We start from the raw sequence: 53,866 nt of genomic DNA, 5'->3' as shown, positions 1-53,866 counted from the left end.
GTGTGAGTGTTTTTCTTTGGTGTGCTCTCCCGTTCGGGGGGGGGGGGCGGTCCCGAGGGTCGGGGCATCGACCGGGACCGCCCCCGCCGGCTCACTTCGTCAGCGGGCCGAACTCCTTGCGGGTGTTCACCGGCTTGCCGAACAGCTGCCACCGCTCGCCCTTGAACCGCATCAGTTGCATCGTCTCGAGCGGGAAGGCGTCGCCGGGGCCCGTGGACATCGTGACACCGGGCAGCAGCAGGCCCACCTTCACGTTCTTCAGGCTGCGCACGGCGTCCCGCAGCCCTTCCCTGGTCGGGCACTTCATCGCGTCCAGGGCCTTGTGCAGGCTGGAGGCGACGGCCCAGCCGTAGGCGTTGAACTGGTTGGCCGGGTCGGTGTCGGGAGCGTACTTGTGCATGGCGCTCATGTAGGTCTTCATCTCGGGGTCGTTGGCCCACTGCGGGTCGGCGGGGTCCTTGAAGTAGGTCGCCGAGACCACGCCCTGCACGTTCTTGAACCCGGCGGGCTGGAGCACGGCTGCCGATGAGGACACATTGTTGACGATGTGCAGCGGGTTCCACTTGGTGTTCTTGGCGTCGGCGGCGAGGGCCTGGCTGCCGAACTTGGGGGTGGTGACGTCCAGCAGCACGTCCGCCTTGGAGCGGGCGAGGCTCGCCATCTGAGCCGACACGGACGGGTCGGTGACTTCGTAGCTCTCCGCGGCGACCACCTTGATGCCGCTGCCGGCGACGGCCTTCTTGAACCCGCCGAGCAGGTCCTTGCCGAAGTCGTCGTTCTGGTAGAGGACCGCGACCTTGGCCTTCGGCTTCCTGTCCTTGAGGTACTTGGCGTACACCCTGGCCTCGGCGACGTAGTTGGGCTGCCACCCGATGGTCCAGGGGTGCTTGGTGTCCGTGCCCCAGACGGAGGCGCCCGTGGCGACGAAGGGCTGCGGCACCTTCTGCTTGTCGAGGTAGTCCCACACGGCCGCCGTGGACGGGGTGCCCAGGGTCTGGAACACGGCGAAGACCTTCTCCTGCTCGACGAGTCTGCGGGCCTCCTCGACCGCCTTGGGCGGCTGGTAGCCGTCGTCGCGGACGACGAACTCCACCTTGCGTCCGTCTATGCCGCCCTTGTCGTTGACGTACTTGAAGTAGGCGGCCACGCCCTTGCTGATCGTGCCGTACGCGGAGGCAGGTCCCGACAGCGGATAGATCCCGCCCAGCTTGATGGTCTTGTCGGTGATGCCGGTGGTCTGCTGGCCCTTGCACGCGCCACCGGCGGTGGTGGGCTGATCGTCCTGTCCTCGCTGGCTGCTGCAGGCGGTGGCGGTGAGCAGAGCGGCGGTCGCGGTCGCGGCCGCCCGCAGTGCGGTCGTCTTGCGCATGTGACTCATTCCTTTTCCGTGCGGGGCGGTGCGCCCACGGGTTCGGCGTCGACAACAGCGGGATCCGCAGGGTCGAGGGTGACGGAGGGTTCGGATGCGGTCCGGGACTCCGGCTCCGCTTCGGGCACGGATGCGGATGCGGCCTCCGGCGTCCGGTCGAGGGCGTCAGCGGTACGGGGCAGACGACGCACGACAGCGCCCATGACACGGCGCGGCAGACCGGCCAGTCCCGTCGGGGCCACGAACATCACCGTGATGATCAGCAGGCCGAACACCACTCCCGGTGCCGCCTCGCTGACGTCCTGGGACACGCTCGGCACGTACATCACGAACGCCGCCCCCAGCAGGGGCCCGTACAGCGAGGCGAGCCCCCCGACCACCAGGCCGGCCAGCAGGGTGATGGACAGAACGAAGCTGAAGGAGTCGGGCGAGACGAAGCCGATCACCCAGGTGTACAGGCATCCGGCGACACCCGCGAACATCGCGCTCCACGCGAAGGCGAGGGTCTTGTGCAGCGACAGCCGCACGCCCATGACCTCGGCGGCGCTCTCGTTGTCCCGCACGGCGAGCAGTGCCCGGCCGACCCGGGACCGCAGCAGGTTGCGGGCGAGCAGCAGGGCCACCGCGGTGACGGCGAGGACCACGAAGTACATCCACTGGTCCTCGGCCAGCCCACTCCACGCGGGCGGCTGCAGCTTTTCCACGGTCAGGCCCATCGAGCCCCCCGTCACCGGTTCGAGCCGCTTGAGCAAGGGCGGCAGGAACACCGCGAACGAGAGGGTGACCAGCGCCAGGTACAGCCCGCGCAGCCGCAGTGCGGGCACCCCGAAGCCGAGTCCCAGCAGGAAGCATGCTGCGGCCGCAACGGGCAGGGTGGCCAGGTGGCCGGTGTCGAACCGGTCGAGCATGATCGCCGCGGTGTAGGCGCCGGCCGCGAAGAACGCGCCGTGGCCGAGGGAGATCTGTCCGCCGAATCCGACGAGCAGGTTCAGCCCGGCCAGCGCCACGGCGTATACCAGCACCATGGTCAGCTGGAAGACCTGGAAGGGGGCGAAGTAGAACGGTGCGCCGACGGCGACCGCCGCCGCGAGCAGCACGGTGAGCGCGACGCGCAGCCGCCGGGCCCGGTCGGTGTCGAGTGCCGCTGTGATGGTGTTCATGCGCGCTCCACCGCCGCCCGTCCGAACAAGCCCTGGGGCCGCACCAGCAGCACCGCGAGGATGATCACCAGGGGAACGCCCACCTTCAGATCGGCACCGATCACGTCCACGTACGCCCCGGTCAGCGTCTCGGCGATTCCCACGAACAGGCCGCCGACGACCGCGCCCACCGGGCTGTCGAAGCCTCCGAGGGTGGCCGCGGCGAACGCGTAGATCAGCACGCCGCCCATCATGTTGGGCTCCAGGAACAGCACTGGGGCGACGAGCACGCCCGACACCGCGCCGACGGTCGCCGCCAGCCCCCAGCCGAGCATCAGCACCCGGCCCACCCGGATGCCCGACAGCCGTGCGGAGGAGGGGTTGCCGGCGACCGCCCGCATCACCAGGCCGACGGAGGTGTGCTGGAACAGCAGGTACAGCAGGCCCATCACGACGGCCACCACGCCGAGAATCCCGAGCGTCGACCAGTCCAGACGCACCCCGGCCAGGTCGAGCCCACCGTCGGGGAACGGCTGCGGGAAGTCCTTCACGGTGAACGACCAGATCAGGCCGGCCAACGCGTTGACGAAGATGAACAGGCCGACCGTGACGATGACCACCGTCAGCTCGGGCGCGCCCTGCACGGGGCGGATCGCGATGCGTTCGACCAGCATGCCGCCGGCGAAGGACACCGCCAGGGTGACCGGCAGCGCCAGCCAGAACGGCATCCCGGAGGCCACCAGCTGCCAGGCGACGTACGTCGAGAGCATGGCCAGCTCGCCCTGCGCGAAGTTGACGATCCCCGTGAACCGGTGGATCAGCACCAGGGCCAGCGCCAGGCTGGCGTACACCGCTCCGGAGCCCAGTCCTTCCACCACTTGCTGCACAAGATCGGTCACAGCGCTCACCCGGCCTTCCGGGAGAGGACGGAGACGCCGAGGTACACCTCGGCGACCTGCCCGTCCTCGCGGATCCGTTGAGCCGGTCCGGACAGCATCAGGCGGCCAGCCTCCAGTACGTGCGCCCGGTGCGCGATGTCCAGCGCGAGCTGGGCGTTCTGCTCGACGACGATCACGGTGGTGCGTTCCTCCTCGTTGACGGCACGGACGATCTCGAACAGCTCACGGGTGACCAGCGGCGCGAGCCCCAGGGACGGCTCGTCCAGGAGCAGCAGCGAGGGCCGCAGCATGAGCGCCCTGCCGATGGCGAGCATCTGCTGCTCCCCGCCGCTGAGGCTGCCGGCGGCCTGACGCGACCGCTGGCGCAGTTTGGGGAAGTGGCCGTAGATCCGTTCCAGGTCAGCCGTCACGGCCGCCCGCTCGGTGCGGCCCCGCCGCCGGGGGCCTGTGCGCAGATGGGCGCCGATGCGCAGGTTCTCCTCGACGGTCAGGTCGTTGAAGGTGCCGCGGCCCTCGGGGACGTGCGCCACGCCGAGCCTGGCGGCCTGCTCGGGCGAGCGGCCCAGCAGTTCGGTGCCGTTCAGGGTGACCGAGCCGCGGCCGCGGACCATGCCGCTCAGCGCCCGCAGCGTCGTGGTCTTGCCCGCGCCGTTGGGTCCGAGGATCGCGCACACCTCGCCGCGGGCGACGGAGAAGTCGAGGCCCTCGAGCACGCGGGCCTGGCCGTATCCGGCGTGCAGGCCGGACACCTTCAGGAAGTCCGGCTCCGCACTCGCCCGGGCCTCGGTGCGGTCGGTGGTGGGCTCGCTCATGCGGCCACCCCCAGGTACGCCTCGACGACCGCAGGGTCGCGCTGGATCTCCTCCGGCGAGCCCTCGGCGATCTTGCGGCCGAAGTCGAGGCAGACCACCTTGTCGCACAGGCCCATCACGAACCCCATGTGGTGTTCGACCACCACGAGACTGAGGTCGAAGTCCTGGCACACCGACCGGACCAGATCCGCGAATTGACCGACCTCGCCGTGGCTGAGCCCGTTGACGGGTTCGTCAAGCAACAGCAGCCGGGGCCGTACCGCGAGCGCCCGGGCGAGTTCGACGCGTTTGAGGGTGCCGAACGGCAGCCCGGCGGCGGGGTGGTCGGCGACGTCCGCCAGGGCGAGCCGTCGTAGGAGGTCGTCCGCCTGGTCACGTAGTTCCCTCTGCTCCCGCCGGACGCGGGGCAGCCGGAGCGCCGCGGCGAGGTGTCCGGTGCGCCCCCGGCTGTGGGCGCCGACCATGACGTTCTCCCGGACCGTGAGCTGCGGGAACAGGCCCAGGTTCTGGAAGGTGCGGGCGATGCCGCGCTCTGCGACGGCGTGCGGCGGGAGGGCCAGCAGGTCCTCGCCCTCGAACCGCACGTCTCCCTCATCGGGAGCGCAGCGCCTGGTGAGGCAGTTGAACAAAGTGGTCTTGCCGGCTCCGTTGGGTCCGATGAGCCCTACGGCGGTGCCCAGCTCAACGGTGAATGCGACACCGTCCAGTGCCGTGATCCCGCCGAAGCGCACGGTGATACCGTCGACCGCGAGCATGAGTGACGCCCCTTCCGACGTGCTGGGGGGTGGGCGAGCGTCACAGTAGGTGGCGGCGTTCCAGGCGCACATTGGGTGCGAGCACCCAACTTGCCGGTCGGCGCACTGTGCGCCGCGCACAGGTTGCGGGAGATGTCTCACGCCGAGCCTGTTGACGAAGCACGAGTGGGACAGCGACGATCTGCGCCATGCCTCGCGGTCCCGCCCTGGGCGCCCCCCAATTCTCCGAACCGCTCCGCCGGGAGCGGCGGCGGATCCTGCACGCCGTCCACGACCGGGTCGAGGAGGTGGCGGAGACCGCCGTCGAGGTGATGCGCGCGGAGATCCCGTCGTACGCGCTGCAGGACGAACGGTTCTTCGACGAGGTACGGGAGCAGGTGCTCGAGCACTACCGGATGCAGCTGGCGGCGCTGGCCGGCGACCGCGCCATCGACGCCGAAGACCTGGTCTTCAGCCGGGCGGCAGCCATGCGCAGAGCCCGCGCGGGGTTCGCTCTCGAGGACTGGATCAGTGCCTTCCGGGTCGGTCGGCAGGTGATGTGGGACGCGATGCTGGAGTGCGCGGGCACGTCCGCCGAGGCTCAGCAGGCCGCGCTGTCCCTCGTCACCCCGCTGATGCGGTACGTCGACTACGCCAGCACCCATGCCGCGCAGGCCTACGTCGAGTACCAGCAGCACGTGGTGGCGGATGCGGACCGGGAGCGCCGGGATCTCCTGGACCAGCTCCTGGCGGGCGTGGCACCGGCGCGCGGTCCGCTGTTCGCAGCGGCGCAGGCGTACGGCATCGGACCGCGCTCGCCGATGATGGCGGTCGTGGCGGTGTGCGTCGGCGACACGCGCACGGGGGACCACACCTCGGCCGAGAACGGGTATGCCACCAGCGCGTCGATCAGCGTCGCCGGGCCCTGGGCCGGCCGCACCCTGGTCGTGGTGCGCCACGGTGAGGTGGTGGCCGTGCCCGTGGTCCGGGCCGGCATGAACGCGGAGGACATCTGCGCCCACTTCGAGGCCGTGCAGCGACGGCTCGCGCGGGACGGGACCATGCTCTCCATGGGGATCAGCACGGTCGCGCAGGGCGCATGTGAACTGCCGCGCGCCTACGCGGAGGCGCGGGCCGCCCTCGACCTGGTGCCGAGCGGGGGCGGGGTGGCGGCGCTGCCGCGGCTGTCCCCGTTCGACTACCTGGCGCTGCGCGCCGACGACCTCGCCCGCCAGCTGGTCGATCCCCGGGTACGCGGGCTGCTGGAGGAGGACCGCAGACGTGGCGACACGCTGGCCGCCACCATACGGGCCTTCGTGGAGGCGGACCTCAATCTGCGGCTGGCCGCCGACCGGCTGCGGGTGCATCACAACACGGCGCACTACCGGTTGCGCCGGATCGAGGAACGGACCGGCCGCAATCCGCGCCGGATCTCCGACCTCCTGGAACTACTGGTCGCCCTCGCCATCCGCGACGGGGCCGGGGAAGGTGGGGATGAGCAGTGAGCGGCATCGTGGAGTCTTCCGGGACCGAGCCGGCATGTCGGCTGCCGGACGGGCCGGCGGGCATGGGCCTGCCGGAGGGGCACGCCGGGCAGGACCGAACGGTCCGGCGTGCGCTGCTGGACGCCGCACTGGAGGTGTTCACCGAGCGCGGTTACACCGACGCCGTTCTCACCCAGATCGCGGGGCGCTCCGGCATCCCGGTGGGCAGCCTGTTCCAGCACTACGGGGGGAAGCGCGGGCTCTACCTCGCCCTCTGGGAGGAGTTCCGGGAGGAGCAGGAGCGCCGGACGGCGGCCACACTCGCCTCCGAGCGCAGCCGTGGGGTGGACGACCCCATCGTCCTCTTCGTGGCGGGAGCCAGGGCGTACCTGGAGGGCGCCTGGGACAACCGGCGGCTCGGCAGACTCCTTGTGGAGGACGACAGCCCCGCGGGCTTCGACGCGCTGCGCCGCCAGTGGGACCGCGCATGGGTACGGCGCAACGCCCGGCTGCTGGAGGTGGACGAGCGGCAACGCGCCGGCCGGGTCCGGGTGAGTGTGCTGACCACCGTCATTGGAGGGGCGGCACGCGAGCTGGGCGACTGCGGGGACGAGACGGAGGCCCGGGAGATCGTGGACGAGGTGTGCGGCATCCTGATCCATCTGTCGGCACCCCCCGGCTGAAGCGCCCGGCGCATGGCCGGGGCAACAGGAGCGGCCACGGCCCGACGAGGCTGGGATGGTGCCACCGCGGTTCTCCCCGTCCCGTATCAGGTGGGTCGGATTCGACCGGCCGAGCCCGATCCGGTCGGTGACAGGCAGTCCGGCGAAGTCGACGCCGAGGGTTTGCGAACCGGCGGCTCACGCCCCGGCGTCGACTCCGACGACGTCCGAGCTAGACACCGCTGCCGAAGTGCCTGAACGGGACCGCGTCACCGAGGAGCTGGCCGCCGTCGATCACCATCGTCTCGCCGGTGATCCAACTCGCGGCGTCGGAGACTAGAAAGGCGACCGCCGAGGCGATGTCGGCGGGCTCCCCGATGCGCCCCAGTGCCGTCGAGGCGGAAACGGCCTGCTCGTGGTCCTTCCACAGAGCCTCGGCCAGCTTCGTGCGCACCACACCCGGTGCCACCGCATTGACGCGCACCTTCGGCGAGAGTTCCAGGGCCAGTTGCTTCGTGAGGTAGATCAGTGCGGCCTTGGACGCGTTGTACAGGCCGATGTTCGCCTCGAGGGCCATGCCTCCGACCGACGCGGTGTTGACGACCGCGCCGCCCTGCTCGCCCATCCAGGCCCGCGTGGCCAGACCCGTCCACAAGAGGGGAGCCCACAGGTTCACGTCGAAGGTCTTGGCGAACCTGCCGTGGTCCTGGTCGACGAGGGGCCCGAAGGCTGGGTTGGTCCCCGCGTTGTTGACGAGGATGTCCAGGCTCCCGAAGCGCTCGAGAGTCAGATCGACACAGCGCCGGGCCGCTTCTTCGTCGACCGCGTGGGCGCCGACGCCGACCGCGGTGCCCCCGACCTGGGCCGCGGCGGTGTCCGCCGCCTCCTGGGACCGGGAAGTGAGGACGACGTTCGCGCCGGCTGCGGCGACGGCCTGGGCGATCGCGAGCCCGATACCGCGTGAGGCGCCCGTAACGACAGCGGTGCGACCGGTGAGATCCAGTCCTGCCATCTCAGTTCACCACTGCCGCGCCGCGGTACCGCCGCAGCTCGTGACCGGCGATGGCCCGCTTGTGGACCTCGTCGGGGCCGTCCGCCAGCCGCAGCGTCCGCAGCTGGGCGTACATCATCGCCAGCGGGAAGTCCTCGGTCACTCCTGCTGCTCCGTGCACCTGGATCGCACGGTCGATGATCTTCAACGCGATGTTCGGGGCGGCCACCTTGATGGCCGCGATCTCGGTGCGTGCTTCCTTGTTCCCGACCGTGTCCATCAGATGCGCGGCCTTGAGCGTGAGCAGGCGGATCATCTCGATGTCGATACGCGCTTCCGCGATCCAGTCCTGGATGTTGGACCGTTCAGCAACCGGACTGCCGAACGTCACCCGTGACTGCGCACGCCTGCACATCAGCTCCAGCGCGCGCTCGGCCGCGCCGATGGCCCGCATGCAGTGGTGGATACGACCGGGCCCGAGCCGGGCCTGGCTGATCGCGAATCCCTCTCCCTCGCCCTTGAGGAGGTCCTTGGCCGGCACCCGTACGTCGGTGAAGTCGATTTCGGCGTGCCCCTCACGGTCCTGGTAGCCGAACACCGGCAGGCCGCGCAGCACCGTGATCCCGGGGGCGTCGATCGGGACGACCATCATCGACTGCTGCCGGTGCGGAGCAGCGGTGGGGTCCGTCTTCCCCATGACGATGAGCACCTTGCAGTTGCGGTGCAGGGCGTTGGACGCGAACCACTTGCGGCCGTTGAGCACGTACTCGTCGCCGTCGCGCTCCATCCGCAACTCGATGTTGGTGGCGTCGGAACTGGCGACACGCGGCTCGGTCATCGCGAAGGCCGAGGCCATCGTGCCGTCGAGCAGGGGCTTGAGGTACTTCTCCTTGTGCTCGTCACTGCCGAACAGCGTGAGCACCTCCATGTTGCCGGTGTCGGGTGCGTTGCAGTTGCACGCTTCGGAGGCGATGTGGCTGCGCCCCATGATCTCCGCCAGCGGCGCGTACTCGAGGTTCGTCAGGCCGGGGCCCCACTCCTGGTGCGGGTGGAAGAGGTTCCACAGTCCGCGCCTCCGCGCCTCCGCCTTGAGGTCCTCGATGATCGGCGGGTGGAAGTGCGGGTCACCCGCCGCGCGCATCTGCTCGTGGTACACCGCCTCCGCGGGGTAGATGTGCGAATCCATGAACTCGAGCAGATCCGCCTGGCATTTCTTGGCGCGGTCCGACGTCTCGAACAGGGACATCTGAACTCCTGATGGGTAGGGAGGGAAAGTTTCGGCGGGCGCTTGCCGAGGTGACTGGCCACGCCTTCGACGACATCGGACCCGCGGAAGGCCTGGAGCATGAGGCCTTCCGCCCGGGCCACGGAATCGGCGTAGGTGCCGTCTGCGTCGTTGTTCAGTTGGCTCTTGATGGTGGCCATGGAGGCCGGGGAGCAGCGCCTGGCCAGATCGGTGGCGTACGCGACAGCGGCATCGACCACACCGCCGGTGGGGACCAGGTGGTCGAGGAGTCCGACACGTAGGGCCTCCTCGGCATCCACCATGCGACTCGACAGCAACAGGTCCGTTGCCCGGCTGTGCCCTACCATCCGGGGCAGCAGCCACGAGATCCCGTACTCGGCGATCAGCCCGCGTTGCGCGATTGCCGTGGTGAACCGGGCCGAGGGCGAGCCGAAGCGAACGTCGCAGTAGAGCGCCTCCACCATGCCCAGGCCCGCGGTCACCCCGCCAACCGCAGCGATCAGCGGTTTGCGCAGGGTCAGCGGCAAGTCCCGCGGGCGGCGCCGTGCCCTGTCCGCCTCCGAGACCTCGTCGGCCGCCTGCAGCCGCTGGAGGTCGGCTCCCGCGCAGAATCCGCGTCCCGCACCGGTGACCACGACGGCGCATACCTCCGGGTCGTCTTCGGCGGCGTCGAGCAGTGTGAAGTAGCGGTCGTCGAATTCGTCGATCCAGGCGTTCAGCTTGGCCGGCCGGTTGAAGGTGAGCATCAGGCCCGCGGTGTTCTGCGAGGACGAGCGCGCCCGGCGTGCCGGTCATGCCTGTGCCAGCAGGGAGCTCTGGTAGCGGCGCATCCCGCGCAGCCACCGGTCGTAGTCAAGGCCCTTGTGCCGGTACATCTCACGAACGTCTTCGTGCGGCAGGATCAGGAAGCGTTCGTCCTCGATCGCGGCCAGGACGGTGTCGGCGACCTCGGCCGGCTCCAGGACGTCACCCGCGGACGTGACGGCCTGGGTCGCCGCTCTTCCAAGCGCGTCCCCGGAGTCCTTCCCGGAGGTCAGCATCCTGGTGTTCACGCCCATCGGGCACAGACAGCTGACACGGACCCCGCGATCGCCGTAGGTGACACTCAGCCACTCGGCGAAAGCGACGGCCGCGTGCTTGGTGACGGCGTACGTGGCGGAGCCGATCTGCGTGAGCAGCCCGGCCGCCGAGGCGGTGCTGACGAAGTAGCCCTCACCGCGCTCAAGCCACTGCGGTACCAGCAGCGTTGCAGCACGGATGTGGGCTCGCAGGTTGACGTCGATCGAGAGGTCCCAGTCCTGTTCGCTCGCGTCGAGGCCGAGCGCCCCCGCGATGCCCGCATTCGCGAAGTAGAGGTCGACCGGACCGAACGCGCTCTCCGCCAGGGCGATCAGCTGCTGGATCTGGGCGGGGTCCGACGCGTCCGCGCCGGCGCTGACGGTGCTTCCCGGATGGTCGGCGTTGACTCTCTCCGACACCGCCCGCGCGGTCTCGACGTCAAGGTCTGCGACGACGACCCTGGCACCCTCGCGAGCGAGCCGTGCGACCAGCGCGCTACCGATGCCGCCACCGCCACCGGTGACGACGGCGACCCTTTGTGCAACGTTCACAGCGGACCCTCTCCGTTGAAGCGGCGTGCGATGCCTCGGCACGGACCCCGAGAGGATGTCACCGTGCTCTTGCTCTCCTATATAATTGAATCTGGCTTCAAGTTCAACTGTGAGGTGCGCGGCACCACACGCAGAAGCCGCCCGGCCCGAGGGGCTGAGCGGCTCACCGCATGGATCGTCAAGGAGCTCGGTTCCAGGGAGACGGCCGATGCGCCTGGCGCGATCGTCACGTCCGTGTAGGAGACGAGAAGGAGAGATGGCACCCGCCGGTACCGGGTGTGTTGAGGTAGGGGTCCCGGCTGCCGGATCAGCGGTGGCCGGGGAACCGCAGCGCGTTCGCCCAGAGCCGGGTGACCGTGGAGACGAGCTCCTCGAAGTCCACCGGCGTGCCTTCTTCTTGCCCTTCGGAGAGCACGAAGGCGTTGTAGGCCATGACACTGACCATGCCCGACAGCGCACGGGAGGCCAACATCGGATCGACCTCCCGGTCTGCGACTTCCCGCGCCTGCAGGTCGGCGATACCGCGGGCATTGCGGCGGATGAACGCGTCCCCGCGCCGCCGTCGGAAGTCACGGAACTCCGGCTCCACTTGTGCGACCTGTTCAAGCAGCGCCATCAGCTTCGCGTTCCGTTTGTATGCCTCGAGATACGCGCGATTGCTCGCCTCGAGCACGGCATAGGGATCGTCGGTACCCTGCACCCGGCCCATGCCGGGGTGCATCATGTCCTCCTGCGCCTCCAGGAGAACAGCGGCGAGCACCTCCTCCTTGTTGGCGAAGTAGGTGTAGAAGGATCCCGCCGCGCATCGGGCCTCTTTGGTGATGTCGGTCAGGCGGGTGTCGAGGTAGCCGTCCCTCTCGAACACCTTCCGCGCGGCCTTCACCAAAGCAGCCCGTGTCCGTGCTCCGCGCTGCGTCGTAGGCGGCTCGCGAAGGTGCGAGAGGGGCGCCATGGGCGGTGCCGTCTCGCTGTCGATCTCCTCGGGCGCAGTGGTGTCCATCCTGGAAACCCTACTTGAATCCGACGCCATAGTCACAAACCCCCAAGGCGCGCGGTCCCCCAGGCGGAGGGATGTTCAGGGGCGGGCGGCGACGCCGCCGGGCGCGGTGTCGCGGGTCAGAGCGGTACGGTCGATGGACCGCTTGAGGATCTTCCCGGTAGGACCCTTGGGCAACGCGTCGACGAACCGGACGATGCGTGGGATCTTGTAGGCGGACAGCCGCTCTCGTGCCCAGCTCGACACCTCGGCGGCACCGAGCTCCGAACCGGGCCGGGCGGCGATGAGCGCTGCGACCTCCTCGCCGTAGTGCTCGTCGGGAACGCCGATCACGGCTGCCTCGAGGATGTCCGGATGCTCGTAGAGAGCTTCCTCGACCTCACCGGGGTAGACGTTGTAACCGCCCCGGATGATCAGGTCCTTGATGCGGTCTACGATGCGCAGGTCGCCGTCCGTGTCGGTTTCACCGAGGTCGCCGGTCCGGAACCAGCCGTCGGGCGAGACTGCCGCGGCGGTGTCCGCGGGGCGGTTCCAGTAGCCGCGCATCACCGTGGGTCCCTTGATGTGGACCTCGCCGACAATACCCGGCGGGCACTCGTTGCCGTCGTCGTCCCGCACCTGGACCTGCAGCCCCGGAACCGCCCTGCCGGTGTACCCGGTCTTGCCACCGCGGTCGACGTCGTTGAAGGTGCCGAACGCGGTGGTCTCGGTGAGCCCATATCCTTCGAGGATGGTGCAGCCGAAGCGAGCCTCGAAGGCCCGGGCGATCTCCCCGGGCAGCGACGCGCCGCCGGAGACGGCGACACGGAGACCGGCGAAGTCCGCCGGATTCGCATCGCCCGCCGCATGCAGCAGCGCGTTCCACATGGTCGGCACGCCGGCCACAATGGTGAGCCTGTCGCGGCGCAGCATCTCCAGCATCGACGCCGGGTCGAACCGGGCCAGCAACGACATCGAGCCACCCACGGTCAAGGTCGCCATCATGACCGACGCCTGGCCGAACACGTGAAACAACGGGAGTCCAGTGCCGGTACGGTCGGCGCTCGAGGCGCGGCTGCACTCGGCGCCGATCTCCCCGGCGGACAGCAGGTTCCCGACAGTGAGCTGGGCCCCCTTCGGCCGCCCTGTGGTGCCCGAGGTGTACAAGATGGCCGCGGTCTCGTCGCGGTCCCGGTCAACTACGGGGGCAGGGGTCGCACCGGTGACCGACGCGCCCGGCGACAGCGTCCAGAAGGGCACCTTGAGCACTGTGGCCGCCTCCGCGACGGCGGGGCCGAGGGCGTGCCATGCGATCGCCAATGAGCACCCGGCGTCGCCGAGGACGTACTCCACCTCGGCCCGGGTGCACATCGTGTTCACAGGCACCACGACACAGCCCGCGGCCTGAATCCCGAGGTAGGCCACCACGAACTCGGGCACCGACGGCACTGCGAGCAACACCCGGTCCCCGGGGGACAGGCCCGCGGCGGACAGGGCGCCCGCATACCGTACGCTCGCCTCACGCAGCTGAAGGTACGTCCACTGATCCCTGGCGCCGCGCAGCGCGATGGTGCCGGGAGTGGCGGCCGCGTGGCGGCACACTGGATCGAAAACGCTAGTCATGGGCGGTGCCTTCCGGGATGTGTGCAGGTGACGGTGCGGGTCTCAGGACGCCGAGCAGTGGACTTGGCCCGGACTCGACATCAAGTCCTCGGACGATGTGGCGGTATGACCGACCTCACGGCGCCAGGTGGGTCGATCGATCGATCAGACGGTGATCCCGAAGCGTTCGGCGAGTTGACGGCGAGTGTCGGCGGCACCGGTGTGCAATACGCCCCCGATCCCGATCCGTGCCGCTCCGTCGAGGTTCTGCTGCAGATCGTCGATCATGACTGCCTCCTCTGGGTGGATGCCGAGGCGTTCACATGCGATCACGTAAATCCGCCGGGAGGGCTTGCGGATCCCGACCTCGGCGGAGATGACGACCACGTCGGCAACGGCGGCGAGGTCGACACCGTCGTAGGTCCCGGTACCGAACGAGTTGGATACGAGCGCAACGGGATGACTGGCTGCTCGAAGATCACCAAGCAGCGCGAGCATGTCCCGGTCGATCGACATCCCCGCTTGCATCCGCGCCGTGAGCCCCTCGGCCGGTACGTCGGCACCGTGGACGCGGAGACGTTCGGCGAATCCTCGCTCGAAGGATTCGATGTCGATACGGCCGCACTCGTGGTCGGCCAGGAGGGTGCGTGATGGCTGGTCCCGGCCGAGGAGGTCTAGCGGCAGGCGCGGGTCGCCGCCGAGCGAGGCGCCGAACTGGGTGAAAGCCCGCAACACACTGGAGGTGATGACTCCGCCGAAGTCCACCAAGACCGCGGTTCGGGCCCTTTTCGCCACGTTGGACACGGTATCCACCTCTCTCTGGGTCGGTTTGCCGAGCTCAGGCGACCTCGAACAGTCCGGCTGCGCCCATTCCGCCGCCGACACACATCGAGATCACCACATACCGGACACCGCGGCGTTTGCCCTCGATAAGGGCATGTCCCACCAGCCGGGCACCGGTCATTCCGTACGGATGACCGACCGAGATCGCGCCGCCATTGACGTTGAACCGCTCCGGGTCGATATGTAGTTCGTCGCGGCAGTACAACGCCTGGGAAGCGAACGCCTCGTTGAGTTCCCACAGGCCGATGTCGTCGATGGTGAGGTTGTGCTGCTTCAGCAGTTTCGGAATGGCGAACACCGGGCCGATGCCCATCTCGTCCGGCCCGCAACCGGCAACGGCCATGCCCCGGTAGACGCCGAGCGGCTCCAGTCCGCGGCGCTCGGCTTCCCTGGACTCCATCAGCACCGACGCAGAAGCCCCGTCCGACAACTGCGAGGAGTTGCCCGCCGTCACGCTGGAAAGCGAGGTCACCTGACCGTCCGGCAGCACCGGCGCCAATCCAGCCAGGCCCTCGAGTGTGGTCGACGCGCGGTTGCCCTCATCCCGGGTGAGGGTCACAGCCTCGTCCCGCACCTGTCCGGACCGCTTCTCGAGGACCTTCTTGACGCTGTTGAGCGCGACGATCTCCTGGTCGAACCGGCCGGCCTCCTGGGCCGCTGCGGTGCGCTGCTGCGACTTCAGCGCGAACTCGTCCTGGCGTTCCCGGCTCACGCCGTAGCGTTCGGCGACGATCTCTGCCGTGTGCAACATCGGCATGTAGATACTCGGCTTGTGCTCGACCAGCCAGGGATCCGCCATGCGGTGGGTGTTCATGTGGTCGTTCTGCACCAAGGAGATCGACTCAACACCGCCGCCGACAGCGACCTGCATGCCGTCGCCGACGATCTGCCTGGCAGCCGCCGCGATGGCCATCAGGCCCGACGAGCACTGCCGGTCGATCGCCATCCCGGACACACTGTCCGGAAGTCCCGCACGGAGAACGGCCTGGCGGGCGACGTTGACACCCGAGGACCCCTGCTGCACGGCGCAGCCGAAGATCACATCATCGATTTCGCCCCCCTCGAGCCCGGCGCGCCGCACCGCGTGAGAGAGCGCATGTGCGGCGAGTTCCTGCGCCTGGGTGTCGTTGAACGCACCGCGGTAAGCCTTTCCGATCGGCGTCCGTGCCGTCGAAACGATGACTGCTTCCCTCATGTCACCTCACTGCTTCCTGTTGGTCCGGTTCGGTCGTCAGCCGGGCTCGATACCGCTGGGCGGTGCCGAACGCCAACTCGGGCACTGTGAGCAGCCTTGACCGTCTCCTCCGCCTATGCATGCCAGCGCATGCCCGCAGGGGTGACGAGACCGGCGCCTCGGTCGGTTATAGTTGAACCTGACGTCATGTTCAAGCAGGCGGGTTCGGAAACCATGGCGGTGCAGGGCCTGGCACGGAGCGCACCCGGTCGCGCCGCCGCTGATGCCCTAGGCCATTCGAACACCGACACCTTCGATGGTCCGGCCGCCGTACTGTTCCAGGTCGAGCTGGCCTTTGAGTGTGTCGCTCACCGACCAGATCAGTTGCCGCACCGCCTTGAGCAAGGCCCGGTCGGGCCGTGGCCAAGTGCGGTTCAGGCGACCGCCGTCTTCCGTGAAAGCCAGTTGCTGGACAACCTCGGCCTCCGCTGATACCGCTCAAGCACCCCGGGCACCCACTCCCCAATCGTGTGACGGCAGCCGTGCGTGGGCCAGACCTGCGTACGCGTGCACGGACGGCAACGAGGACACCAGCGCCGCTCCGTCACCACCGGGAGCGAGACAGGGCCGATGTTTGAAAGACCTCTAATACGCGCGACCCGGGTTGAGGATGCCCTCGGGGTCGAAGACGGCCTTGATGCCGGTCATCAGCTCCCGCTCGGCGGGAGCGAGTTGCGCGTCGAGGTAGGGCGTCTTGAGCGAGCCCACGCCGTGCTCGCCGCTGATCGTGCCGCCGAGCGCGAGCGCGGCGGCCACGATGTCGTCGAACGCGGCACGGGCACGATCTGCAGCGTCGCGGTCGGTGGCGTCGTAGACGATGGTCGGATGCAGGTTGCCGTCGGCGGCGTGGCCGAAGGTGCCGACCACCACGCCGTGGTCGGCAGCAGTTCGCTCGATCGCGCAAAGCAATCGGGGAAGGTCCTGGACCGTGACGCCGACGTCGTCGAGCAGCGTGGTGCCCAATCTCTCCAGCGCCGGGTACACCGTTCGTCTTGCCTGCATGAACATCTCGCCTTCCGTCGGGTCGGCGGTGTGCAGCACCTCGGTGGCGCCGCCGGCTTCAGCCAGCCTGGCACAGGTGGCGGCTTCCTGATCGGCGGACGGCCCGTCACACTGGATGAGCAGGAGGGCCCCGGCCGCCTCGTCCAACCCCATGTGTGTCAGGCGATTGACGGCGCGAATGCAGGTGCGGTCCATCAGCTCCACGGCCGTTGGGTCGGCGACCGCCGCGATGTGCAGCACGGTGTCGACTGCATGTTGGGGTGTCGGGAACGCCGCCACTGCGGTCGCGGTGGCCGTCGGGAACGGTCGCAGTCGCACGGTGGCGTCCACGATCACCGCGAGGGTGCCTTCGGAGCCGACGAGGAGTCGGGTGAGGTCGAGCCCGGTGACGTTCTTGCGCGTCGGCGGACCGGTACGAATCACGCGGCCATCGGCGAGTACGGCCGTCAGCGCGGCGACATGGTCAGCGGTGACCCCATACTTGGCGCAGCACATGCCGCCTGCGTTGGTCGCCAGGTTGCCGCCGATGGTGGAGATCGCCTTGCTGCCTGGGTCCGGCGGATACCACAGGCCGTGCTCGCGGGCGCGGGCGTCGAGATCGCCGGTGACCACGCCCGCCTCGACGGTTGCCGTCCGGCCGGCCACGTCAAGGGCCAGGATCCGGTCCATCGCGGCGACCGAGAGTACGACGCAACCGTCGATCGCATTGGCCGCGCCAGCCAGCCCGGTGCCGGCCCCCCGCGTCACCACCGGGGCGCGATGGTCGCCGGCAGTGCACAGTGTGGCGATCACGTCATCGGTCGAGCGGGCACGTACCACCGCCGCCGGGAGCCCCGCGGGAGCCAACAGGCACTGGTCACGGCGGTAGGCCTCCATCGCGTCCCGGTCGGTGACCACCCGGCCCGGGAGCGCGGCAGCGAGGGCGGCGGCGACGTCCGCGACAACCTCGGTCACGGTGTCTCCGGCTCGTAGAAGCCGCGGACGTGAGCCACGACCAGCTCGGCGGCCAGGTCGGACTCGCCCGCGTCCAGCGCGTCGACGATCGCCTGGTGCTCGGCCAGCAGACGTGCGAGCACCGTGCCCCGATCGGTCACCGCGGCGAGCGCGTCGAGCAGGTAGCCGGCAATGCAGTCGCGCAGCACGCCGATGACGAACCCCAGCGCCTGATTACCGCCGGCGTAGGCGAGTTGCACGTGGAAGTCCACGTCAGCGGCGTGGAAGGTATGGATGTCGGTGTTCTCCACCGCTGCTGCCATGGTCACCAGGCAGGACCGAGCAGCATCGGGCACAGAGGTGGTCTGCCGTATCGCCTCCGCCTCCAGCAGCATGCGCAGCGCCACCAGGTCGCCCAGCGGGATCGCGCCGACTTGCAACGCCGTGCTCAGCGCCAGGCCCGCCGCACCCGCCGTGCGCTCGTGGGTGACGCGCGGACGCGCGGTGGAGACGGTATCCGCGCCGCTGATCAGACCGTGCGCCTGCAACACCCTGAGTGCCTCGCGGATGGTGGACCGCCCGACACCGAAGGACTGGGCGAGTTCGGTCTCTGTGGGCAGCTCGGTGTCGGCGGGGAAGGTGCCGTCGAGGACGGCCGCCCGCAGGCGCTGAGCCACGTCCAGACTCAGAGGCACGCGCGATACCGGAGAGATCGTCATGCGGCACACGATAGCTTCTTGTCTGCTTGTCGGACAAACAGCTATCGTGCTTCTCGCTGTGCCTCAGGACACAGAGGCCCTGGCCTCAAAGACGCGGAAATCAGGTGGCGCCATGACCGACAAGCTCGAGCTCGACCCGGCCAAGACCGCGATCGTGCTCATCGAGTACCAGAACGAGTTCACCAGCGACGGCGGCGTGCTGCACGGGGCGGTCGCCGACGTCATGCAGCGCACCGGCATGCTTGCCAACACCATCGCCGTGGTCGGCACCGCCCGGCGGGCCGGAGTGTCGATCATGCACGCGCCCATCACGTTCGCGGAAGGCTACGGCGAGCTGACCCGACACCCCTACGGCATCCTCAAGGGCGTGGTGGACGGGAAGGCGTTCGTGAAGGACACGTGGGGCGCGGCCATCGTCGACGAGCTGACTCCAGCGAATGGGGACATCGTCATCGAGGGCAAGCGCGGGCTCGACACCTTCGCCAGCACGAACCTCGATTTCATCCTTCGCAGCAAGGGCATCGACACGATCATCCTCGGCGGCTTCCTCACCAACTGCTGCGTGGAGTCGACCATGCGCACCGGCTACGAGCACGGCTTCCGGGTGATCACCCTGACCGACTGCGTCGCCGCCACCTCGCAGGAGGAGCACGACAACGCCATCTCCTACGACTTCCCGATGTTTTCGCTGCCGATGACCTCTGCCGACGTCATCGCCGCCCTGTAGTCCCTCCGTCGGCGCCCTGGTGCGCCAGCAGTTGACATCGCCTGGAGCCAACGACACGAGGCCCACCGGCGGCCCCGCTCCAGGCGGTGGCGGGTGATGGTGGAGCGGTCGACACCGAACAGCAGCCCCAGCACCGAGCGCGGGAGATCGTGCCGCAGGTGGATGAGGGTGGCCACCATTCGGTCGACGAAGACCAGCTGATGTCGGGCTCCGGCTCCCGCAGCCCGCCTCCTCGGCCTTCCCCGTGCCTCGTGACGGCGACCTTCGACACCGGCCTGCCACGGCTGAGCCAACTCCTCGATCAGGCACGCCAGATGACGCCGCGAGATCCCCGTGAACAGCCGATGTGCCAGGACCGTCCGATTGACCGTGATCGCCACAAGCGGATCATGCCACCCACCAGCGGCAACGCTTCACCCACTATCACGCACCAACTCGTTAGGGCAGTGGCGGCGGGGTCATGTTCTGGGTGCCGAGGACGGTCAGCAGTTGGAGCTTGTGGGCTGCTTCGCTGCCGGGTGCAGCTGTGTAGACGACGATGCGCAGGTCGGCGCCGTGTACCGACAGCACGTCGCAGTCGAGTTCGACTTCGCCGACGTGTGGATGGTCGACGGTCTTCCGTTCGCTATTGTGGTGCGCGACGGTGGAGCCTTCCCACAGGCGCGCGAATTCGGGGCTCGATCTCCGCAGCGTGCCGATCATGTCCGTCAGTTCCCGGTCGGCCGGATAGCGCGCTGCGGTGTCGCGCAGGTCGGCGATGAGCGATGCCTTGTGCTCGTCCGGGTGCGGGTGTCGCACGCGCCCCGTGTCGTTGTGGAAGGCTCGCCACACGATGTTCGCCGACCGGCCGCCGCGCCAGTCGTCGCCGGTCAGCGCGGCCCACGGATCATTGTGCTGGATGAGGGTCCAGGCCGCGTCGAAGACGGCGATCGGGGTGTCGGTCAGGCGGTCGAGCAGGCGCTGCACGCCGGGGCCGATGTGCTGCGGCACCAGTCCGCCCGATTGGGCGGCGTGTCCCGCCAGGCGGCAGGCCAGTTCGTATTCGGCCTCCGACAGGCGCAGCGTTCGTGCGAGCGCGCGCAGGATGGCCAGGCTGGGGTGCGCGCGGCCTTGTTCGAGGCGTTTGACGTAGTCGGGTGAGACGCCGGCGAGCCAGGCGACCTCTTCGCGGCGCAGTCCCGCGGTCTTGCGCGTGCCCGGTCTAAAGGGCAGGCCCACGTCTTGCGGCTGGAGACGGGCACGCCAGGAGCGCAACAACGTCGCCAGATCCGGTCCTTCGTTCACAGCTGCATTGTCGGTGCTCACCGCTTCATTGTTCGACGCGCCGCCGGCTGCTGGGTGGCCCGATGAGGGCCACGATGCCCCCGCTCTCGCGGCCCAGACTCGATCTGGCTGCGAGAGGAAGGAAGCCAGGGATGAACACCCCCACTGCAGGCGCCCCCGTCGCGCTGGTCACGGGCGCCAACAAGGGCATCGGCCTGGAGACGGCGCGGCGTCTGGTCGAGGCGGGCTACCGTGTCTACCTCACCGCCCGTAACCCCGAACTGGGCAAGAGGGCCGCCGACGAGGTCGGCGCACAGTTCCTCGAACTGGACGTGACCTCTGATGCGTCGGTCGATCATGGCGCAGTAATTGTCGAGCAGACCGACGGCCACCTCGATGTGCTGATCAACAACGCGGGCATCACCGGTCCCCTGGTCGAAGCCAAGGACTACACCGCGGACGATGCCACGACGGTGTTGCTGACCAACGTCGTCGGCTACGTCCGCATGATCCACGCGTTCCTGCCGCTGCTCGGACGCTCCACGGACCCCCGCATCGTCAACGTCAGCAGTGGCCTGGGATCGTTCGGCCTCTTCCACGACGAGAGCCGGATCGAATCGCGCTTCGGCTCTCCGCTCTACGGCGCAGCGAAGGCGGCGATCAACATGCTCACCGCCCGGTACGCACGGCTGCTGCCGCACATCCGCGTCAACACTGCGGACCCCGGAATGACCGCCACCGACCTCAGCGGCGGTCAGGGCCACTCGGTCCACGACGGCACCGACGCCATTGTCGCTTTCGCCCTCAGCGCACCCGGCGGCCCGACGGGCACCTTCGCCGATCGCGACGGCGAACTGCCCTGGTAATCACCACCACCCCGAAAGGAACGCACATGTATCTCATCACCGGAGCCACAGGCAACGTCGGCGGCCCGCTCGCGCGGCAGCTGCACGAACAGGGTCACCCCGTCCGGGTGCTCGTGCGCGACCCCGCCCGAGCGGCCGCCCTGCCGGCCGGGATCGAACGCGTCGTCGGCGATCTCGACAACCCCGATGACGTGGCCACCGCCGTCAAGGGCGTGGACGCTGTCTTCCTCATGCAGGTGGGCAGCGGGACCCAGCAGACCCAGATCGTGATCGACGCCGTGCGCAACGCCGGCAACACCAGGATCGTCCTGCTGTCCTCGGTCGGTGCACGGCTGATGCCGATCAGCGACAATCCCGTCATCGGCGGAGCCCTCGCGGCGCGCGAGGACCTCCTGCGCGCCTCCGGGCTCGACGTCACCTATCTGCGCCCCAACGGCTTCGCGTCCAATGCCCTGTGGTGGCTGGACGGCATCCGCGCCGGCAAGGTCGTCGACCCCACCGGGGAGGGCCGCCTGGCGGTCATCGACCCCGAGGACATCGCCCGCTGCGCCGCCGTCGTGCTCACCGAGGACGGGCACGTCGGCAAGGGCTACACCCTGACCGGGCCTGAAGCGCTCACCTCTCGCGAGCAGGTGGCCATGATCGCTGAGGTGACCGGCCGGACCATCGAGTTCCAGGACATCACTCCGCGCGAGTTCGCCCAGACGCAGATCGCCAACGGCGTACCCGCCGAGCAAGCGCAGGCACTGGAGTACCTGAACACGGTGTTCCGCAAGGGGCGCTCCGCCTACGTCACAGACGACGTGCAGAACCTCACGGGCCGGGCACCCGGGACGTTCCGCGCCTGGTGCGAACGCAACGCCGACGCCTTGCGCTGATTCAAGCTCCCGTGGACCAGGCACCCAGCCACCGAGGTCAGCACTTCACGCCAGAATCGTATTGCGGGCCTCGACACCACACAGGTGGCTGTGACTAGCCCAGTCCTGTCGCCTTACCCTCCAAGCCCGAGGCGGCCGCAGGTCCCGTCCTGCGGTCGCGTCTAGGAAACGGGCGAAACCACACGCATTTTCATGGCCCCGGGCGGGTTGGGCTGCGGCGTCTCGGCCGATTCGGGCAGCGAGAGCTCGCGCCTCAGGGCGAGATCAGCACGCTCGCCGGCCACAACGCTCAACTTGAGGAGGCATCGGCCGTCTCGGCGATCAACGGGAACCGTCGTGCCAGTCCAGCCAGAACGGCTGGGAGGCGATCTGCACCACGGCGGGATCGAAGTCCATGAGCACGAGACGGTGCCGCTCCAACCACGACTCGAAGCCGACGTGCTGCCAGTCGTCGCCGATCAGTACCAGCCTGGGAAAGGGCCCGAACCTCTCGACCACAGAAACAGCCGTACCGGAACCACTCCGCGAACCTGACCATCGCACGGACCAGCAGGGGACACCGCCGACGCCTGCCTGCCTGCGGCATCCACGCACGACACCTCGACGTACGGCACGGTCCCGTCCGTCCGACCACCTTTACGCGCGCGGATACACCCGGGGAGAGCCGCAGCGGAGGGAACCGGCACGGGATCCGCGAGTCCGCCAGGTCCAGTTCGACTTCGTCGTCTCACGCGTCGACATCGTCTCGCCGAGCGAGGTCATCGCCCGGCAGGCGAGCAAATTGCTCGCCACGATCGGCCTGCACGGCCACAAGTACGCCCGCATCTCCAGCATGGACAAGGGGGCACGGTGCCTGCCCGGGCGGTCGCCTCCCCGCTAGGCACACCGAGCCGCGCACCGCGCCATCGAAACCCGCCGCCCAGCCCAGACGGCATACAGGTACGGGGGCAGATAGCCTGCCGATGGGCCTCAGACCGACTTGGTCTCTCCACCGTCAACGCGGATGTTCTGTCCGGTCATATAGGCCGACTCCTCGCCCGCCAGGAAGCGTACGATCCGAGCGGCCTCCGCGGTACTCTGCGCTCGGCGCAGCGGGATGCCGCTCGTCCACTCGGCCGGGACCACACCGGGGTCGTCCTTGGTCAGCCCGGTGAGGACGTTGTTCATCCGGATGCCCTGCGGGCCGTACTCGTTGGCGTACAGCTTGGTGAAGGAGGCCAGCGCCGCTCGCATCGTCACCGACACGGGGAACATCGGGCCGGGCTCGAAGACGCCCGCGGTGGAGATGTTCACGATCGCGCCGCCGCCGGAGGCGACCAGGTGGGGCGTCACGAGGCGGGCCATGCGCACGACGTTCAGCAGGTAGAGGTCGACGCCCTCGGACCATTGCTCGTCCGTGATCTCGAGCACCGGGCCGCGTGCCGCGTGACCGCTGCTGTTGACGACCGCGTCGACCCGGCCGTACCGCGAAACGGCGAGGTCGACGCATGCCCGAAGGTCCTCCACGCTGGTGTTCGAGCCGTCCAGGCCAACACCACCGAGCGATTCGGCCAGGGCTCGGGCCCGGCCCGACGGCGACATCGCGACCACCCGGTAGCCGTTCGCGGCGAACTCCCGCACGCACGCGGCGCCGATTCCGGATCCGCCGCCGACGACGATGGCGACCTTCTCGGACTCGGACGAGGGGATCTCAGTCATGCGCGTACTCCTTCAGGCGGGTGGCGACCAGGGACTCCATGGCGTCGGCGGCCAGCTCGGCGTACCGGGCGAAGTCGGTGTCGTCGCCGGCGGCCGCGGCCACGCGGAAGCCGTCGGTGAGCGCTCGCCCCATGACAGCCATGTCGTACACCAGCTCATCCGCGACCTCGTCCGGTACCTCCGGGAACGAGGCCCGCAGCCGGGCGGAGACGAACTCGAACATCTCCTTGCGGATGGCGAGGTACCGCTGCCGCGCGAGGTTGTCCTCCAGGCGCCGCTCGAACGCGAAGACGAGGCCGATGCTCCAGAACGCGGCGGCCGGCTCGGCCAGGCTCGCGGAGGCCGCGGCCGACTCGCTGATGCTGTGCCGCAGCAGGTCGCGCATGCCGCCGACGGACGTGTTGGCCTGCTTCCACACCTCGAAGCAGTAGTCGAGCAGCTCGACGAAGAGCTGCTCCTTGTTCTGGAAGTGCCAGTAGACGGATCCGATCGGCAGACCGGACGCGCGTGCGACGTCGGCCATGGTGGTGCCCTCGTACCCGGCCTCGACCGCCCGTGAGAGCACGGCCTCGAGAATCGCCCGCTTGGACTCCTCGGAAGCCCGGTGGGCCTTCCGTTTGGCGGCCATGAATCCCCCTTGCTGCTTCGGACTGCAGTTCTACCAAATCTCACATCGGCTCTTGACGCCGACCGTGGTCGCCAGTCACTGTAACCCCCATCTAGAACCTAGAACCTAGATTCTAGATTTTGGTGGCGACCGCGGCCCGGGATGCGGTCCCCCGACTCCGCGGGCGGCAATGTCGCCGGTCCGCGCGAATCTCGACTCAGAGAGGCCGCACATGAAGGTCACCGACGAAGTCGTTCAAGGGAAGATGAGCGGACTTCAGATCCGCGCAGTCGTCATCGCGATCGCCCTTGTCGTGCTCGATGGCTACGACGTCTCGCTCACCTCGTTCGCCGCCCCGTACATCGGACAGGGCTTCGGGGTCTCGAAGGCCCAGCTCGGACTCGTCATGTCCGGAGCCCTGATCGGCATGCTCATCGGCTCGATCTTCGTCGCGCCGATCGCCGACCGCATCGGCCGACGCAAGATGGGCGTCATCTCCACGGTCACCATCGCGATCGGCATGCTCATCGGCCCGTTCGCCACGCCGGAGACCGGGACCGGCCCCCTCGTCGTCAGCCGCATCGTCACCGGCGTCGGCATCGGCTCCCTGGTGGCCGTGGTCGGCGTCATCCTCGCCGAGTACACGGGCAAGCGTGTGTACTCCCTGGTGATGGCCATATACGCCGCCGCGATCAACATCGGCGGGCTGCTCGGCTCACTGATCGTGGGGCCGATGCTGGGTGCGCGCGGCTGGCAGTTCGGCTGGTGGGTCGGGTTCGCCCTGAGCGCGATCGCCGCGATCGCCACGTTCGCCTTCCTCCCCGAATCGCTCGCCTGGCTCTCCGAGGGCCGGCGCCCCGACTCGCTGCGGCGGCTCAACGCGCTCCGGACGAAGATGAACCGCCCCGCACTCGAAGCGCTCCCGGAGTCGGACTCGACGAGCGTCAGGGCGAAGGGCACGCTGCGCACCGTGTTCACCGGCCGGACCGGCTTCTACACGCTGCTGATGATCGTCGGGTACGTCGCGTACATGCTCAGTTTCTACTTCATGACGAACTGGGCACCGAGCGCCGTCGCGGACGCCCATCACAACCCGGCGCTCGCCCCGCAGCTCGTCACCGCCTTCAGCGTCGGCGGCATCCTCGGCAACGTCCTCTTCGGCTACCTCGGCGGCAAGCTCAACGTCCGCCTCCTCACCCCGGTCTTCCTGGTCCTGGCCACCGCCACCCTGTCGCTGTTCGGCATCGCGGGACCGGGGATGCCGACCGCCTGGTGGACCCTGTTTACGGCGTCGTTCTTCGTCTGCGCGGGCACCGCCGCCTTCTACGCGATCGTCCCGACGCTGTACCCGACGCTGGCCCGCTCGACCGGTTTCGGTGTCGTCATCGGCGTCGGCCGGTTCGGCGGCATCGCGGCGCCGATCGTCGGCGGCGCGGCCTTCGACGCCGGCATGGGGATGGGGACGGCCTTCACCCTCTTCGCGCTGCCCATGCTCCTCGCCGGCATCTGCGTCCTGGCCCTGCACGTGGGCCTGCGCCGCTCCGACACACCCGAGGCAGCGCCGCGCGTGCTCACCGGCACGTCCGCGTAGCAGCCGTTCACCACCACGGGCAATCCGCCACTTCCGAGAAAGAGAGTTACCCCATGCCGCTGGCCGTCGCAGCGCTCTCCCATGCGCCGTCCTTCGGCAATGTCGACCCGGGCGGGGAGACGTTCGCCGAGATCAATGCCGCCATCGACGAGGTCAGGGGGTTCGTCGCCGACTACGACCCCGACCTGGTCGTGGTCTTCGGGCCCGACCACTTCAACGGCCAGCTCTACTCCCTGATCACCCCGTGGGTGATCGGCGCGGTCGCCGAGGGCATCGGTGACTACGGCACCACCGCGGGACCGCTCCCCGTCGACGGCAAGGCCGCCCGGGCCTTCCACACGGCAGTGCTGGGCGAGGGCATCGACATCGGGCGCAGCGAGCGGATGACGGTCGACCACGGCGTGGTCCAGCCCCTCGACTTCGTGTTCGGGAAGAACTTCACGCAGCCGATCGTGCCGGTGTTCGTGAACGCGATCGGCCTGCCGCTGTCGCCGATGCGGCGGGTGCGGCTGATGGGCGAGGCGTTCGGCCGGGCCGCCCGGGCGATGGACAAGAAGGTGCTGTTCCTCGCCTCGGGAGGCATCTCCCACAGCCCGCCGATCCCCCGCTGGGACGGCGCCCCCGACACCGTGCACGAGCGCCTGGTCGCCTACGCCCCCTCGCCCGAGGAGCGGCACGAGCGTGAGCAGATGATCGTCAAGGGCATCCAGGCGATCGCCGACGGCAAGGCGCCGAGCGACCCGCTGAACGAGGAGTGGGACACCCTCGTACTCGATGTGCTCCGCTCCGGCGACCTGAGCACGGTCGACGGCTGGGAGAACGGCTGGTTCATGGCGGAGGGCGGCTCGGCCGCGCACGAGATGCGCAGCTGGATCGCCGCGTACGCGGCGCTGTCGACCGCCGGCCCGTACCGCCTTTGCGTCGACCACTACTGGCCGGTCGAGAAGTGGGGCGCCGGCTTCGCGATCCAGGCGGCGGTGACCGTATGAGCCGGGCGGGAGAGACGCGCTTCGCGACCTTCTGGGAGGAGATCGCGGACCTGGAGCACACGCTGCGGTACGTGGACGCGGGCGGCTACCGCACCCGTGTCCTCGACTTCACCGGAGCGGGCCCCGACGCGCAGACGGTGGTCCTCGCCAACGGCACCAGCGGTCACATCGAGGCGTGGACGCAGAACGTCCGCGCGCTCGTCGAGGCGGGCTTCCGGGTGATCGGCTACGACTACCCCGGCCACGGGTACACCTCGCTGTCCGACCACCCCCTGGAGATCCGCGACTACGAGGAGCACCTGCTCGCGCTGCTGGACGCACTGGAACTCGAGCGCGTGCACCTCGCCGGTGAGTCGCTCGGCGGCTGGCTCGCCCTGAAGTTCGCGCCGAAGCACCCCGAGCGGCTGCGCACGGTGATCCTGTCCGCACCTGGCGGGCGGATGATCGGCGAACCGCAGCTGGACAGGACGCAGTCGGTGAGCACCCAGGCGGTGAGCGAGCCGACCTTCGACAACGTCAAGAAGCGTCTCCAGGTCGTCATCCACGATCCGGAGAAGATCACCGACGAGCTGGTGCGCGTCCGCCAGGCGATCTACGCCCGCGACGGTTTCAGCATGGAGTACGTGTCCGCCCTGCGGGAGCCGGAGCGGCGGTGGCGAAACCGGGTGACGGACGACGACTTCGCGGCGGTCCCGGTCCCGGCCCTGATGGTGTGGACCGACAACGAGCCGACCGGCGACGAGGCCGAGGGCGAGCGCCTGTGCGGGCTGCTCCCGGACGGCGAGTTCCTGCTGATCCGCGGTGCCGCGCACTGGCCGCAGTGGGAGGGAGCCGCGGAGTTCAACGCCGCGGCGGTCGCCTTCCTGAAGAAACATGCCTGACGAAAGGACCGCCGTGAGCGTCACCCAGGAGACCATCAACCGGATCGCGCGCGAGCTGTTCGAGGCCAAGCGCGATGTGTACACCGTGCCGTACGTGAGCCCCCGGCTGCCCGAGCGCGATCTCGACGCGGCCTACGCCATCTCCGCCGAGTTCGCCGCCCTGCGCGAACGCGAGCTGGGCGTGCGGCGGGTGGGCCGGAAGGTTGGTCTGACCAATCCTCTGGTACAGGCGCGGGTGGGTATCTCCGAGCCCGACTACGGCGTCATCCACGACGACATGGTGCACCCCTCGGGGACTCGCCTGCCGCTGTCCCGGTACAACCGCCTGCTGATCGAGGCCGAGGTCGCGTTCGTGCTCAAGAGCGACATCCTCACCGCCACCCGCGAGGCCGTCGAGGCCGCCATCGACTACGTGACCCCCGCGTTCGAGGTCGTCGACTTCCGCTACGACGGGTCGGTCGGGCAGATCGTCGACACCATCGCCGACAACGCCGGATGCAGCGGAGTCGTCCTCGGCGAGGAGCGGCACCCGTACGGCGAAGTCGACCTGACCGAGGTGGAGATGGTCATCACCGGCGGCGGCACCGAGATCACCCGGGGCGTCGGCAGCAACGTGCTGGAGGACCCCGTCAACGCGGTGATCTGGCTGGCCGAGACGGCGATCCGCACCGGCGAGCCGCTGCGCGCCGGCGAGGTGCTGCTGTCCGGGTCCATCGGCTACATCGAGCCGTGGCCCGCCGACGTCGAGTGCGTCGCCACCATCACCGGACTCGGTCGCGTCGTCGCGACCGCGGATTCGAAAGGCTGAACATGAGCGACTACCGCCCCGTCGACGCCGTCACCCGCGTCGAGATCGAGCAGCTCGTCGCCGAGATGCTGTACCGCCTCGACCACAACCGGGCGGACACCACCTGGGAGCTGTACACCGAGGACGGCGTGTCCGTCGGCCCCATGGGTGACATGGACCGCGAGGCCATGAAGGCATGGGGTGCCAGGCGCGCCCAGCAGACCGACATCGTCGGACGGCACTTCATCGGCGGGATCCGCCTGGTGTGGGACGGCGACGAGGTCGAGGGAACGGTGCAGTACCTGACGTTCCGCGACACCAACGAGCCGCAGACGCAGCCCGCCTCGGTCGGCGAGTTCCGCGAGCGGTACCGCAAGGTCGACGGTCAGTGGCGGTTCGCCCGCCGCGAGATCGTGCCGGTCTTCGGCGGCAATGCGGCCGCGGCGCACGCCGCACGGCTGGCCGGTCGGGAAGGGACGGCACGGTGAAGCAGTCAGCGCCAGGCGGCGCCGGTCCCGTCCTGTTCCACCAGTCGCTCCCGTCCTTCGCGATGCCCGAATGGGCGGCGGCAGCCGGATACGACGGGGTGATCCTCGACCTCCAGCACGGCGAGCTGGGACTGGAGACGGCCTGCGGGATCCTGCGCTCGATTCCGCGGGACAACGCCTACACATACGCGCGCGTGGGCTCCCTCGATCCCGGCCCCATCCTGCGGCTGCTAGACAGCGGGGCCCGCGGCATCGTCGCGCCCACCGTCGAGTCCCGGTCCCAGACCGAGGCCCTGGTCGCCGCCACCAAGTACCCGCCCCTCGGGGGCCGCAGCCTGGGTCCCTCCAGGCCGGCGCTCTACCCGGGTGACGTGTACACCGAGGCCGGCAACCAGGCGGTGTCCGCCATCGCCCAGATCGAGACGAAGGCCGGCGTCGACCGTGCAGAGGAGATCATCTCGACGCCGGGCCTGGACTCGGTCTACATCGGGCCGGCCGACCTGGCCGTCTCCCACGGTCTGCCCGGACGCGGCGACTGGGAGGACGGCCCCGTACGCGAGGCGATCGCGTACCTGCGCGAGGTGACGACCGCGCACGGCGTCACCCTCGGCATCTACTCCGGCCAACCGGCGTACGCGGCCGGCCTGTTCGCCGACGACCTCGTCGACTACGTGGGCCTCGGCATCGATCTCGTCCTGCTGAACCGCGCGTTCGGCGACACCATCGCCGCGCTGGGCTCGGCACGATCCACTGGGAGCAACTCATGACCACCGCTTGCGACGTCCTCGTCGTCGGTGCGGGCCCCGTCGGCCTGACCCTGGCCAACCTGCTCGGACAGCAGGGCGTCGACGTCCTGGTCGTCGAGCGGGAGCACGAACTCATCGACTACCCGCGGGCCGTGGGCATCGACGACGAGGCCCTGCGCGCGATGCAGACCGCGGGCCTGGTCGAGGAGGTGCTTCCGCACACGATCCCCGACCAGAAGATCTACATGGTCAACGGGGACCGCATGATCCTCTCCGAAGTGAACCCGACGACGCGCGAGTTCGGCTGGCCGCGGCGCAACGGCTTCGTGCAGCCACTGGTCGACCAGGTGCTGCTCGCCGGCCTGGAACGCTTCCCGAACGCCACCGCACGGTTCGGTACCGAGGTCACCGACCTGGTCGAGGACGCGGACGGCGTGCTCGCCACCCTCGCGGACGGCGGCACGGTGCGGGCGCGGTACGTGGTCGCCGCCGAGGGCGGGGCCTCCCCCACCCGCAAGCGCCTGGGCATCTCCTTCGAGGGCGAGACACGGCCCAGCGACGGCATCGTGATCGACGTCGCCAACGACCCGATCGGCACACCGCACGCCGTCTTCGGCGGCGACCCGGCCCGCAGCTATGCCTCCATCGCGCTGCCGCACGGCATCCGGCGCTGGGAGTTCACGCTCTTCGAGGACGAGACCGCCGACGTCGTCGACGACGACGCGTACATCTTCGGCCTGCTGGCACCGCACGTGCCGGACCCGGCCAAGCTCGACATCATCCGGCGGCGCGTCTACCGGCACCACGCCCGTATCGCGGGGCGTTTCCGGCACGGGCGGATCTTCCTCGCCGGCGACGCCGCCCATGTCATGCCGGTCGTCGGCGGCCAGGGCTGGAACTCGGGGATCCGTGACGCCTTCAACCTCGGCTGGAAGCTGGCCACCGTCGTCAAGGGCCTGTCGGCCGACGGTCTGCTGGACACGTACGAGACCGAACGGCTCGGCCACGTCACGCAGATGGTGGCCGTCTCCCTCGGCATGGCGAAGGAGATGACCGACCACGATCCGGTCAAGGCCGCCGAGCGCGACCGGATCGCCGCCAACCGCACCCCCGAGGAGCGGGAGGCGCAAAAGCGGCAGGCGTTCAAGCCCCAGCCGAAGTTCGACCGGGGCGTCGTGGTGCACACACCGCTGCCGGAGTTCAAGACGCTGCCGGCCCGCGACGTACCGCGGCTCGCCGGCTCGATCTTCCCGCAGCCGCAGGCCACCGACGCGGACGGCGTGCAGATGCTGCTCGACGACGCCACCGGGCAGGGCTGGCGGGTGATCACCTGGAACAACGACCCGGCGGCCTTCCTGTCGGCGGAGCGGCTCGCCGTGCTCGACCGCCTCGGCGCCCGCCTCGTGCAGGTCGTGCCGAAGGCGCAGCTGCCGTGGGCCCGCAAGCAGGCCACCGCCGGCGTCACCGTCGTCGGCGACCTCGGCGGCGAGTCGAGCCTGCAGGCCTGGTTCGACGCCCGCCCCGTCGGCGCCGTCGTCGTCCGCCCCGACCATGTGATCGCCGCCGAGTGCCTCGCCCAGGAACTCGACGACGTGCTCGGCAAGGTCTTCGAGGCCGCCTGCGTCGCGTGATCCGGCATGTCCCCGAGAGAACCCCGAACACGACGGAGGGCTGATGACCGACCCGAGCGAGGTCGACCGGATCGACGACGTGTACTGGCGCGACGAGTACACGCCCATCACGCAGGACGACGCCTTCCTCGAACGCATCGTCGCGGAGGCCGACCTGCCGTCGCTGCTCACGGCGCTGGCGGCGCTGACCGGCGATCACACGCTGATCCCGGCGGAGCTGCGCCCCCCGCTGCCGCCCGTCGACACGACCCCGCCCGCGCACGGCGGCATGAGCGCCACCGCGCAGGCGCGGGCGCGTGAACTCGCGCTGTCCGCGCTCAAACGGGTGCGCGACGAGGGGCTCACCCGGCCCCGTCTGCTGGAGCCCGAGGAGGCGCGCACCGTCGTCGACTTCATCACGGGCGGGGCGAGCGCCGAGGACGCGGCCCTGATGATGCACGAGCTGGACCTGGTCGCACGGCGTCCGGGAGCACCGGCCTGGCACGTCGACGAGGTCGCACCCGAGCGCGACTTCGAGGTCGCGGTCATCGGCACCGGGATGAGCGGCATCGCGGCGATGTACCGGCTCAAGCAGGCGGGCGTACGGTTCGTCGCGTTCGAGAAGCACCCCGAGGTCGGCGGCACCTGGTGGGCCAACACCTATCCCGGCGTACGTCTGGACACCCCGACCTTCGGCTACAGTTTCTCCTTCGCGCAGCGGGCCGACTGGCCCGACGCGTACGCCGAGGGCGCGGAGATCGAGTCGTACGCCGTCGAGATCGTCGATCGCGCCAAGCTGCGCGAGCACATCGAGTTCGACACCGAGGTCGTCTCGATGACCTGGGACGAGGCGTCGGCCACCTGGGAGGTCGTCGTACGGCGCGACGGTGTCGAGCAGTGCCGGCGCTTCCACGCCGTCGTCGCCGCGACCGGGCAGCTGGAGAAGCCGAACATCCCGGAGATCCCCGGACAGGACGACTTCCGCGGCGTGCGGATGCACTCCGCGCGGTGGGACCACGACGTGGACCTGACCGGGAAGCGCGTCGCGGTGGTCGGCACCGGCGCCAGCGCCTACCAGATCGTCCCGAGCATCATCGACCGCGTCGCCCACCTCGATGTCTTCCAGCGGTCGGGACCGTGGACGGTTCCCGCCCCGAACTACCACGACCCGACACCGCCGGCCCTGGCCTGGCTCAGCGAGCACGTCCCGCACTACGGGCAGTGGTTCCGCTTCCAGGCGTTCTGGGGCGCGCGTACGGGACGGCTGCACACCGTCGAGGTCGATCCGCGGTGGGACCGCACCGACTCCGTGTCCGCGACCAACCTGCGGGTGCGCGAGGCACTCACCGCGATCATGCGCGAGCAGTGGGCGGACCGGCCCGACATGCTCGACGTCGTCGTGCCCGCGTATCCACCCGGCGGCAAGCGCATGCTCCGCGACAACGGCGTGTGGGCGCGCGCACTGCACCGGGAGCACGCCGAACTCGTCACCTCACCGATCGAGCGGTTCACCGCCGACGGCATCGTCACCTCCGACGGCGAGCGGCACCCGGTGGACGCCGTGATCTACGCGACCGGGTTCAAGGCGTCCGACTACCTCGACCCGATCGTGGTCACCGGGCCGTCCGGGCGGACGCTCAAGGAGCACTGGGACGGCGACGCGACGGCCTGGGCCGGCATCTGCGTGCCCGGCTTCCCGAACCTCTTCCTCATCCAGGGGCCCAACACCAACTACGTGGTGCACGGCCAGTTCCACTTCATGATCGAGTGCGGGGTCGAGTTCACCATCGAGGCGATCCATCAGATGCTGCGCCGCGAGGCGGCGTCGATCGAGGTCGGGCAGAAGACCCTGGACCGCTTCCTCACGTGGATCGACCAGGGCAACGCCGAGCGTGCATGGGGGCAGCCGCAGGTACATACCTGGTACAAGAACTCCCGCGGCCGGGTCTCGCAGGTATGGCCGTACAGCCATCTCGAGTACTGGAAGCTGACCCGGGGCGCCGACTTCGACACCGACTTCACGCTCCGCCCACGACCGGAGGCGACGTCGTGACCGCGCGGCGTGACGTGCTCGTCGTGGGTGCCGGTCCGATCGGGCTCGTCGCCGCTCTCCTGCTCGCCGATGCGGGGGTGCGTACGACCCTCGTGGAGAAGGAGACCGAGCCGGGCGACCTGCCTCGCGCGATCAGCCTCCAGGACGAGTCGTTCCGCACCCTTGAGCGGCTCGGTGTGGCCGACGCGCTCAAGGCCGAGTCCCTGCTTGACACCGGCAGTCGCTACTTCGGGCTCGGGGACCGCCTCCTGCTCGAGGCGAGGCCGGTCGCGTCGCGGCTGGGGCATCCCGCCAAGACCCAGTTCGACCAGCCGATCCTGGAGCGGCTGCTGTGGGAGCGAGCAGTCGCGCACGAGGGGCTCGAGTTCCTGCGCGACGCCGAGGCGACCGCGATCTCGCAGGACAGCGACGGGATCAGCGTGACCGTGACGATCGGAGAGAAGACGCAGACTCTGACCGCCGACTGGCTGATCGGCGCCGACGGCGGACGCAGCTTCACACGCCGCGCGGTCGGGATCGATCTGGCCGGCACCACCCAACCGCAGCGGTGGATCGTCGTCGATCTGCACAACGAGCCGCGCGCGCGGGACCCGTTCGCCGAATTCCACGGCGACGGGGAGCGGCCGTACGTGCTCGTGCCCGGCGTCAAGGGACGCCTGCGGATCGAGTTCATGCTCTTCGACGACGAGGACCCCGATGCGATGACGACGCCGGAGCGGATCCGCGAGCTGGTCGTGCCGCGCTTCCGGGCCGAGCTGACGCCGGATGACGTGCGCCGCGCGGTCGTGTACATCGCGCACCAGCGTGTCGCGCGGACGTACCGTGCGGGGCGCACGTTCCTCGTCGGTGACGCCGCACACCTGATGCCGCCGTTCGCGGGCCAGGGCCTGAACGCCGGTATCCGCGACGCGACCAACCTCACCTGGAAGCTGATCGAGGCGACCACCGGCGGCGCGACCGAGCGGCTGCTGGACTCGTACGAGGTCGAGCGCCGCACCCACGGAGCCGCGATGGTGACGGTCTCGCGCCGCATCGGCGCAGTCGTCATGGCGACCCACCCGGTGGTCACGCGCGTGCGCGACACCGTCGTCCGCACGGTCAGCCTGATCCCCCGCGTACGCGACTTCCTCGCCAACATGCGCTTCATCACACCACCCGACTACACCGCCGGAGTCGCCGTCCCGGCCCACGGCGTCACCCTCGACACCGTGACCGTCGGCCGCGCCCTGAGCCAACCGGTCGTACGCGACGCCACCGGTGCCGAACGCGGACTCGACGCCCACCTCGGGCGCGGGTGGGCGCTGCTGCAGATCGGAGGTCCGCCCGACGCGGCGGTCGATGCGTACTGGGACGCAATCGGCGCGAACCGGCTGTGCGTCCGCGCACCGGGCGGCGAGCCGATCGACGGCATGGTCACCGAGACCACCGCGGTGCTCACCCCCGGCGCCGGCGCCCTTCCGGTCTTCGTCGCGGTACGCCCCGACCGCTACGTCGCGGCGGTATTCGACTCTGCCGGCGAGCAACGCGTCGTCGAACGCCTCCGCGCCTTCATCGATGATCGCTCCCGACGGACTGATCCGTACTCCGGAATCCCGCACTCTCGCCCACCACTGAACAGGATCACCCGATGAGCAAGTTCGTCAGCTACTACCGCGCCGACCACAGCATCGCCTGGGGGCGTCTCGACGCCGAGACCGTCTATGACGCGACCCCGACGGCACCTTCGCTCGCTGAGGCCATCGCAGCCGACGCCCTCGATTCCTTGGCGCACTACACCGATCACCCAGTGGCGCTCAGTGATGTGCGGCTCGCTCCGGTCATCCCGGAGCCCGGCAAGATCATCTGCATCGGGGTCAACTACCACACCCACCAGGAGGAGATCGGCAAGGCGGCTCCTCAAGCCCCGGTCGTCTTCGCCCGCTACGCCGACAGCCAGATGGGGCATGGCGAGGACGCCCTCAAGCCGGCGAACTCAGCGCAGTTCGACTACGAGGGCGAGGTGGCTCTGGTCGTCTCCAAGCCCGCACATCAGGTCTCCAAGGCCGAGGCCTACGACCACGTCGCCGGCTATGCCGTGTACAACGACTTCTCGGTGCGCGATTGGCAGCGTGCCGCCAGTCAGTGGCTGCCTGGCAAGACCTGGCCGGGGACCGGTGGCTTCGGTCCTTGTCTGGTAACCGCCGACGAGGTCGGCGATGTCACCGAACTCGAGCTTACGACCCGGGTCAACGGTGAGGTACGCCAGCGCGGCAAGGTCGCCGACCTGATCAACGATATTCCGTCGATCATCGAGTACGTCACCGCGTTCACGCCGCTCTCCCCCGGCGACGTCATCGTCACCGGCACGCCGGGCGGTGTCGGGCTCTTCATGGAGCCGCCGGGATTCATCGTCGACGGTGACGTCGTCGAAGTCGAGGTCAGCAAGCTCGGGACGCTTCGCAACACCGTCCGCGACGTCTCCTGACCGGCGTAGGGGGGAGTGTCTGACTTGTTGAATCGACCGCAGGCGCTAATCAACGCCTGCCAACCAGCCACGCGTTGACGGACTGCGCGGAGCCGGTGCAGCGCAGGGAAGTATCTGCTTTGACCTGTGGTGTGGGTGTGATGCCGGCAGTGGTGTAGGCCCAGCCGGTCACTTCGTGCGCCCCGCCGGGGAATGTCCCTCGGCGGGTGGTCGCCGCCGACGGACATCCCCGGTGTCGGGCGAGACGGCCTTGCCTGCCCGTGTCCGTGCCGCTCTCCCGTGCTCTGCCGCTGCGCCGCGTCGGATCTGACCTGCTGGGCCGGGGCCCGGTGGGAGTCAGTCCCACTGGATGTCGGCCAGGCTCTCCAGCGGGGCCCGTTCGGCCAGCGCTTCGGGGACCTGCACGGTGTCGCCCTTGTGCAGGGCGGCGGGGAAGCGCAGGTGCGTGCGGTCTTCGAGTTCGCCGAGGGTGACCTGGAAGACGCGGAATTCATCCAGTTCCAGGGCTTCGAGCTGGTCGAGGTTCTGGGTGAGCAGGAACCCTCTGGCTTTCAGCTCTCCCTGTTCGGTGAAAGAGATGATCTTCCAGAACTCGCGGGGGATCTTCACGCCGCGGAAGGTGCGGTCGTCGTCCTGGAAGACGGGCCCGCCGAACACGCTGACCTTGAGGTCGTCGACGTCGGCGAAGACGGCGTCTTCCAGTTCGCCCCACAGGCCGTTCTTGGCGCTCTGGTTGAAGTCGTCCATCTGCGGGGTGATGTTGCTGTAGAAGAACGAGTCGGTGTTGGCCCGCTCGGCCTCTGGAAGGCTGCCCCACAGCAGGTCGGCGCGGCGGGCGATGTGCCCGCGGTCGAGCCGGTTGTTCTCATACAGCTCGTTGCCCACCTGGGATGTGGCGGGCAGCCTAGGGTCCTTGACGAACGGGATGCCGCTGCGGCTGAGCTTCTTCAGGGAGCCCCGTCGATGTTCCAGCCCACCCACATGGGCACGCGGCGCTTCTTGCTGAGCGTGAGCGAGAAGTGGGTGTAGGGGATGATCTCGGAGCCGTCGAGGAGGACCGCGTCACGGGCGAGGTCCGCGTCCAGTTGCGGGGCCTGGATGCGTTCGCCGAGGAAGTCGGCATCGTAGCCGTGACGGCCTCAATCTGTTCGGGCGTCGGCGGGGTGAGGGAGATCTCGAGTTTCTCGAACACCGAGGCCGGCAGGCAGGCCAGGGCGTGCTCATCCGGGTCGCCTTGCTTCTCACCGCCGAAGTGCAACCCGGCCATGACCGGGCTGGGGCGGCCCGTTGCCCTGCTTGAACAGCCATAGCGCGCCGGAGTCGCCGCCCATGCTGATCTCGTTGTCGGCCGCCGGGCGGTCGGGATCGCGGCCGATCTCGAAGCAGCCGATGGTCTTGATGCCGACCTGGCCGCCGTAGTTGAGTTTGACGATGGTGTCGATGCGGCGGACGATGCCGTGCGTGACCCCCGTGGTCCGCCCGCTTCTTGACGACCTTGTCGTCCAGCTCAGGCTCCCCCAACTCGGCCGGCCTCACGCCGAGTTCGAAGATCTCCTGGCTGAAGGCGCGGTCCTCGACCGTGGCGATGGCACAGTCGCCGGCCACCCCCAGATGGGAACGCTTCAGCACACCCAGACGGTTACGCCGGATACGGTTGTCGTCGTGCGGGCCGGGCTGGACGACCTCGGCACCCAGCTCTCCCTGCGGGCCGTGCAGCACGTGCCAGTTACTCAGCACATAGGGGGTGCCCTCGGCGCGGTCGAACACGATGCAGCCGATCGTGCCCGCCGTCACCGTGACCGCCCCCACGCTCACCCCGGGCGTGATCGGGTCCAGGCGGGTCTTGCGAGCCGGGGACTCGACCTCGGCCACCGTCCGGAAATGCGGCGTGTAGCTGCGCTCGATGACGTCGGTGGGCACCTGAACGCCGTCCACCTTGACCGTCGCAGGGATCAGCGTCGTACCGAGCGCCTCCAGCGCCTCCGGCTCGGCCTTGCTCTCCACCGTGAACTGCAGCACGACCTGCTTGCCCCGCGTTGCCACCGGCGACCTTCCGCCCGATCCCGACGGACGTCACGTTCGGATCCTCCAGCAGCTTGGGCCCCTGGGTGCGGATGTACTGCCGCAGCGACGCGATCAGCCTGTCCTGAGCGGGTGCGCCGTTCTTCGACGATGCCCCGGTCTTCTTCGTTTTGTTGCTCGATCGCTACGCATAGTAGCCGCGAATTCACGCTAAGCATGCGAGAACGGCGGTCTCCGGAAGAACACCCCACCGCGACAGCCCCACCACACATGGCCACCAACGAGCGCCGCACACCCGGACACACCCGGCACGCCTCAGGAGATGAGTCGAAGCCGGACGACCTCATCGCAGCCGGAATCGACCTGGCGGAGCGCGAAGGGGCGAGGAGTGCCGGCAGGACCAACGGCCACATCGCGCCCATATTGGCACCGTCAACGCCCGCGGTGTGACCGCATACAACTGGAAATAGGCACCGCCTGGCGCGGCCTAGAACAACGACCGGGCCAGGCGACCTGACGAGTCCAGACGTCCCACGGATCCTGGCCCGTAAACGCACGGCGCTTTCGCGGCCCGCCGACTCGACACCGGTGCAACCCGGACAACGACAATGTCGGCGGGGACCACATCTGCTGGAGGCGCATGACCTTGCGGTTGGCTCGGTGAGCAGGGCGGCGTGCAGGCGTGGCTAATTAGTGCGCAGGTTCACCAGTTTGTGCCTGCCCCGCACCAGTTCCCGCAGCTCCCGCGTCCGGGGCGGTGCCAGCCAGGCTTCCGGCAGTTGTCCCATCCGCAGCAGGTCGGCCAGGTCGGCGGCGTCTCGCTCATCGTTCTTGACCCGGCGGTAGGCAAGCGCCTTCACCCCCAAGGGGTGGGCCAGATGAACCTCGGCGACGGCCTCGGGGAGTACGTCAGCGGCCCAGTACCAGCCGAGAGTTGCTTCCGATACCACCTTCGCGTGCGGACCGGCCTTGGCGATCTCCCGCTTGAGCGGGGCCGGGTCGTTGTTGAAGCGGACCATCTTCCCCAACTGCCGCCCGTCCGATCGCATGCGAACCAGGACTGAGCGCCGCCGGTGCAGGTCCATTCCCAACCACTGCACACCCTCGTACGGTGAAGTCATCGAAGGCCTCCCCGAGTTCGGACTTCTGCCTGAGCCGAGCGTCCTGCGCACCCGGCAGGAGCGGGAGGCCCCGCTCCTTTCATCGCATCAGAGAATTCGAGAACTGGATCACCTGGGCCGCGATCACCCTGATGGCCCGCCCCTGACCTGCCCGGCAGTCGATCAGCGCCCTGGACCTGGCAGCCTGACTCAGCTACTTCGTCGGAGTGGAGCCGAGTTCGGTGAGCAGCAGAGCAATGTCGTCGGCCCGGTAGGTGGAGCCGCGGGCGTGGTGCAGGAGCTGGTCGGCGAGTTCGTCCAGTGAGCCCGCGCGCGCGTGGGCCAGTGATACGCGCAGGCGGTCGATCCCCATCCCGATATCGCTTCCGGGTTCCTCCACCAGGCCGTCGGTGTAGAGGACGAGGACGGATCCCGGCGGGAGAGCAATGCGGGTGGGCATGTAGGTGCTCGTGTGGTCTACGCCGAGGACTGTTCCGACGTCGAGGTCGAGGGCGCTTGTCGTGCTGTCGGGTTGGCGGAGCAGGGGGGCGGGGTGGCCGGCGGTCACTGCGTGGGCGTGTCCGCGGTGGGCATCGAGGTGGATGTAGCAGCAGCTGGCCAGCAGGTCGCTGTCGAGGTCGATGAGGGTACGGTTAACGCCTGACATCACCTCGCCGGGTGCGTGGCCGGCGGCCGCGAAGGCGCGTACCGCACTGCGCAACTGGGCCATGGTGGCTGCGGCGGCGATGCTGTGCCCCTCTACGTCACCGATGACGAGACAGACCCCATTGTCGGTGGGGATGACGTCGTACCAGTCCCCGCCGATGTCCATACCGCTGGTGGCGGGCAGGTACCGTGCGACGGTCCGGATGCCGGGGACTTTTGGCAGGCGGTGCGGCAGGAGCGCCTGCTGCAGGCCGTGCGCGACGGCGAACTCCGAGTCGTACAGCCGCGCTCGTTCCAGAGCCTGGGCGATCAGCCCGGCGAGTGCGGTCAGGACACCGCGATCCTTTTCTGTGAAGTGATGCGGCGCATCGAAGCCGAGGACGCAGGTGCCGACCGGGCGGCCGGAGGCGATCAGGGGCAGATACACCCACGAGCTCACCGGTCCCGCGGGGATGCCTGGGTAGCCGCGGGCGAGATCCGTCTGGGACTCGATGAAGAGGGGATCACCGGAGGTGAGGGTTTCCGTTCCGGGCAGGCGGGCGTGCAGGGGAACCCCCTGGAGCCAGTCGAGGAATGTCTCGTGGTGGCCGGTGTGGTGCAGGAGGTCCATCGATTTGTTCCGGACCACGTAGATCGCCATCTGCTGGCCTCCGAAGGCCGGCAGGAGCTGGTCGGAGACGACGTCACAGACCTGGCGTGTGGTGACTGCCTCGGTCAGCGCGCTGCTGAGCTGCAGGACGTGGTACATCGCCCCCAGGCGCGCCGGTGCGGAGGCAGGCGCAGACGTCGGTGGAAGCGCGGGAACTGCCCCGGCCGACGAGGGGCGGGTGGTAGGGACCACCCGACCGGTCACCCCGTCGGGCTGCGGATCGAGGAAGAAAGCGAGCCACTGGTCGGGCGGCCGGCTCACCAGGAAGGAGGACGGCGCCTGCGAGATCATTGCGGAGCGGTGCCGGTACACGACGCTGGGGTCGGACAGCCACGGCAGCACATCCCACAGGCAGTGGCCGAGCGCCTCATCCGCGGAGAGGTCCAGCAGGTGCAGCGCACGGCGGTTGGCGTAGGTGACGCGCCCGTCGGGGGCAAGGGAGAACAGCCCGTCCGGCAGCCGCTCGACCGCTGCGACGGCCGCGCTACCCGCCCGGGCATCCACAACCGCGCCGACCAGATGAGGCACCAGGCGCACGTCGTCGGCTTCCGGTACACGGCCCCACAACTCGACCATGCGATACCTTTCGGCGCCGGCGCCGCGATCCCGTACGCGCAGGCGCCGCGCGGTGATCCGGCCCTCGGCCGCCTCGCGCTCGCAGGCCCGGAAAGCGGCACGATCACCGGGGTGCAGGCACGAAGCAAGTGTGTCGGCACGTCCGTCGAAAGCGCCGGGATCGAGACCGAAAATCCCGCAGAACGCGTCGTCCACGCTGAGGATGCCGGAGTCGAGGTTCCAGTCGAACAAGCCCACCTGCACGGCCGCCGCCGAGTAAGCCGGTACCTCGACCGGAGCCGTCCCCGGTTGGCACTCCAAAGGATCACCAGTACGGGCGCGGAGTTCCGCCAAGGAATCACCGAGCCGGCCGGCCACGGTCCGCAGGTGGCGACGCTGGGCCTTGGACAGCCCCGCACTGCCTGGCGATGCCGACCACACGATCGCCAGCGATCCAAAAGACTCCCCCCTTGCGCGCACCGGCACCGAGCAGGAGCCGAAGGCGTGGGGCAGAGCCACGGCGAGCTGCGGATAGCGCCGCATCGTCTCCTCGGCGTTCGCCAGGTGAACCGTGCGCCCGGTCGTGTACGCCACGGCAACTGGGATGGGACTGCTCACCGCGATGAGGGACCAGCCGCCCAGCAGCGAGGGCGGCACGCCGCACGTCGTGGCAAGGATCAGCGACCGGCGGTCGCGGGACCGCAGGAAGATGCTCCCCGCATGCGCACCAGTTCCCTGGACGGCCTCCACGACGGCAGCCGCGAGCATGTCCTCACGCTCCGCCACCCCATTGGCGGTCAATCCGCACATACACCCAGTGTGCGCAGGTCAGATCCCCGGAGCCCAACCGGACGCGGCGACCTGGGGCAGACATTGATCGCTGGCCGCCCTCGCAGCCCGGCACCTGGCGACATTGGCCGAGGAGAAGAAGCACGAGCACGCTCTCGCCGAGGGCGCTGACATCTTCCGGCAGGTGACCGGCGACCCCGCAACGGTGTCCGCCTTCGACGCCGAGTTCGGCGGCCCGGCCGTCCAGAGCGCCGCCCCACGGGCGGCCTGACCTGTGTCCGCCGAGTACTACGCCGACTACCGGTGGTTCCACTCGACCGCGTTGCGATGACGGTCCTGGGCCTTGTCGAGGGCCGGAGGCCCCTCTCCGGCCGCCCCCCGGCTTTTGCGGTGAGCCTGCTGGTCACCCGGCTGTGCGATGGTGGCGCTGCGCCCGCGCCGCCACATCGGCGGGCGCGCCCCGTGAGGGCGGCCCCCTGCTGGCCGACGCTCCCCGTCGTGGTCTGCTGATCGACTCGGACGGCGCGGTCACCGGGGCGGTGTCGGCGACCGCGGAGATGCCCGGCTGGGCGATGGAACGCTACAACGACGGCGGCGGAACACGCCGGATCAGCGTGTTCGTGCTGACCGAGATCGTCCTGGAGTACTTCCGGCTGGTCGACCAGCACGTCCTGCCACTCGTCAACGGCGCGTGGACGCACCGGATCGTCGCCTCGGACTTCGCCCGACCGCCTGGACGCGTACTCGCTTCCGGCGACGACCCGGCCTTCCCGTTCTGGGGCTCCACCGAGATGGCCACGAGCGACGACTGGAACCACAGCTGGAAGGCCTTGGGCGACCCGGAACGCGACGCCTATGAAGCACTGCGCCGCATCTACGCACTCTTCGGCCTCGACGTCACCGCCAACCCTTCGTCGACGCGGACCGTGTGAGCACGGCCAAACTGCTGGAAAAGTAGCGGGCCTCCGGCCGGGCCGCCCACTTACGCACCGGCCTGACTGGGCAGGCCGCGTCCACGTCCCGTTCAGGGGACGGTCGCGGCCGGGCGGCTCTGGACGACGTCCTCGTGCAGGTGTCCGATCACGGCGGAGCCGCTGCCGGGGACCGCCGTACATGGCGTGGGCGGGATCAACTCTCGGTCCGTGGGGGGAAGAACCCGGCACGCTCCGACCCCTGGGTGCTGAACGCGTACACCATGGCGTGCACGTTCAGGTCCTCGGGCGGGTCACCGTTCTCCACCACGATGACCTGGCTGGGGAAGTCGCTGAGCAGCCCCCGGTAGAAGTGGTCGACGACGTTGTGTGTGAGCTGGATGTCCTGCTCGTGGGGCTCGCGGTAGGTGAGGACCGGTGAGTCCAGGACGACGAACCCGGGGTGCGGGAGTCCCCGGGTGGTCGTGTACCGAGCGAGAGCGGTGGAGAAGGCGGCGTGGATGACCGAGCGCATGCCTTTGCCGCGGCTGCGCCGTGCACGGCCGTCGACACTGATCTCTGCGGTGTTCTGGTCGTAGGTGACGCGGTTGTCGCCGGGAAACCTGCCAGTACTGCAGGATGTCCTGGATCATGCGCTCGAACTCGGCAAGGTCGATGGCGGGGATGCCGTCCGGGTGGGCCGGTGGTGGTTCGTCCCGTTTGCTCGACAGGCTGGCCTTGAGGTCTTCGAGTCGTTGGACCTGGGCGTGGACGGCGAGGTCCGCCTGGATCTGCGAGCGGGTGGCCAGGAGGTTCTGGGTGTCAGCGTTCAGCGGGGTCAGACGTGCGTCGAGGCCAGCTAGGTCGCGGCGCAGTGTTTCGGCACGGTCTTGGGCGGTGGCATGCTCGTGGTCCAGGCCGGCCAGTTGGCCTTCCAGGCCCTCAATGGTGGTGAGCAGGTCGGGCCGAGACCGGTGCGCAGGTCGACCAAAGGTCGCGGCCCTGGCCTCCGCTGAACCGGGCCGCGTTTCCCCGCTTGCCATGGGCGATCACACCGCCGTACATTCCCTGCACCCGGCTTGTCCGGCCGCTTCGTCTATCCCCTTTGAGCACATGAGGAGCGCCCGGTATGACGGGTGTACTGGCGGTCGCAGGCGGCACCGCATCCGGCAAGTCCACCCTTGCCGAAGCCCTGTCGCTGCAGTGTCCCGAGACCATCGCGCTGGTCCATCTCGACGACTACTACGTGCCCGCGCACGACCCCCTGAGGGGTGTGTGGACGGTCAGTGCCGACGGTCACGCCGTCCTCGACTGGAACCATCCGGGGTCGATCGACGAGACAGCGGTGACACACGCCATTGACGCGGCGCTGCTGCGCCCCGGCGTGCTGCTGGTCGTGGTCGAGGGCCTGTTTGCGCTGTCACTGCCGTCCGTGGTCCGGCGGGCGGCGTGGCGGGTGTATGTCGACACCCCCGACGACATACGCCTGGCCCGCAAGATCCTCCGGAAGATCGAGATGCAGCGGCAGGACCCCCGACTGTCCCTGCGCAACTATCTGCAGACCGGCAGGGACCGCCACGCAGCCCACGTCGCGCCCTCCCGGACGGCGGCCGATCTGGTCGTGGACGGGACCGCGAACGAGTCGGAGATGCTGGCGGCCGTCATGCCGCTGATCGGGCCGGCCCTCGCGCCGCCGCCCGCGGCGCCCTGCGGGCACGGGGGGTGCGGTGTGACCCGTACCCCCGGGGTCCCGGCGTTCGCGCCGTGACGTGCCCGGGGGCACCGGCCCCGGCGAGGGACGCCGCGTGATCACGCTTCCGGCAACACAGCCCAAGCCTCGGCGGGCTCTCAGGTAGATCACGACCGATCCAGTTCACCTGCAGCCAGGCGAACTGCAGGGGCGACACATGGCGGGATCAGGGGAAGACCCGCATCCAGGCTCTCTTCCGCTTCGCCCGGCACCGGCTGGGCGTGCTCTTCGCGATGCTCCGCGACGGCACCTTTGCCAGTCCTGTGTCTGCTGCCGACCCCGTCACGACCGCGTACCGAAAACACCATCCTGGCCCGGTTCATGCGGCTTTCGGGCATGCTCCCTCCAACACGAGGGGGAGAGCCGCGGAGATGCGAATCGTACGCAGACCAGCCCACGGCCAAGGACCGAGCGGGCGTTGGCTGTCAACGGTCGTGTGGGAACTCCCCGTAGTCTAAAATTGACGATCACCGTTGACACCTGGGTCTCCGATCACTACGGAGACCCACATGCCGAAATCCACCCCCACCGCCCCACCGCCCCGCCGCTCGACCGTGAGGCCAAACGGCGCCTGGCCGTCATACGCCACATCGAAGAGGTCACCGGCAACGTCGCCATGTCCTGCCACTACCAGCGCACGAGGATCGTCTGGTAGCCCGCTTGCGTGCCGCTCGGTCACATCACGGGTACGCCGTCCCGGAGATAGAGCGGCCGGCCCGTTTCCAGCGCGCGCACCGCCCTCTCAAACCGGCGTCGGATTCGGTCCTGGAGGCGAACACCGGCTTCGTCCGGCGTGACGAACGCGACTTCGGACAGCTCGTCGTCACGCGGGCGTAGCCGGTCGGCCTGGTCCTGGTCGAGCGTGCCGCCGTCGAAAACGAACGCGATCTGGTCGTCCCAGGGTCCATGCGGGGCGACCCAGTCCACCACCAGCAGATCCCGCAGGACGATCTTGAGATCAAGTTCTTCGATCAGCTCTCGGCGTACCGCATCCTCTGGCGGCTCGTTGGCCTCGGCCATCCCACCGGGCAGGTCCCAGCCCGGCTTGTAGGTGGGATTCACCATGAGCACGCGCCCGGCCGGATCCCGCAGCAGCACGTCAGCGGCGACACGCTTGCGGGCCTGCTTGGCGTTCCCCTCCGCGAGGTAGGCGTTCCACGCGTCGGGGTCGGCAGGGGTAGGTGTCTTGGTGGCCTCATGCGGTGGTGCCTCCCGGGGACGGCGGGATCAGATCGGCCAGCAGGAGCATTCTGGCGCGGCGTGCGTCATCGAACCGCATGAGGTACTCCCGGACCGGCCCGTAGGAGCGGTGCGGTTCCAGGAGCCGGCGCAGCTTGTCGAGCTGCTGCACGACCCGGACAGAGCCCAGGGTGGGGCTCGTGCTGAGGAGGTCGTGACCGGTGCTCACGGCGGCGTCCAGGTCGTGGCGGCGTACGTGGATGGCCACCAGGGTGATCCGGGACAGTGCCAGCGACCGTGTCCGGCCCGCCTCCCGCAGCTCAACAGCCTGTTCGGCGTGTGCCAGCGCCCGGTCGTACTGCTCCAGGTCGTGCAGGATCAGCGCTGACTCACCGGCCAGCGCGGCGACGTCGAACGGGCTCAGCCACGGGTGATCGGCGGCAGCTGCTCCTTCGAGATCGCGCCGGGCAGTGTCCAGCGCGCGGGCGGCGGGGGTGTGCTGCGCCTCGGCGGCGAGGGCCCGCGCCTGCATAGTGCTCAGCCGCGCCGTCAGCGTGGGAATGCGTGGCCCTTGCACCGCGAGGTCGAGCCCGGTCCGGGCCCAGCCGACGGCCCCCGCAGTGTCCCCGGTCTGGAGCGCAAGGTGGCTGCTGCTCGCGGCGACGTTGGCGGTCAGCGGGAGGTCGCCGGATGTGCGGGCCAGCGGGAGCGCGCGGGCGAAGTGTCGGGCGGCGCGGTCATCGTGACCGGAATCGTGGGCCATCCACCCGGCCATTTCGGTCAGTGCCGCCGCAGCGGCGAACACCTGCGGCCCGCTGCCGACGTCGAGCCGCGCTCGGCTACTTCTGGGCCAAGTCGTTGTTCGACCGCGACCCGAATTGACGTGCTCCCTGGCCTAAGGTCCAGGGATTCCGGCCTGGGTCGTGTGACCTCGAGCACCGGCTGGACAACCGCCCCCGAAAGACCCTGGGTTGGCAGACCCCTGCCCAGGCATTCGCCGCCGCTCTGGCACCATGAGCCTGCAACGTTGCGACGATCATGCGAATCCACCACCGAACCTTAGCGCGCCGTCAATACTTTCGAGACTTTGGCTGGAACTGCCAGCGGACAGGAGTCATCCGCGGGATAGCGCCATGAACACGTGCTCGACCTGTCCATGGAGCGCGGCTACCAAGACGTCGCCCCCGTCGGAGGTGCACTCCATTACCAGGAAGCGGTGATTGAGGCGTCCCTCCCCCGGGGCCGGAAGCCGCATGCGTACGGGTTGCACATCCGAAGGCAGCATCAACGGATGGTCCTGCCGTGCACTTGGTTCCCATGTCCACGTCCCGGACTCGATTACGAAGTGTCCACGGGCCCATCGAGGTGCGTGGGGATCTTTCAAGACGCACAGGACCCTGATCCGCCGCCCGTCGATGAGGTTGGCAGTGATGTTGCGCTGCTGGCTGTTGAGGTGCACAGCCGCCATGAACGCCCCGCCTGCCAGCACACCCAAGATCGTGACGATTGCAGTCATGCGCGCATTGAAGCAGCAGCCCAGGAAGCAGGTCGAGATCCCTTCATCAGGAATGCCTACGCCTCCCCCGAACAACTCGCGGCTTGGAGCGGCGCCCCGGCGCCGGCAGACGCCGAACGGCTGATCGCGCGCGCCTCTGAGGACGGGCTTGACTAGGGTCCGTCTTCAAAGATCATCTCGTGATGGATCATGGTGGGGTGTGATACGCCGCCATGAACTCACCGACGGCGAGTGGGAGTTACTCGCTCGACTGATACCGCGAGCCGTGACGGGCCGACCTCGCCTCGAGGATCGGAAGATCATCAACGGCTTGGTCTACAAGATCCGCACCGGGATCTCCTGGCGGGAACTGCCGGCCCGTTACGGCCCGTGGAAAACCGCTTTGCGCTCGCATGGGACTCTGGCTGCCGCCAGGGGAAGGCTGTCCGCGGCGGCCGGAGATAGCGGGCATGGCCATCTGCCCCACGCCCCCGCACACCGCCTCACAGCCCGGAACACAAAACGGGCCCAGCCAGCAAGCGGCCCCGATCCCGGGCGTTCAGTGCGCAGTTGCCGCCGGTGTTGAGCCGGTGGCAGACGCTGTTGCCGCCGGAGGCGTCCAAGGGTGCACTGCTCGGCCGATGTAGGGGGCGGTCGAAGCCTGGTCGGCGAGGCCCTGGCGTTGAGATCGGTGGCGATGCTCACCGCATCGTAGGTACGACCGCCCAAAGGCATGTGGCATGGCGGATGGCGGATGGCGAGCGAAACTGCAAGCCTTCGCAGTAGGTGCTCCCTCGGCAAGAGATGATCACGAGGTGGGCAACGGGGATGAGTCGTGGCGGCGTGCCCAACATACGCTTCATACGGGGGACTGCGGTCGCGGCAGTCGTCGTATCGCTGTGCCGGACGGCCACGAGACGGTCGGGTACACCACCTTGCTCGTGCTCGGCGTCCTGCTGGCGATACCGACGTGGCCGATCGGTGGACCTGTTTTCCGGCGTGCTCGGCCGTTGGCAGGACTTTCATAGTGGAACCTGACCGCGCTGAGTGCGCCGTGTGACTGTCACAGCCCTCTCGATCACAGAATGTCACCGCCCTGTCGTGTGACCGATGTGATCGAAAGGACTGACCCGTGGCACCCGCACTCCGCCGCAGACCGATCCCCCTCAGACGCCCGCTCGGTGCGGCCCTCGCACTCTCGCTGGCCGCCGGACCGCTGCTGCTGTCCGCCCAGGCCTGGGCCGACGCGCCGTCGCCGGTGAGCCAGAGCGCCGGTCAGAGCAACGGCCGGATCAGCGGGAGCGACCAGCCACCCGACCGTACGGTTCCCCCGGGGCCGGTGGAGCCCGGGCGGGTCCGGCCGTTGCGGCGGGTCGCGAGCGTGAACATCATCGACGCGGACGCCGCCGTCAACACCCTCGGCACCTACGGCGAGCCGTCGATCGCGGTCGACCCGGCCAACCCGCAGCACATCGCCATCACCCGCTTCGGCCACAACCCCAACGACGAGTGGAACAACAACGCCGACCTGCTCTACAGCATCGACGGCGGCACCACCTGGACCGACCGGAGGACCATCCCGACACCCCCGGGGATCGCGAACACGGCGGGCGGCCCGTGCGACCAGACCATCGACTACGGCCGCAACGGCCGACTCTACGGGACCTTCCTGACCTGCGGGGCCAACGCCCAGGTGGTCACCGGGTCCACCACCGACCCCACCCAGGCGACGTCGTGGCTCTGGAACGTCGACCCGATGACCAACGTCACCCAGCCCACCACGAACACCCACCCCAACACCGACCAGCCCTGGCTGATCGTCAACCGCGACACCACCAACACGACCCAGGACAACGCCTACGTCGGCTACCAGGACCTCGGTGCTCTCCCGCGGGACCACGTGACCGTCTCGCAGCACAGCGCCAGCCCGGTGGACTTCCCCGCCGCCAACGACCAACCGGTGGGCAACGGCGCCGTGACGGGCGGCATCAACGGTGGGCTCCGCCTGGCCGGCGACCCGCGCAACGGCACCGTGTACGCGCTGTACCAGGAGGGCGGCGTGAGCACCTCCCAGCCGCACGCCGTCAACATCCGGCTGAAGCGGTCGACCAACGGCGGAGGGAGCTGGGACCTGGGCAACGCCACCGACGGCCTGGCCGTCGCCTCGGTCAGCAGCTACCAGGGCGACGTCGGCTTCAAGTTCGCCACGTCCAACGCACTGATCGGTGGCGTCCAGCACGCGGCCGTCGACCCGACCAACGGCGACGTGTTCGTGGCCTACGGCGAGGCTGTCACCGGCGGCCACAACCAGATCAGGCTGCGCCGGCTCACCGACGACGGCGCGGGCGGCCTCGCCGTTGGCGCCTCGGTCAACGTCTCCACTTCGACCGAGGCGGCGCTGCCCTCCGTCGCGGTGCTCAGCGACGGCACCGTCGGCGTCCTCTACCTGACCTCCGACGGAACCAACGGCAGCGGCTTCCCGATCGTCACCGCGCACCTGGCCCGGAGCACCGACCACGGGGCGACCTTCAGCGATCTCCCGCTGCAGACTTTCACCATCGCGAAGGACGACGGCATGGCCCGGCAGCGGTTCATCGGCGACTTCATCCAGATGAAGGCGGTCGGCACCACCTTCTACGGCACGTTCACCGGCAACCTCAACGGCACCAACCAGACCATCCAGCAGGCGCGGGACACGATCTTCTTCAGCGTCCCGAAGCAGACCACCCAGTCGACGCTGACCTCCTCCGCCGACCCGTCCGTCTACGGGCAGCCGGTGACCTTCACCGCGAAGGTCGTACCGACCCCGGACGGCGGCACCGTCACCTTCCGGGTCGACGGCACCCAGCTCGGCAGCCCGGTGCCGGTGGACACCACGACCGGGACGGCCACCTCGGACGCGATCTCCACGCTGAGCGTCGGCGACCACACCGTGGACGCCACCTACAGCGGAGACCTCGACCACCTGGGCAGCGCCGCGATGAGCCTGACCCAGACCGTCAACCAGGCCCCGGTCAGCACGACGCTCGCCTCCTCGGCGAACGGCCCGGCGGCCTTCGGCGAGCCGATCACCTTCACCGACACTGTCTGCCCGGCCCCGCCGAGCACCAGCCCGGCGCTGCCCCCGTCCGGCACGGTGACCTTCAAGGACGGCAGCACGGTGCTCGGCACCGGCACCCTCGCACCCGGCGGTGGCACCAACTGCGCCCAGACGCAGGTGAGTTCCGCCAACCGGCTGCCCGGCAACCACACCATCACGGCCCAGTACAGCGGCGACACCAACTTCCTGGCGGGCAGCCTGGAGAGCATCACCCAGCAGGTGACCTGCGCCGAGGTCATCACCGGTGACGTCCACGGCAGCGTCCGGGCGACCGCGCCGAGCACCTGCATCATCGACGCCACCGTGCACGGCACCGTCCACGGCGCGGCCGGCGGGGCGCTGTTCATCGGCCACTCCACCGTCTTCGGCAGCGTGCACTCCTCGGACGGCACGCTGTTCGGCATGTGCGACAGCCTCGCCACCGGGACGCTGCAGGTCGACCGCGCGAGCGGGTTCGTGGTCGTCGGGGATCCGGGTGACGACGCCTGCGCCGGCAACCAGGTCGGCGGGTCCGTCCACCTGCTCGACAACCACTCCGGCGCGGAGCTGATCGCCAACCGGATCGTCGGCTCGGTCGACGTCAACGGTACGACCGGCAGCGGCCCGTTCCCGGACGACACCCAGGCCGAGATCGCGGGCAACACCATCCGCGGCTCGCTGCACTGCACCGGCAACGTGCCGCCCCCGACCAACGACGGCAACCCGAACACGGTGCACGGCACCCGTGCCGGACAGTGCGCCAACCTCTGACCGGTAGGGCATGAGGGGAGAGGCCCGGCTGTTGTTCGGACAATGTTGGTAAATGGCCCGCGTGGTAGATGGCCCGCCGGCTGTGTCCCGGTGCCTCGGGCAACGGGACACAGCCGCGGCCTGACGGGGTCCAAGCTATAGCCAGTGCTGTGACCAGAAGCGATCAACGGTTGGTGGTGATCGGCTTCGAGTCGGTTGGATGTGACGACACGTCCGATCGACACAGGGAGGCGGGATGGCACAGCCGGTCAGGGTGCGCAAGCTGACGGAACAGGAGGGGCAGAAACTGCAGCGAATCGTGCGCCGGGGAAGCACGAGCACGGTGCGGTACCGGCGGGCGATGATGCTGCTCGCTTCGGCGGGCGGCAACAGCGTCCCGGTGATCGCCAGACTCGTGCAGGCCGACGAGGACACCGTCCGCGACGTGATCCACCGCTTCAACGAGATCGGCCTGGCCTGTCTGGACCCTCGGTGGGCGGGAGGCCGTCCCCGCCTGCTCAGCGATGATGACGAGGACTTCGTCATCCAGATGGCCACCACCCGCCCGAGCAAGCTCGGCAAGCCCTTCACCCGCTGGTCGATCCGCAAACTCGCAGACCATCTGCGGCGCAACCTCGCCCGTCCGATACGGATCGGGCGCGAGGCCCTGCGCCTGCTGCTCGCCCGCTGCGGAGTCTCCTTCCAGCGCACCAAAGCCTGGAAGGAGTCCACCGACCCCGACTTCGACGCCAAGCTCGACCGGATCGAGTACGCGATCAACGAGCGCCCCGACCGCACCTTTGCATTCGACGAGTTCGGCCCGCTCGGTATCCGTCCGACCGCCAGCTCGTGCTGGGCAGCGCAGGGCCGTCCCGACCGGCTGCCGGCCACCTATCACCGCACTCACGGCACCCGCTACTTCCACGGTTGCTACTCGGTCGGCGACGACACTCTGTGGGGAGTCAACCGGCGCCGCAAGGGCATCGCACCGACCTGGGCCGCGCTCAAGTCGATCCGTGCCGCCCGCCCGGACGGCGCTCCGATCTACGTGATCCTTGACAATCTGTCCGCCCACGAGAACGGGCGCATCCTGCGCTGGGCGCGCGCAACAAGGTCGAGCTGTGTTTCACCCCGACGAACGCGTCCTGGGCCAACCCGATCGAAGCGCACTTCGGGCCGCTGCGGCAGTTCACCCTCGCCAACTCCAACCACCCCAACCACACTGTCCAGGCCTGGGAGTTGCACCGATACCTGCGCTGGCGCAACCAGAACACACGACATCCCGACGTCCTGGCCGCGCAGCGGCGTGAGCGCGCCCGTGAGCGCGCCCGTGTCCGCAGCGAGAAGGGCATCCGATGGGGCGGCCGACCACTGTCTGCCCCGGCTGCCCCCTGCCGGGGTGCGTCTGCTACGGAGTGAGACTGGATCGAACGAAACGGAATGCGGCTGCCGGGTCCGTGGCCCGGGTGACCGTCCTGCCAACGACGACATGTGAGGCCCCAGCGGTGATCGCCGCATGTGGTGTCCCGGGGCGGGCGTGCTCGGCCAGGGATTCGCCAGGCAGCGCGACTCCCGGGGTGATGATCAGGGCGTCGGGACCCAGGGTGCTGCGCAAGGTCGCGACGTCCCGCGGCGAGGCGATCACGCCATGGCAGCCAGCCTTCTGCGCCAGACGGGCCAGCCGGAGTACCTGCTGGTCCACCGCATCGCTTACGCCGATGTCGGCAAGATCCGCGTCGGTCATGCTGGTGACCACGGTCAAGGCAAGGACGCGCAGGTGGGGGAAGTCGCGGGCGGCCTCGACCGCGGCAGACATGATGCCGCTGCCACCCATGCCGTGCACGGTGACCATGGACACGCCCAGTGCCCCCGCGGCTCGAACCGCACCGGCAACCGAGTTCGGGATCTCGAAGAGCTTGAGGTCCAGGAAGACCTCCTTGCCCTGGGTGACAAGGCCCTTGATGACGTCCGGCCCCGCAGCGGTGAGTAGTTCCAGGCCGACTTTGTAGAAGCGGCACTCGTCGCCCAGCCGTTCAACGACGGCATCGGCGGTTGCGCGATTGTCGCAATCCAAGGCGACGATGATCTGACTGGTCGGATCCACGGCGTCATTGTGCCGCCACCCCCACTGCGGCCTGTCACCAGGGCCGCCAACGTGACCTGGTGATCGTTTCTGGTCACAGCACTGATATGTGGGGCCGGTCTGTCAAGGGGCAGCCTTCAGCGGCGTCCGGCATCGGGGTCTCGGGCGCCGCTTGTGTGCATGGGGCCGGTCGGTGCCTGGTGGCGCGCGTGTCGGTCTCGACGCGTGGTCCATGCTGATATGCGCGGGTTGGTTACCGCAGGACGGGCTGTTCGGCGGGAGCGTTTCCGCGGGTCTGGAGATCGAGCGTGGCGGCTGTCACCGCTGCTCATAGTGCTGCCGCGGGTCGCTCCTCACGCTGCCGCCATCAGGTCGCCGGCCGGCCGGTCTGTGGGCCCGTCTCAGTCGGGCACGGTGGCCGGCGACCAGCACCAGCCGGCCAGCTCGCGGGCGATGGCCACGTTCGCCACCACCGGCCGCTTGTGGCGGGCGATGAAGGTCTTCCAGCGCTGGTTGAGCCGCTGATTGCCCAGGTGTCTGCGGGCCCGCGCTGCGGCCGGTGCGCGTTGCCGGCGGGCCTGGATCGTGGCCCCGGCCCGGTAGCGCTTGCGGTGGTGCCAGGCGGCTTCGGCCAGCAGCCTGCGGGCAGGAGAACTGCCGGTCTTGGTGATCGGTCCTTGCGAACGGGACTGGCCGCTGGAGGACTCACTCGGTACCAGCCCGGGGTAGGCGCCGATGCTCGCCCCGGTGAACCGCTCCCAGTCACCGATTTCCACGGCCAGGGCGAAAGCGGTGAGCGTGTCGGTTCCGCGCAGGCACCCAAGCCGGGCGACCACCGCAGACCACGGTGAGTCGGTGGCCATCGCGGCGATGGCCTTGTCGAGTCGGGCCCGGCGTCCCTCGGCCAGGACCACCGCCTCGTACGCGCTGTCGTA

General features: G+C 69.2%; 46 protein-coding genes and 8 pseudogenes. 25 read left to right on the top strand and 29 right to left on the bottom strand.

Annotated elements, in window-relative coordinates:
- Positions 1-91 precede the first annotated feature (91 nt).
- From AB0I54_RS42705 to AB0I54_RS42685, 5 genes are read right to left on the bottom strand one after another with little or no spacing between them, the layout of a single operon-like run.
- Positions 92-1,369 (bottom strand): ABC transporter substrate-binding protein, encoded by a 1,278-nt coding sequence (locus tag AB0I54_RS42705; protein WP_363301767.1) that lies wholly within the window; start codon positions 1,367-1,369, stop codon positions 92-94.
- Between the two features lie 5 nt (positions 1,370-1,374).
- Positions 1,375-2,529: a branched-chain amino acid ABC transporter permease gene (locus AB0I54_RS42700; RefSeq protein WP_363301766.1), complete on the bottom strand. Its 1,155-nt coding sequence runs from the start codon at positions 2,527-2,529 to the stop codon at positions 1,375-1,377.
- The gene (locus tag AB0I54_RS42695; protein ID WP_363301765.1) at positions 2,526-3,407 is read right to left on the bottom strand and encodes a branched-chain amino acid ABC transporter permease; all 882 of its coding nucleotides are present in this window, start codon (positions 3,405-3,407) and stop codon (positions 2,526-2,528) included. Before AB0I54_RS42695 ends, AB0I54_RS42700 begins: the two co-directional genes overlap by 4 nt.
- Before the next feature lie 5 nt (positions 3,408-3,412).
- Complete coding sequence (locus tag AB0I54_RS42690; protein ID WP_363301764.1) at positions 3,413-4,219, bottom strand: ABC transporter ATP-binding protein; 807 nt, start codon at positions 4,217-4,219, stop codon at positions 3,413-3,415.
- Positions 4,216-4,974: an ABC transporter ATP-binding protein gene (locus AB0I54_RS42685; protein WP_363301763.1), complete on the bottom strand. Its 759-nt coding sequence runs from the start codon at positions 4,972-4,974 to the stop codon at positions 4,216-4,218. The genes AB0I54_RS42690 and AB0I54_RS42685 overlap by 4 nt, the downstream gene beginning before the upstream one ends.
- 188 nt (positions 4,975-5,162) lie before the next feature.
- On the opposite strand from AB0I54_RS42685, the gene AB0I54_RS42680 reads away from it, so the two are divergent.
- A complete protein-coding gene (locus AB0I54_RS42680; RefSeq protein ID WP_363301762.1) occupies positions 5,163-6,458 on the top strand; it encodes a helix-turn-helix domain-containing protein in 1,296 nt (431 codons plus the stop codon).
- Positions 6,455-7,120, top strand: a complete 666-nt coding sequence (locus tag AB0I54_RS42675) for a TetR/AcrR family transcriptional regulator (RefSeq protein WP_363301761.1) — start codon at positions 6,455-6,457, stop codon at positions 7,118-7,120. Before AB0I54_RS42680 ends, AB0I54_RS42675 begins: the two co-directional genes overlap by 4 nt.
- Positions 7,121-7,331: 211 nt before the next feature.
- Here the strand turns inward: AB0I54_RS42675 and AB0I54_RS42670 are convergent, their stop codons facing one another.
- The 11 genes and pseudogenes from AB0I54_RS42670 to AB0I54_RS42620 all read right to left on the bottom strand — a co-directional run bounded on the left by AB0I54_RS42670 (position 7,332) and on the right by AB0I54_RS42620 (position 18,255).
- On the bottom strand, positions 7,332-8,111 hold the full coding sequence (locus tag AB0I54_RS42670; RefSeq protein WP_363301760.1) for an SDR family oxidoreductase: 780 nt from the start codon (positions 8,109-8,111) through the stop codon (positions 7,332-7,334).
- Position 8,112: 1 nt separating this feature from the next.
- Positions 8,113-9,336, bottom strand: a complete 1,224-nt coding sequence (locus tag AB0I54_RS42665; protein ID WP_363301759.1) for an acyl-CoA dehydrogenase family protein — start codon at positions 9,334-9,336, stop codon at positions 8,113-8,115.
- A gap of 89 nt (positions 9,337-9,425) precedes the next feature.
- Positions 9,426-10,082 (bottom strand): annotated as a pseudogene (locus AB0I54_RS42660) (enoyl-CoA hydratase-related protein); the annotation flags it as partial.
- Between the two features lie 45 nt (positions 10,083-10,127).
- Entirely contained in the window at positions 10,128-10,946 is an 819-nt protein-coding gene (locus tag AB0I54_RS42655) for an SDR family oxidoreductase (protein ID WP_363301758.1), read from the bottom strand.
- A gap of 307 nt (positions 10,947-11,253) precedes the next feature.
- Entirely contained in the window at positions 11,254-11,946 is a 693-nt protein-coding gene (locus tag AB0I54_RS42650; RefSeq protein WP_363301757.1) for a TetR/AcrR family transcriptional regulator, read from the bottom strand.
- Between the two features lie 75 nt (positions 11,947-12,021).
- On the bottom strand, positions 12,022-13,545 hold the full coding sequence (locus tag AB0I54_RS42645) for an AMP-binding protein (RefSeq protein WP_363301756.1): 1,524 nt from the start codon (positions 13,543-13,545) through the stop codon (positions 12,022-12,024).
- A gap of 144 nt (positions 13,546-13,689) precedes the next feature.
- Entirely contained in the window at positions 13,690-14,409 is a 720-nt protein-coding gene (locus AB0I54_RS42640; protein ID WP_363301755.1) for an HAD family phosphatase, read from the bottom strand.
- The gene (locus AB0I54_RS42635) at positions 14,363-15,562 is read right to left on the bottom strand and encodes an acetyl-CoA C-acyltransferase (RefSeq protein WP_363301754.1); all 1,200 of its coding nucleotides are present in this window, start codon (positions 15,560-15,562) and stop codon (positions 14,363-14,365) included. Before AB0I54_RS42635 ends, AB0I54_RS42640 begins: the two co-directional genes overlap by 47 nt.
- Before the next feature lie 270 nt (positions 15,563-15,832).
- Positions 15,833-15,934, bottom strand: a pseudogene (locus AB0I54_RS42630) (IS982 family transposase); the annotation flags it as partial.
- A 252-nt stretch (positions 15,935-16,186) separates the two neighbouring features.
- Positions 16,187-17,557 carry an FAD-linked oxidase C-terminal domain-containing protein gene (locus AB0I54_RS42625; RefSeq protein ID WP_363301753.1) on the bottom strand — a complete coding sequence of 457 codons (1,371 nt, stop codon included), beginning with the start codon at positions 17,555-17,557 and terminating at the stop codon, positions 16,187-16,189.
- A complete protein-coding gene (locus AB0I54_RS42620) occupies positions 17,554-18,255 on the bottom strand; it encodes an FCD domain-containing protein (RefSeq protein WP_363301752.1) in 702 nt (233 codons plus the stop codon). The genes AB0I54_RS42625 and AB0I54_RS42620 overlap by 4 nt, the downstream gene beginning before the upstream one ends.
- A gap of 112 nt (positions 18,256-18,367) precedes the next feature.
- Between AB0I54_RS42620 and AB0I54_RS42615 the strand changes: the two genes are divergently transcribed.
- Entirely contained in the window at positions 18,368-18,982 is a 615-nt protein-coding gene (locus AB0I54_RS42615; RefSeq protein WP_363301751.1) for a cysteine hydrolase, read from the top strand.
- A gap of 92 nt (positions 18,983-19,074) precedes the next feature.
- Here the strand turns inward: AB0I54_RS42615 and AB0I54_RS42610 are convergent.
- Together AB0I54_RS42610 and AB0I54_RS42605 are read right to left on the bottom strand one after the other, a co-directional pair.
- Positions 19,075-19,362 (bottom strand): annotated as a pseudogene (locus AB0I54_RS42610) (transposase family protein); the annotation flags it as partial.
- Positions 19,363-19,420: 58 nt separating this feature from the next.
- On the bottom strand, positions 19,421-20,287 hold the full coding sequence (locus AB0I54_RS42605) for a helix-turn-helix domain-containing protein (RefSeq protein WP_363301750.1): 867 nt from the start codon (positions 20,285-20,287) through the stop codon (positions 19,421-19,423).
- A gap of 110 nt (positions 20,288-20,397) precedes the next feature.
- Between AB0I54_RS42605 and AB0I54_RS42600 the strand changes: the two genes are divergently transcribed.
- Positions 20,398-21,111 (top strand): SDR family NAD(P)-dependent oxidoreductase, encoded by a 714-nt coding sequence (locus AB0I54_RS42600; protein ID WP_363301749.1) that lies wholly within the window; start codon positions 20,398-20,400, stop codon positions 21,109-21,111.
- A 26-nt stretch (positions 21,112-21,137) separates the two neighbouring features.
- Positions 21,138-21,989: an SDR family oxidoreductase gene (locus AB0I54_RS42595; protein ID WP_363301748.1), complete on the top strand. Its 852-nt coding sequence runs from the start codon at positions 21,138-21,140 to the stop codon at positions 21,987-21,989.
- A gap of 324 nt (positions 21,990-22,313) precedes the next feature.
- Here AB0I54_RS42595 and AB0I54_RS42590 read toward each other — a convergent pair.
- Positions 22,314-22,549 (bottom strand): annotated as a pseudogene (locus tag AB0I54_RS42590) (hypothetical protein); the annotation flags it as partial.
- A 122-nt stretch (positions 22,550-22,671) separates the two neighbouring features.
- On the opposite strand from AB0I54_RS42590, the pseudogene AB0I54_RS42585 reads away from it, so the two are divergent.
- Positions 22,672-22,809 (top strand): annotated as a pseudogene (locus tag AB0I54_RS42585) (DNA-binding protein); the annotation flags it as partial.
- 149 nt (positions 22,810-22,958) lie between these two features.
- Here AB0I54_RS42585 and AB0I54_RS42580 read toward each other — a convergent pair.
- Together AB0I54_RS42580 and AB0I54_RS42575 are read right to left on the bottom strand one after the other, a co-directional pair.
- Positions 22,959-23,687 carry an SDR family oxidoreductase gene (locus AB0I54_RS42580; RefSeq protein WP_363301747.1) on the bottom strand — a complete coding sequence of 243 codons (729 nt, stop codon included), beginning with the start codon at positions 23,685-23,687 and terminating at the stop codon, positions 22,959-22,961.
- Positions 23,680-24,315, bottom strand: coding sequence for a TetR family transcriptional regulator (locus tag AB0I54_RS42575; protein WP_363301746.1), 636 nt, complete (start codon positions 24,313-24,315; stop codon positions 23,680-23,682). The genes AB0I54_RS42580 and AB0I54_RS42575 overlap by 8 nt, the downstream gene beginning before the upstream one ends.
- 211 nt (positions 24,316-24,526) lie before the next feature.
- Here AB0I54_RS42575 and AB0I54_RS42570 point away from each other — a divergent pair, with 211 nt between their 5' ends.
- Genes AB0I54_RS42570 through AB0I54_RS42525 form a run of 10 tightly spaced genes read left to right on the top strand, consistent with a single transcriptional unit; the run spans position 24,527 to position 35,903 of the window.
- Positions 24,527-25,885 carry an MFS transporter gene (locus AB0I54_RS42570; protein WP_363301745.1) on the top strand — a complete coding sequence of 453 codons (1,359 nt, stop codon included), beginning with the start codon at positions 24,527-24,529 and terminating at the stop codon, positions 25,883-25,885.
- Positions 25,886-25,938: 53 nt separating this feature from the next.
- Positions 25,939-26,874 (top strand): 3-carboxyethylcatechol 2,3-dioxygenase, encoded by a 936-nt coding sequence (locus tag AB0I54_RS42565; RefSeq protein ID WP_363301744.1) that lies wholly within the window; start codon positions 25,939-25,941, stop codon positions 26,872-26,874.
- Positions 26,871-27,755, top strand: coding sequence for an alpha/beta fold hydrolase (locus AB0I54_RS42560; protein WP_363301743.1), 885 nt, complete (start codon positions 26,871-26,873; stop codon positions 27,753-27,755). Before AB0I54_RS42565 ends, AB0I54_RS42560 begins: the two co-directional genes overlap by 4 nt.
- Positions 27,756-27,768: 13 nt before the next feature.
- The gene (locus tag AB0I54_RS42555; protein ID WP_363301742.1) at positions 27,769-28,563 is read left to right on the top strand and encodes a fumarylacetoacetate hydrolase family protein; all 795 of its coding nucleotides are present in this window, start codon (positions 27,769-27,771) and stop codon (positions 28,561-28,563) included.
- A 2-nt stretch (positions 28,564-28,565) separates the two neighbouring features.
- Positions 28,566-29,030, top strand: a complete 465-nt coding sequence (locus AB0I54_RS42550) for a nuclear transport factor 2 family protein (protein ID WP_363301741.1) — start codon at positions 28,566-28,568, stop codon at positions 29,028-29,030.
- Entirely contained in the window at positions 29,027-29,797 is a 771-nt protein-coding gene (locus AB0I54_RS42545) for an aldolase/citrate lyase family protein (RefSeq protein ID WP_363301740.1), read from the top strand. The genes AB0I54_RS42550 and AB0I54_RS42545 overlap by 4 nt, the downstream gene beginning before the upstream one ends.
- The gene (locus AB0I54_RS42540; RefSeq protein ID WP_363301739.1) at positions 29,794-31,407 is read left to right on the top strand and encodes a bifunctional 3-(3-hydroxy-phenyl)propionate/3-hydroxycinnamic acid hydroxylase; all 1,614 of its coding nucleotides are present in this window, start codon (positions 29,794-29,796) and stop codon (positions 31,405-31,407) included. The genes AB0I54_RS42545 and AB0I54_RS42540 overlap by 4 nt, the downstream gene beginning before the upstream one ends.
- Before the next feature lie 43 nt (positions 31,408-31,450).
- Positions 31,451-33,439 carry an NAD(P)/FAD-dependent oxidoreductase gene (locus tag AB0I54_RS42535; RefSeq protein WP_363301738.1) on the top strand — a complete coding sequence of 663 codons (1,989 nt, stop codon included), beginning with the start codon at positions 31,451-31,453 and terminating at the stop codon, positions 33,437-33,439.
- The gene (locus tag AB0I54_RS42530; protein WP_363301737.1) at positions 33,436-35,070 is read left to right on the top strand and encodes an FAD-dependent monooxygenase; all 1,635 of its coding nucleotides are present in this window, start codon (positions 33,436-33,438) and stop codon (positions 35,068-35,070) included. The genes AB0I54_RS42535 and AB0I54_RS42530 overlap by 4 nt, the downstream gene beginning before the upstream one ends.
- Positions 35,067-35,903: a fumarylacetoacetate hydrolase family protein gene (locus AB0I54_RS42525; protein ID WP_363301736.1), complete on the top strand. Its 837-nt coding sequence runs from the start codon at positions 35,067-35,069 to the stop codon at positions 35,901-35,903. The genes AB0I54_RS42530 and AB0I54_RS42525 overlap by 4 nt, the downstream gene beginning before the upstream one ends.
- A gap of 336 nt (positions 35,904-36,239) precedes the next feature.
- Here AB0I54_RS42525 and AB0I54_RS42520 read toward each other — a convergent pair whose 3' ends face one another.
- From AB0I54_RS42520 to AB0I54_RS42510, 3 genes are all read right to left on the bottom strand, one after another.
- Positions 36,240-36,884: a DNA/RNA non-specific endonuclease gene (locus AB0I54_RS42520; protein WP_363301735.1), complete on the bottom strand. Its 645-nt coding sequence runs from the start codon at positions 36,882-36,884 to the stop codon at positions 36,240-36,242.
- Positions 36,885-38,611: 1,727 nt separating this feature from the next.
- Positions 38,612-39,010 carry a transposase gene (locus AB0I54_RS42515; protein WP_363301768.1) on the bottom strand — a complete coding sequence of 133 codons (399 nt, stop codon included), beginning with the start codon at positions 39,008-39,010 and terminating at the stop codon, positions 38,612-38,614.
- 229 nt (positions 39,011-39,239) lie between these two features.
- Entirely contained in the window at positions 39,240-41,705 is a 2,466-nt protein-coding gene (locus tag AB0I54_RS42510) for a SpoIIE family protein phosphatase (protein ID WP_363301734.1), read from the bottom strand.
- 103 nt (positions 41,706-41,808) lie between these two features.
- On the opposite strand from AB0I54_RS42510, the gene AB0I54_RS42505 reads away from it, so the two are divergent.
- Complete coding sequence (locus AB0I54_RS42505; RefSeq protein WP_363301733.1) at positions 41,809-41,955, top strand: hypothetical protein; 147 nt, start codon at positions 41,809-41,811, stop codon at positions 41,953-41,955.
- A gap of 142 nt (positions 41,956-42,097) precedes the next feature.
- Positions 42,098-42,616, top strand: coding sequence for a hypothetical protein (locus AB0I54_RS42500; RefSeq protein WP_363301732.1), 519 nt, complete (start codon positions 42,098-42,100; stop codon positions 42,614-42,616).
- A 196-nt stretch (positions 42,617-42,812) separates the two neighbouring features.
- Here AB0I54_RS42500 and AB0I54_RS42495 read toward each other — a convergent pair whose 3' ends face one another.
- Positions 42,813-43,130, bottom strand: a complete 318-nt coding sequence (locus AB0I54_RS42495) for a hypothetical protein (RefSeq protein ID WP_363301731.1) — start codon at positions 43,128-43,130, stop codon at positions 42,813-42,815.
- Positions 43,131-43,724: 594 nt separating this feature from the next.
- On the opposite strand from AB0I54_RS42495, the gene AB0I54_RS42490 reads away from it, so the two are divergent.
- The 3 genes and pseudogenes from AB0I54_RS42490 to AB0I54_RS42480 all read left to right on the top strand — a co-directional run bounded on the left by AB0I54_RS42490 (position 43,725) and on the right by AB0I54_RS42480 (position 45,000).
- On the top strand, positions 43,725-44,363 hold the full coding sequence (locus AB0I54_RS42490; RefSeq protein ID WP_363301730.1) for a hypothetical protein: 639 nt from the start codon (positions 43,725-43,727) through the stop codon (positions 44,361-44,363).
- Positions 44,364-44,512: 149 nt separating this feature from the next.
- Positions 44,513-44,803 (top strand): annotated as a pseudogene (locus AB0I54_RS42485) (hypothetical protein); the annotation flags it as partial.
- Positions 44,804-44,805: 2 nt separating this feature from the next.
- Positions 44,806-45,000, top strand: a complete 195-nt coding sequence (locus AB0I54_RS42480; protein WP_363301729.1) for a hypothetical protein — start codon at positions 44,806-44,808, stop codon at positions 44,998-45,000.
- Between the two features lie 20 nt (positions 45,001-45,020).
- Here AB0I54_RS42480 and AB0I54_RS42475 read toward each other — a convergent pair.
- A pseudogene (locus AB0I54_RS42475) lies at positions 45,021-45,521 on the bottom strand (NUDIX hydrolase); the annotation flags it as partial.
- Between the two features lie 19 nt (positions 45,522-45,540).
- Positions 45,541-46,287, bottom strand: coding sequence for a hypothetical protein (locus AB0I54_RS42470; protein ID WP_363301728.1), 747 nt, complete (start codon positions 46,285-46,287; stop codon positions 45,541-45,543).
- A gap of 606 nt (positions 46,288-46,893) precedes the next feature.
- On the opposite strand from AB0I54_RS42470, the gene AB0I54_RS42465 reads away from it, so the two are divergent.
- The 4 genes and pseudogenes from AB0I54_RS42465 to AB0I54_RS42450 all read left to right on the top strand — a co-directional run bounded on the left by AB0I54_RS42465 (position 46,894) and on the right by AB0I54_RS42450 (position 52,267).
- Positions 46,894-47,196 carry a hypothetical protein gene (locus AB0I54_RS42465; protein ID WP_363301727.1) on the top strand — a complete coding sequence of 101 codons (303 nt, stop codon included), beginning with the start codon at positions 46,894-46,896 and terminating at the stop codon, positions 47,194-47,196.
- A gap of 43 nt (positions 47,197-47,239) precedes the next feature.
- Positions 47,240-47,605 (top strand): transposase, encoded by a 366-nt coding sequence (locus AB0I54_RS42460; RefSeq protein ID WP_363301726.1) that lies wholly within the window; start codon positions 47,240-47,242, stop codon positions 47,603-47,605.
- Positions 47,606-48,151: 546 nt separating this feature from the next.
- On the top strand, positions 48,152-50,869 hold the full coding sequence (locus AB0I54_RS42455; RefSeq protein ID WP_363301725.1) for an Ig-like domain-containing protein: 2,718 nt from the start codon (positions 48,152-48,154) through the stop codon (positions 50,867-50,869).
- A 235-nt stretch (positions 50,870-51,104) separates the two neighbouring features.
- Positions 51,105-52,267, top strand: a pseudogene (locus AB0I54_RS42450) (IS630 family transposase).
- Here the strand turns inward: AB0I54_RS42450 and pyrF are convergent.
- Together pyrF and AB0I54_RS42440 are read right to left on the bottom strand one after the other, a co-directional pair.
- Complete coding sequence (gene pyrF / locus AB0I54_RS42445; protein WP_363301724.1) at positions 52,257-52,952, bottom strand: orotidine-5'-phosphate decarboxylase; 696 nt, start codon at positions 52,950-52,952, stop codon at positions 52,257-52,259. The pseudogene AB0I54_RS42450 and the gene pyrF overlap by 11 nt on opposite strands.
- A 380-nt stretch (positions 52,953-53,332) precedes the next feature.
- A partial coding sequence (locus tag AB0I54_RS42440) for a transposase (protein WP_363301723.1) occupies positions 53,333-53,866 on the bottom strand: 534 nt, incomplete at its 5' end.

It is taken from the genome of Streptomyces sp. NPDC050625, from assembly GCF_040654755.1.
GTDB lineage: Bacteria > Actinomycetota > Actinomycetes > Streptomycetales > Streptomycetaceae > Streptomyces.
This window is presented reverse-complemented; position numbering and strand designations above follow the sequence as displayed.

What these genes read in the sequence shown, in the direction of transcription:
- AB0I54_RS42705 (WP_363301767.1), bottom strand. Translation starts at nt 1,369, where the DNA reads ATGCGCAAGACGACCGCACTGCGGGCGGCCGCGACCGCGACCGCCGCT.
- AB0I54_RS42700 (WP_363301766.1), bottom strand. Translation starts at nt 2,529, where the DNA reads ATGAACACCATCACAGCGGCACTCGACACCGACCGGGCCCGGCGGCTG.
- AB0I54_RS42690 (WP_363301764.1), bottom strand. Translation starts at nt 4,219, where the DNA reads ATGAGCGAGCCCACCACCGACCGCACCGAGGCCCGGGCGAGTGCGGAG.
- AB0I54_RS42685 (WP_363301763.1), bottom strand. Translation starts at nt 4,974, where the DNA reads ATGCTCGCGGTCGACGGTATCACCGTGCGCTTCGGCGGGATCACGGCA.
- AB0I54_RS42680 (WP_363301762.1), top strand. Translation starts at nt 5,163, where the DNA reads ATGCCTCGCGGTCCCGCCCTGGGCGCCCCCCAATTCTCCGAACCGCTC.
- AB0I54_RS42670 (WP_363301760.1), bottom strand. Translation starts at nt 8,111, where the DNA reads ATGGCAGGACTGGATCTCACCGGTCGCACCGCTGTCGTTACGGGCGCC.
- AB0I54_RS42665 (WP_363301759.1), bottom strand. Translation starts at nt 9,336, where the DNA reads ATGTCCCTGTTCGAGACGTCGGACCGCGCCAAGAAATGCCAGGCGGAT.
- AB0I54_RS42650 (WP_363301757.1), bottom strand. Translation starts at nt 11,946, where the DNA reads ATGGACACCACTGCGCCCGAGGAGATCGACAGCGAGACGGCACCGCCC.
- AB0I54_RS42645 (WP_363301756.1), bottom strand. Translation starts at nt 13,545, where the DNA reads ATGACTAGCGTTTTCGATCCAGTGTGCCGCCACGCGGCCGCCACTCCC.
- AB0I54_RS42635 (WP_363301754.1), bottom strand. Translation starts at nt 15,562, where the DNA reads ATGAGGGAAGCAGTCATCGTTTCGACGGCACGGACGCCGATCGGAAAG.
- AB0I54_RS42620 (WP_363301752.1), bottom strand. Translation starts at nt 18,255, where the DNA reads ATGACGATCTCTCCGGTATCGCGCGTGCCTCTGAGTCTGGACGTGGCT.
- AB0I54_RS42615 (WP_363301751.1), top strand. Translation starts at nt 18,368, where the DNA reads ATGACCGACAAGCTCGAGCTCGACCCGGCCAAGACCGCGATCGTGCTC.
- AB0I54_RS42600 (WP_363301749.1), top strand. Translation starts at nt 20,398, where the DNA reads ATGAACACCCCCACTGCAGGCGCCCCCGTCGCGCTGGTCACGGGCGCC.
- AB0I54_RS42595 (WP_363301748.1), top strand. Translation starts at nt 21,138, where the DNA reads ATGTATCTCATCACCGGAGCCACAGGCAACGTCGGCGGCCCGCTCGCG.
- AB0I54_RS42580 (WP_363301747.1), bottom strand. Translation starts at nt 23,687, where the DNA reads ATGACTGAGATCCCCTCGTCCGAGTCCGAGAAGGTCGCCATCGTCGTC.
- AB0I54_RS42575 (WP_363301746.1), bottom strand. Translation starts at nt 24,315, where the DNA reads ATGGCCGCCAAACGGAAGGCCCACCGGGCTTCCGAGGAGTCCAAGCGG.
- AB0I54_RS42570 (WP_363301745.1), top strand. Translation starts at nt 24,527, where the DNA reads ATGAAGGTCACCGACGAAGTCGTTCAAGGGAAGATGAGCGGACTTCAG.
- AB0I54_RS42565 (WP_363301744.1), top strand. Translation starts at nt 25,939, where the DNA reads ATGCCGCTGGCCGTCGCAGCGCTCTCCCATGCGCCGTCCTTCGGCAAT.
- AB0I54_RS42560 (WP_363301743.1), top strand. Translation starts at nt 26,871, where the DNA reads ATGAGCCGGGCGGGAGAGACGCGCTTCGCGACCTTCTGGGAGGAGATC.
- AB0I54_RS42550 (WP_363301741.1), top strand. Translation starts at nt 28,566, where the DNA reads ATGAGCGACTACCGCCCCGTCGACGCCGTCACCCGCGTCGAGATCGAG.
- AB0I54_RS42540 (WP_363301739.1), top strand. Translation starts at nt 29,794, where the DNA reads ATGACCACCGCTTGCGACGTCCTCGTCGTCGGTGCGGGCCCCGTCGGC.
- AB0I54_RS42535 (WP_363301738.1), top strand. Translation starts at nt 31,451, where the DNA reads ATGACCGACCCGAGCGAGGTCGACCGGATCGACGACGTGTACTGGCGC.
- AB0I54_RS42525 (WP_363301736.1), top strand. Translation starts at nt 35,067, where the DNA reads ATGAGCAAGTTCGTCAGCTACTACCGCGCCGACCACAGCATCGCCTGG.
- AB0I54_RS42515 (WP_363301768.1), bottom strand. Translation starts at nt 39,010, where the DNA reads ATGGACCTGCACCGGCGGCGCTCAGTCCTGGTTCGCATGCGATCGGAC.
- AB0I54_RS42510 (WP_363301734.1), bottom strand. Translation starts at nt 41,705, where the DNA reads ATGTGCGGATTGACCGCCAATGGGGTGGCGGAGCGTGAGGACATGCTC.
- AB0I54_RS42495 (WP_363301731.1), bottom strand. Translation starts at nt 43,130, where the DNA reads ATGCGCTCGGTCATCCACGCCGCCTTCTCCACCGCTCTCGCTCGGTAC.
- AB0I54_RS42490 (WP_363301730.1), top strand. Translation starts at nt 43,725, where the DNA reads ATGACGGGTGTACTGGCGGTCGCAGGCGGCACCGCATCCGGCAAGTCC.
- AB0I54_RS42470 (WP_363301728.1), bottom strand. Translation starts at nt 46,287, where the DNA reads ATGGCCCACGATTCCGGTCACGATGACCGCGCCGCCCGACACTTCGCC.